Annotated in this window: 47 protein-coding genes (2 of these 47 running past the window's edge); 18 read left to right on the top strand and 29 right to left on the bottom strand. The window is 50.7% G+C overall.

Annotated features, from left to right (window positions below):
• The 5 genes from pdxA to ABEA14_RS07705 form a co-directional block, all read left to right on the top strand.
• On the top strand, nucleotides 1-966 hold the 3' portion of the coding sequence (gene pdxA, locus ABEA14_RS07725) for a 4-hydroxythreonine-4-phosphate dehydrogenase PdxA (protein WP_345339332.1). The gene continues 51 nt to the left of window position 1, outside the view; only the last 966 of its 1,017 coding nucleotides appear in the window; its start codon lies beyond the left edge, outside the window; it ends in the stop codon at nucleotides 964-966.
• The gene (gene rsmA / locus ABEA14_RS07720; RefSeq protein ID WP_345339330.1) at nucleotides 953-1,771 is read left to right on the top strand and encodes a 16S rRNA (adenine(1518)-N(6)/adenine(1519)-N(6))-dimethyltransferase RsmA; all 819 of its coding nucleotides are present in this window, start codon (nucleotides 953-955) and stop codon (nucleotides 1,769-1,771) included. Before pdxA ends, rsmA begins: the two co-directional genes overlap by 14 nt.
• Nucleotides 1,768-2,142 (top strand): Co2+/Mg2+ efflux protein ApaG, encoded by a 375-nt coding sequence (gene apaG, locus ABEA14_RS07715; RefSeq protein ID WP_345339329.1) that lies wholly within the window; start codon nucleotides 1,768-1,770, stop codon nucleotides 2,140-2,142. Before rsmA ends, apaG begins: the two co-directional genes overlap by 4 nt.
• Nucleotide 2,143: 1 nt before the next feature.
• Nucleotides 2,144-2,968 (top strand): symmetrical bis(5'-nucleosyl)-tetraphosphatase, encoded by an 825-nt coding sequence (locus ABEA14_RS07710; protein WP_345339328.1) that lies wholly within the window; start codon nucleotides 2,144-2,146, stop codon nucleotides 2,966-2,968.
• A gap of 121 nt (nucleotides 2,969-3,089) precedes the next feature.
• A complete protein-coding gene (locus ABEA14_RS07705) occupies nucleotides 3,090-5,111 on the top strand; it encodes a methyl-accepting chemotaxis protein (protein ID WP_345339327.1) in 2,022 nt (673 codons plus the stop codon).
• Nucleotides 5,112-5,136: 25 nt separating this feature from the next.
• Here the strand turns inward: ABEA14_RS07705 and folA are convergent, their stop codons facing one another.
• The 6 genes from folA to rplU form a co-directional block, all read right to left on the bottom strand.
• Nucleotides 5,137-5,628 (bottom strand): type 3 dihydrofolate reductase, encoded by a 492-nt coding sequence (folA, locus tag ABEA14_RS07700; protein WP_345339326.1) that lies wholly within the window; start codon nucleotides 5,626-5,628, stop codon nucleotides 5,137-5,139.
• Between the two features lie 26 nt (nucleotides 5,629-5,654).
• Nucleotides 5,655-6,125: a threonine/serine exporter family protein gene (locus ABEA14_RS07695; RefSeq protein WP_345339325.1), complete on the bottom strand. Its 471-nt coding sequence runs from the start codon at nucleotides 6,123-6,125 to the stop codon at nucleotides 5,655-5,657.
• Nucleotides 6,122-6,919: a threonine/serine exporter family protein gene (locus ABEA14_RS07690; RefSeq protein ID WP_345339324.1), complete on the bottom strand. Its 798-nt coding sequence runs from the start codon at nucleotides 6,917-6,919 to the stop codon at nucleotides 6,122-6,124. Before ABEA14_RS07690 ends, ABEA14_RS07695 begins: the two co-directional genes overlap by 4 nt.
• A 28-nt stretch (nucleotides 6,920-6,947) precedes the next feature.
• A complete protein-coding gene (gene cgtA, locus ABEA14_RS07685; protein WP_345339323.1) occupies nucleotides 6,948-8,114 on the bottom strand; it encodes an Obg family GTPase CgtA in 1,167 nt (388 codons plus the stop codon).
• 162 nt (nucleotides 8,115-8,276) lie between these two features.
• Entirely contained in the window at nucleotides 8,277-8,534 is a 258-nt protein-coding gene (gene rpmA / locus ABEA14_RS07680; protein WP_345339322.1) for a 50S ribosomal protein L27, read from the bottom strand.
• 19 nt (nucleotides 8,535-8,553) lie between these two features.
• Nucleotides 8,554-8,865: a 50S ribosomal protein L21 gene (gene rplU, locus ABEA14_RS07675; protein WP_345339321.1), complete on the bottom strand. Its 312-nt coding sequence runs from the start codon at nucleotides 8,863-8,865 to the stop codon at nucleotides 8,554-8,556.
• 264 nt (nucleotides 8,866-9,129) lie between these two features.
• On the opposite strand from rplU, the gene ispB reads away from it, so the two are divergent.
• Entirely contained in the window at nucleotides 9,130-10,101 is a 972-nt protein-coding gene (ispB, locus tag ABEA14_RS07670) for an octaprenyl diphosphate synthase (RefSeq protein WP_345339320.1), read from the top strand.
• A gap of 63 nt (nucleotides 10,102-10,164) precedes the next feature.
• Here ispB and mdh read toward each other — a convergent pair whose 3' ends face one another.
• On the bottom strand, nucleotides 10,165-11,094 hold the full coding sequence (mdh, locus tag ABEA14_RS07665) for a malate dehydrogenase (RefSeq protein ID WP_345339319.1): 930 nt from the start codon (nucleotides 11,092-11,094) through the stop codon (nucleotides 10,165-10,167).
• 266 nt (nucleotides 11,095-11,360) lie between these two features.
• On the opposite strand from mdh, the gene argR reads away from it, so the two are divergent.
• Nucleotides 11,361-11,828, top strand: coding sequence for a transcriptional regulator ArgR (gene argR / locus ABEA14_RS07660; protein ID WP_345339318.1), 468 nt, complete (start codon nucleotides 11,361-11,363; stop codon nucleotides 11,826-11,828).
• A gap of 20 nt (nucleotides 11,829-11,848) precedes the next feature.
• Here the strand turns inward: argR and mnmL are convergent, their stop codons facing one another.
• The 13 genes from mnmL to ABEA14_RS07595 form a co-directional block, all read right to left on the bottom strand.
• Nucleotides 11,849-12,769, bottom strand: a complete 921-nt coding sequence (gene mnmL / locus ABEA14_RS07655) for a tRNA modification radical SAM protein MnmL/YtqA (RefSeq protein WP_345339317.1) — start codon at nucleotides 12,767-12,769, stop codon at nucleotides 11,849-11,851.
• A 93-nt stretch (nucleotides 12,770-12,862) separates the two neighbouring features.
• Nucleotides 12,863-14,554 (bottom strand): gamma-glutamyltransferase, encoded by a 1,692-nt coding sequence (gene ggt, locus ABEA14_RS07650; protein WP_345339315.1) that lies wholly within the window; start codon nucleotides 14,552-14,554, stop codon nucleotides 12,863-12,865.
• A gap of 87 nt (nucleotides 14,555-14,641) precedes the next feature.
• Nucleotides 14,642-16,618 carry a BCCT family transporter gene (locus ABEA14_RS07645; RefSeq protein WP_345339314.1) on the bottom strand — a complete coding sequence of 659 codons (1,977 nt, stop codon included), beginning with the start codon at nucleotides 16,616-16,618 and terminating at the stop codon, nucleotides 14,642-14,644.
• 399 nt (nucleotides 16,619-17,017) lie between these two features.
• Nucleotides 17,018-18,283 (bottom strand): ammonium transporter, encoded by a 1,266-nt coding sequence (locus ABEA14_RS07640; RefSeq protein WP_345339313.1) that lies wholly within the window; start codon nucleotides 18,281-18,283, stop codon nucleotides 17,018-17,020.
• A 42-nt stretch (nucleotides 18,284-18,325) separates the two neighbouring features.
• Nucleotides 18,326-18,664, bottom strand: a complete 339-nt coding sequence (glnK, locus tag ABEA14_RS07635; protein WP_345339312.1) for a P-II family nitrogen regulator — start codon at nucleotides 18,662-18,664, stop codon at nucleotides 18,326-18,328.
• Between the two features lie 239 nt (nucleotides 18,665-18,903).
• On the bottom strand, nucleotides 18,904-19,272 hold the full coding sequence (locus ABEA14_RS07630; RefSeq protein ID WP_345339311.1) for a YacL family protein: 369 nt from the start codon (nucleotides 19,270-19,272) through the stop codon (nucleotides 18,904-18,906).
• Between the two features lie 70 nt (nucleotides 19,273-19,342).
• Entirely contained in the window at nucleotides 19,343-19,981 is a 639-nt protein-coding gene (locus ABEA14_RS07625) for a hypothetical protein (RefSeq protein ID WP_345339310.1), read from the bottom strand.
• A complete protein-coding gene (locus ABEA14_RS07620) occupies nucleotides 19,978-20,454 on the bottom strand; it encodes an RNA polymerase sigma factor (RefSeq protein ID WP_345339309.1) in 477 nt (158 codons plus the stop codon). Before ABEA14_RS07620 ends, ABEA14_RS07625 begins: the two co-directional genes overlap by 4 nt.
• Nucleotides 20,444-21,310 (bottom strand): HvfC/BufC family peptide modification chaperone, encoded by an 867-nt coding sequence (locus ABEA14_RS07615; RefSeq protein WP_345339308.1) that lies wholly within the window; start codon nucleotides 21,308-21,310, stop codon nucleotides 20,444-20,446. The genes ABEA14_RS07620 and ABEA14_RS07615 overlap by 11 nt, the downstream gene beginning before the upstream one ends.
• On the bottom strand, nucleotides 21,310-22,221 hold the full coding sequence (locus ABEA14_RS07610) for an MbnB/TglH/ChrH family RiPP precursor modification enzyme (protein WP_345339307.1): 912 nt from the start codon (nucleotides 22,219-22,221) through the stop codon (nucleotides 21,310-21,312). Before ABEA14_RS07610 ends, ABEA14_RS07615 begins: the two co-directional genes overlap by 1 nt.
• A gap of 6 nt (nucleotides 22,222-22,227) precedes the next feature.
• Entirely contained in the window at nucleotides 22,228-22,518 is a 291-nt protein-coding gene (locus tag ABEA14_RS07605; RefSeq protein WP_345339306.1) for a BufA1 family periplasmic bufferin-type metallophore, read from the bottom strand.
• 140 nt (nucleotides 22,519-22,658) lie between these two features.
• Nucleotides 22,659-23,153 carry a gamma-glutamylcyclotransferase family protein gene (locus ABEA14_RS07600; RefSeq protein WP_345339305.1) on the bottom strand — a complete coding sequence of 165 codons (495 nt, stop codon included), beginning with the start codon at nucleotides 23,151-23,153 and terminating at the stop codon, nucleotides 22,659-22,661.
• Between the two features lie 72 nt (nucleotides 23,154-23,225).
• Complete coding sequence (locus tag ABEA14_RS07595) at nucleotides 23,226-24,227, bottom strand: adenosine deaminase (RefSeq protein ID WP_345339304.1); 1,002 nt, start codon at nucleotides 24,225-24,227, stop codon at nucleotides 23,226-23,228.
• Nucleotides 24,228-24,438: 211 nt separating this feature from the next.
• On the opposite strand from ABEA14_RS07595, the gene msrP reads away from it, so the two are divergent.
• The 5 genes from msrP to ABEA14_RS07570 all read left to right on the top strand — a co-directional run bounded on the left by msrP (nucleotide 24,439) and on the right by ABEA14_RS07570 (nucleotide 29,575).
• A complete protein-coding gene (msrP, locus tag ABEA14_RS07590) occupies nucleotides 24,439-25,443 on the top strand; it encodes a protein-methionine-sulfoxide reductase catalytic subunit MsrP (RefSeq protein WP_345339303.1) in 1,005 nt (334 codons plus the stop codon).
• A complete protein-coding gene (msrQ, locus tag ABEA14_RS07585; RefSeq protein WP_345339302.1) occupies nucleotides 25,443-26,054 on the top strand; it encodes a protein-methionine-sulfoxide reductase heme-binding subunit MsrQ in 612 nt (203 codons plus the stop codon). Before msrP ends, msrQ begins: the two co-directional genes overlap by 1 nt.
• 98 nt (nucleotides 26,055-26,152) lie before the next feature.
• Nucleotides 26,153-26,704 (top strand): peroxiredoxin family protein, encoded by a 552-nt coding sequence (locus ABEA14_RS07580; protein ID WP_345339301.1) that lies wholly within the window; start codon nucleotides 26,153-26,155, stop codon nucleotides 26,702-26,704.
• Nucleotides 26,705-27,066: 362 nt separating this feature from the next.
• The gene (locus tag ABEA14_RS07575) at nucleotides 27,067-29,157 is read left to right on the top strand and encodes a hypothetical protein (RefSeq protein WP_345339299.1); all 2,091 of its coding nucleotides are present in this window, start codon (nucleotides 27,067-27,069) and stop codon (nucleotides 29,155-29,157) included.
• A 118-nt stretch (nucleotides 29,158-29,275) separates the two neighbouring features.
• A complete protein-coding gene (locus tag ABEA14_RS07570; protein ID WP_345339298.1) occupies nucleotides 29,276-29,575 on the top strand; it encodes a hypothetical protein in 300 nt (99 codons plus the stop codon).
• 249 nt (nucleotides 29,576-29,824) lie between these two features.
• On the opposite strand, the gene acnB is transcribed toward ABEA14_RS07570, so the two are convergent.
• A complete protein-coding gene (gene acnB, locus ABEA14_RS07565; protein WP_345339297.1) occupies nucleotides 29,825-32,419 on the bottom strand; it encodes a bifunctional aconitate hydratase 2/2-methylisocitrate dehydratase in 2,595 nt (864 codons plus the stop codon).
• A 476-nt stretch (nucleotides 32,420-32,895) separates the two neighbouring features.
• Entirely contained in the window at nucleotides 32,896-34,743 is a 1,848-nt protein-coding gene (locus ABEA14_RS07560; RefSeq protein WP_345339296.1) for a cyanophycinase, read from the bottom strand.
• A gap of 457 nt (nucleotides 34,744-35,200) precedes the next feature.
• Between ABEA14_RS07560 and ABEA14_RS07555 the strand changes: the two genes are divergently transcribed.
• The 5 genes from ABEA14_RS07555 to glpX all read left to right on the top strand — a co-directional run bounded on the left by ABEA14_RS07555 (nucleotide 35,201) and on the right by glpX (nucleotide 42,353).
• Entirely contained in the window at nucleotides 35,201-37,921 is a 2,721-nt protein-coding gene (locus tag ABEA14_RS07555; protein ID WP_345339295.1) for a TonB-dependent receptor plug domain-containing protein, read from the top strand.
• Between the two features lie 67 nt (nucleotides 37,922-37,988).
• The gene (yfcC, locus tag ABEA14_RS07550; RefSeq protein WP_345339294.1) at nucleotides 37,989-39,482 is read left to right on the top strand and encodes a putative basic amino acid antiporter YfcC; all 1,494 of its coding nucleotides are present in this window, start codon (nucleotides 37,989-37,991) and stop codon (nucleotides 39,480-39,482) included.
• Nucleotides 39,483-40,652 (top strand): beta-aspartyl-peptidase, encoded by a 1,170-nt coding sequence (gene iadA / locus ABEA14_RS07545; protein ID WP_345339293.1) that lies wholly within the window; start codon nucleotides 39,483-39,485, stop codon nucleotides 40,650-40,652.
• A gap of 121 nt (nucleotides 40,653-40,773) precedes the next feature.
• Entirely contained in the window at nucleotides 40,774-41,229 is a 456-nt protein-coding gene (locus ABEA14_RS07540; RefSeq protein ID WP_345339292.1) for a hypothetical protein, read from the top strand.
• A gap of 116 nt (nucleotides 41,230-41,345) precedes the next feature.
• Nucleotides 41,346-42,353, top strand: a complete 1,008-nt coding sequence (gene glpX, locus ABEA14_RS07535; RefSeq protein WP_345339291.1) for a class II fructose-bisphosphatase — start codon at nucleotides 41,346-41,348, stop codon at nucleotides 42,351-42,353.
• A gap of 9 nt (nucleotides 42,354-42,362) precedes the next feature.
• Here glpX and ABEA14_RS07530 read toward each other — a convergent pair whose 3' ends face one another.
• The 3 genes from ABEA14_RS07530 to ABEA14_RS07520 form a co-directional block, all read right to left on the bottom strand.
• Complete coding sequence (locus ABEA14_RS07530; protein ID WP_345339290.1) at nucleotides 42,363-42,764, bottom strand: hypothetical protein; 402 nt, start codon at nucleotides 42,762-42,764, stop codon at nucleotides 42,363-42,365.
• Between the two features lie 173 nt (nucleotides 42,765-42,937).
• Nucleotides 42,938-45,040, bottom strand: a complete 2,103-nt coding sequence (locus tag ABEA14_RS07525; protein ID WP_345339289.1) for a M13 family metallopeptidase — start codon at nucleotides 45,038-45,040, stop codon at nucleotides 42,938-42,940.
• A gap of 174 nt (nucleotides 45,041-45,214) precedes the next feature.
• The gene (locus ABEA14_RS07520) at nucleotides 45,215-46,444 is read right to left on the bottom strand and encodes a DUF945 family protein (RefSeq protein ID WP_345339287.1); all 1,230 of its coding nucleotides are present in this window, start codon (nucleotides 46,442-46,444) and stop codon (nucleotides 45,215-45,217) included.
• Between the two features lie 163 nt (nucleotides 46,445-46,607).
• Here ABEA14_RS07520 and ABEA14_RS07515 point away from each other — a divergent pair, with 163 nt between their 5' ends.
• Entirely contained in the window at nucleotides 46,608-47,546 is a 939-nt protein-coding gene (locus ABEA14_RS07515; protein ID WP_345339286.1) for a hypothetical protein, read from the top strand.
• A gap of 7 nt (nucleotides 47,547-47,553) precedes the next feature.
• Here ABEA14_RS07515 and ABEA14_RS07510 read toward each other — a convergent pair whose 3' ends face one another.
• The 4 genes in view from ABEA14_RS07510 to ABEA14_RS07495 are tightly spaced (at most 11 nt apart) and all read right to left on the bottom strand, a layout consistent with a single transcriptional unit that may run on beyond the window.
• Nucleotides 47,554-48,471: a diguanylate cyclase gene (locus ABEA14_RS07510; RefSeq protein WP_345339285.1), complete on the bottom strand. Its 918-nt coding sequence runs from the start codon at nucleotides 48,469-48,471 to the stop codon at nucleotides 47,554-47,556.
• The gene (locus ABEA14_RS07505) at nucleotides 48,468-52,751 is read right to left on the bottom strand and encodes an ATP-binding protein (protein WP_345339283.1); all 4,284 of its coding nucleotides are present in this window, start codon (nucleotides 52,749-52,751) and stop codon (nucleotides 48,468-48,470) included. Before ABEA14_RS07505 ends, ABEA14_RS07510 begins: the two co-directional genes overlap by 4 nt.
• Nucleotides 52,752-52,756: 5 nt before the next feature.
• Nucleotides 52,757-54,451 carry a putative bifunctional diguanylate cyclase/phosphodiesterase gene (locus ABEA14_RS07500; RefSeq protein ID WP_345339282.1) on the bottom strand — a complete coding sequence of 565 codons (1,695 nt, stop codon included), beginning with the start codon at nucleotides 54,449-54,451 and terminating at the stop codon, nucleotides 52,757-52,759.
• Between the two features lie 11 nt (nucleotides 54,452-54,462).
• A protein-coding gene (locus ABEA14_RS07495; RefSeq protein ID WP_345339281.1) for a response regulator crosses the window boundary here: on the bottom strand, nucleotides 54,463-57,671 show its 3' portion. The gene runs 355 nt beyond the window's last position; 3,209 of the gene's 3,564 nt are visible here — the last part of the coding sequence; its start codon lies off the right edge, out of view; its stop codon occupies nucleotides 54,463-54,465.

Here is a 57,671-nt window from a genome sequence, read left to right as displayed (position 1 = left end):
GGTATAGGTCCCGACCTCGTCATACAAATGGCTCAACAAGAGTGGCCTGTTGAGCTGGTTGTCGTAGCCGACCCTTCACTGTTGACGCAACGCGCACAACAATTGGGTCTGCCTGTTTCGCTACGCGACTACGACCCCAAAGCCGCCCCACAAATACAGGCTAAGGGTACCCTTACCGTACTGCCGGTACCATTAAACCATACGGTTACCCCCGGAAAATTGGACGAACAAAACGGCCAGTACGTTGTTGAAACACTTCGACAAGCCTGCCATGGCAATATGGACAATCAATTTGATGCCATTGTCACTGGTCCGGTCCATAAAGGTGTTATCAATCGCGCAGGAGTACCGTTCAGTGGCCACACCGAGTACTTTGCTCAGGAAGCTGGCGTCAATGACGTCGTAATGATGCTTGCCACCGAGGGATTAAGGGTTGCACTGGTAACCACTCACATTCCCCTCGCTTACGTCTCCAAAGCGATTACTGCTGAGCGCTTGGAAAACATCATCCGAATTCTGCACAAAGATCTGGTCAACAAATTCGCTATCAAAAACCCTTCGATATTCGTTTGTGGCCTGAATCCCCATGCAGGTGAAGATGGTCACCTGGGACGTGAAGAGATAGAAGTTATTGAGCCAGTAATGACAGCGCTAAGAGAGACCGAAGGTTTTGATCTTAGAGGCCCCTACCCGGCAGATACCGTATTTCAAGAGAAATACCTGGATGACGCTGATGTCGTTCTGGCGATGTATCACGATCAAGGGCTTCCGGTACTCAAATACAAAGGTTTTGGTGCGGCCGTGAACATTACACTGGGACTCCCATTTACGCGGACCTCCGTCGATCACGGAACGGCATTAGAACTAGCCGGCAGTGGCAATGCAGATCCAGGCAGTATGTTTGTCGCGATTAACCAGGCGATAGATATGGTGAACAGACAGGCTGAGCGAGATGGCACAGAATAGAAAACATATGGGCCATACGGCCCGGAAGCGTTTTGGTCAGAACTTCCTCAACGACCATCACATTATCGAACAAATTGTCACGGCTATTCACCCTCAGCCAGGAGAGCCTCTGGTTGAAATTGGTCCTGGACTGGGTGCACTAACAGAGCCTGTTGCTGACGAGACAGACCACTTGCATGTTGTTGAGTTGGACAGAGATCTCGCCGAACGCCTGCGCCACCATCCGTTTTTGGCACCCAAGCTCACCATTCATGAGATGGATGCGATGCGGTTTGACTTTGCCGCCCTGGCAAAGGAACTTGGTGGTCCTTTGCGGATTTTTGGCAATCTGCCCTATAACATCTCTACTCCTTTGATGTTCCACCTGTTTGCTCAGTTTCCCCATGTCAAAGACATGCACTTTATGCTGCAAAAAGAGGTTGTTGAACGCATGGCAGCCGGCCCTGGCACCAAACAGTTCGGCCGCCTGACAGTTATGACGCAGTACTACTGTCAGGTTTTGCCTGTGGTTCACGTGCCGCCTGAGTCTTTTCAGCCGCCGCCTAAAGTTGAATCTGCCGTTGTCAGGTTAATACCTCACCAAACTCCACCACATCCAGTAAATTCGGTGAAGACCCTTAACCGAGTCTGTTTAGAAGCATTCAACCAGCGCCGAAAAACAATACGCAACTGCTTTAAAAACTTACTGGAGCCTGACCTGCTTGCTAGCCTCGGAATCAGTGATAAGTTGCGTCCACAGGAGCTGACTGTGGCGCAATTCGTCGCTATCGCCAATGCAGTAGATGAAGCCGAGGCGAACCAATGAGCCAACCCTCCATACGAATAACCATTGAGCCCGAATATATGGAGGAGCACTCAACACCGGAAAATGAGCACTACCTGTTCTCGTACACCATCACCATAGAGAATATGGGTGAAGAAGAGATCCAGTTGCTCGAGCGCCACTGGATTATCACCGATGGCAATGGCGAAGCCAATGAAGTGCATGGCCCCGGAGTGGTAGGAGAACAGCCTTATATCGCACCGGACGATGAGTTTGAGTACACCTCCAGCGCAGCATTTCCTACCCCAATCGGCTTTATGCAGGGGCACTACCTGATGCAAACCGCATCAGGGGCCCGCTTCAAAGCGCCAATTCCTGCTTTCCGACTGGCGATCCCCGGTACAGTGAACTGAGATGGCGACTTATATCGTCGGTGATATTCAGGGCTGTTTCGATGAATTGGACGCCCTGCTTAGACAGGTAGAGTTTGATAGCAAAACAGACCAGCTCTGGCTAACTGGGGACTTGGTTGCGCGCGGCGCAAAATCGCTGGAAACCCTTCGGTTTGTGAAATCACTGGGGGATTCTGCGATAACGGTACTTGGCAACCACGATCTTCACCTGCTCGCCTGCGCCGAGGGTTTTGCCAAAGTTAAAGACAAAGACCAACTCGCCAACCTAATGAATGCTCCCGACAGGGATGAACTGCTGCATTGGTTGAGGCATCAACCCCTTTTTAAGCGCCATCCTGACCACAGGTTTGTCATGACACATGCGGGGATCCCACCGCAGTGGAGTGTGGATAGCGCAGAGAAAGCGGCCAGAAAGGTTGAAAAAAAGCTCCGCGGCAACGAGTACCGAAAACTACTCCGAAACATGTATGGTAACGGTCCTTCTTTGTGGTCTGAAAACCTAAGCAAAGAGGAATCCCTCCGTTTCACAATTAACGCTCTGACTCGCATGCGATTCGTTTACAGGCAAGACCTTAGCCTCGAAATGCAATGCAAAACCGCCCCCGAAAACAATGATAACAGCGAGCTAGTCCCCTGGTTTAACTGCCGCAGCCAACACTCGGATCCTCCGTTAGTGTTTGGACACTGGGCATCTTTGTTAGGGAATACAGGTAACGATACGATCCACGCGTTAGATACTGGATGCGTTTGGGGAAATAACCTGACCGCCCTCTGCTGGGAAACTCAAACCAGACATAGCCTGCCCTGCACTTTGCCTACAAAGTAGACAAACCGCACAGCTTTCCACCCCGCATATTCGTACTATCCTACCTTTTAGGCGTAGTGATAATCACTATTGTTCTATAGACCTAAAATAATAATAAAAAGAATACATTGGGGAAAAAGGTATGAAGTTCACCGTAGCGGTGCGGATCATAGCAGGATTCGCCGTGCTTACCCTGCTTTTACTCGTTGTCGGCATAAGCTCAACAGCGGGCTTGTATAATGTTGGCTCAAGCCAGAGCCAAGTCAGTCAATTAGCACTGCCTAGCTTTAAAGCCAGTAATCAGCTGATTCAGATCCTAGGCGATATAGATAAAACGCAAACCAAAGCGTTGCACCTCAAAGATATTGCCAGCCTGCAATCAACAGCTGAAAACCTGAGCCAGCTACAAACACAGTTCACTGCCAGTTTGCAGGAAAACCAGCCCCTGCTGCAAAGTGACACTGGCTTAGCAGAAGCAACACAGCAGGTATCCAATAGCTTCAACCTCTATCAAGGGATCGCGACAGAGCTTCAGCAACTCCTAAATAGCTCCCTTGAAATCACCATGGCCGAATCACAACAGCTACAGGAACTGGATGATATGTCCGCCGATGCTGGCGGCATGCTATTAGATCTAGCAGACTTTGCAGATCCTAATGATGGAGAACAGGCGTCGGCAGCAGCGGTGGCCATTAAGTTGGAGGGGCAGCTTACTCAATTACTCAAAGTTCTCAGTGCAATCGCTCAAAGCGCAACGGTGGAACAGGTGGACCAGCTATCCGACGAACTCGGATATCTGCTGAGTGACATCAATGTGCAGATGCAATTTATGAACAGCAAAGCCGGTGCCATTGATGATCCGGAACTGGTTTCAGATATTAATACTCAGTTGGAAGCCCTTCAGACAGCCCTCTCTTCAGAAAAAAACTTGGCTTCTGTGCACAGGCAACGCCTTCAATTGGAAGAAAAACTCACCGAGACTAAAACCACTAGTCAGCAGGCCTTAACCGATCTCGAAACCCACCTGGAAGCCCTACTGGCCCATTCCAGCAATATGGTGACAGCCCTAGATAGCGATGTTCAAAGTACCGTCTCAACCAGCACCAGTCTGAATATTGTGGTGATACTGCTCAGTCTCGCTGTAGCATTGGGTATCGCCTATGCCACCATACGCAGTATTCTCAGGCCATTGGCTAAGGTTAATCATATTCTGAAGATCTCGGCGACAGGGGATCTTAGCCGTCAGCTAAATGATAAGGGCGATGATGAGTTTGCGGTTCTGGCAACCAACGTTAACAGCCTGATTGGTAACCTTCGCCAGCTGATTCAGAGTATCCTCAACAGTGCGGAAGAACTAAACCAAGCCTCAGACAAGACCCTGTCAATTACGCAAAAAACAACGGATTCCATACAAGCTCAGAAAGCACAGATAGAGCAAGTGGCAACCGCCACCACAGAGTTAAGCAGTAGCTCTGAACTGGTCGCCAGTACAGCACAGGCCACACAGAATGAGGTCTCTCAAGCTGACGAAGATGTCGCCAACGTCAGCGACTTGTCAGCGCGAACCCAGCAACAGATTCAGCAACTGGCCGAAGAAGTCGACATAGCTGAACAGGTGATCGCAGAGCTAAACCAGGAAAGCGATAAGATTGGCAGCGTTATCGATGTCATTCAGGGCATTGCCGAACAAACCAACCTGCTGGCACTGAATGCTGCTATTGAAGCTGCCCGCGCAGGGGAACAGGGGCGTGGTTTTGCCGTGGTCGCAGATGAGGTCCGAAATTTAGCGAGTCGTACCCAGAGCTCCACTGCTGAAATCCAGCAGATGATCGACCTGTTGCAGCAAAAAGCCGGGGATGCAGTTGGTGCTATGTCGACCAGTGGCAATATCGCCAAACAGTGTGTTGAGCAGACCGAGCAATCCGACCGAGCATTGCAGAATATCGCCGACTCTGTGGGACAGATAAATGACAAGAGCAGTCATATCAGCCAGGCAGCCGATGAGCAGAACCTGGTATCAGCGGAGATCCATGAAAAGCTCATCGCTATGGTCGATTTGTCAGAGGAAACCAGCCAAGGCGCCCAGGCAACATCCGATGCCAGTCAGTCAGTCTCTCAGCTTGCTGAGCAGCTACAACAATCTGTCAGTCGATTTAAGCTGTAACGATTCTGAGATAGAAAAAAAGGGCTTATAAGCCCTTTTTTTCTAATGTCACAAAACGGTAGTTGTATCGATTCTTATCATCCGGCCCATGGCTTTCTGATTCGATCTCATTCCACTTTTCCGCTTGGTAATCTGGGAACCAGGCATCTCCCTCAGCATCGAGTTCAATGAAGGTCAGATAAAGACGATCCGCCTGGGACAAAAACTGCTGGTAGATGTTTCCACCACCAATAATCATCAGTTCCTCAACCGGGCCTGCCGCTATCATCGCCTGCTCTGTACCATGAACGACGGTTACGTCGTCAGCGGTCCACTCAGGATCACGCGTGATCACAATATTCTGGCGACCCGGCAATGGGCGGCCGATAGACTCAAATGTCTTACGCCCCATCACCACGGGCTTGCCCAAAGTGACAGCCTTGAAGTGTTTTAAATCAGCGGGTAGATGCCAAGGCATCTGGTTGTCTTTACCAATAACTCGGTCGTTGGCCATTGCGGCAATAAGCGAGATCTTCATGCTAGGGTCCTTTAACGCCGGTCGTATTAGACGACCGGTTTACTGCGTTCCAAGAAAAGCTGTGGAATGGCTAAGCCTACACTGAGCGCACCGAGAATAAATAGGGTTTTTAATCCATTATCAATCACATCCCCCAACAGCCAGGGTGAGACAGCGCCATCGATATTGAGTTGAACCAAACCAACCATAGTCGCAAATGCGAACTTACCAGGGATCATTGGGATAATCGCGGCCACAGTAAACACCTGCTCGGGTACCAGTTTTTTCTTAGCCCAATGAAACGCCAATACACCGACCAATACCGAGACTAAAAATGAGCCCAGCTCAACTGACATACCAAAACTGATTAACAGGGTGCGTAAACTATGGGCGATGGCTGCGGCAGCGCCGCAATAGGCGAGCGCCTTTTTCGGTACGTTAAACAACATGGCGAAACCAATAGCAGGTATCGCACTGAAGAAGGCGTCATCCAGCAGGGTAATCAGCAGCTCCATCACAGCCACCCCCATACACCCGTTAGATTCATCGCTAATAAGATGCCTAACGCGACACTCAGCACCATCATCGACGCCCAGGTCCAACGAGCAATACCAACATTGACATGGCCTTTGACCATATCAGAGATGGCATTCATCAGGGGGAAGCCGGGCACCAGCAATAACACACTGGCAGCCATTGCAAGTTCGGGCTTATTGCCCAGACTAAAGGCTGGCGCTAGCGCTGCCACAGAGGTTGCGGCAGCAGCGGATAGCACCCAGTTCATCAACAGGTGATAACCACGATGATGCAACTCCTGACGCACAAACATGGCCACCGCTGACGCAACAAACGTCACGCCAAATACGGGCCAGTCCCCCCCCTGCAAACGAGCGAAACAAGCACAGGACAGGCCAACCATCAGGATCATTAACCAGCGGTTGTAGTGAAACTGTTTGTCACTCAACTGACGAAGCTTCTTTCGTACCTCGTTGGCGTCTTTCAGGCCTTTCTCGACCATCACCACCAGGCGGCAGATCTCGCTGACCGTCGTCATGTTGATGCCACGGTCAACGATGCGACGAGTTTTAGTTAAGTATCGTGGGCCGGAGACAGACGTAAGCACGATGGCATTGTGGGAGACAGCCAGGTCCATCCAGTCACAGCCAAGGGCGGTTCCTAACCTATGGGTGAGGGTTTCAACTAACTGGCTTTCGGCGCCGTATTGGAGAAGCAACTGCCCGCCCCATAAAGCGAGTCGAGTTGCTTCTTCATGTTGCTCTAGAGTTAACTGAGCTTTCTGCTGCGATGACATAACTCTGTTCCGTCATGCAAAAAGAGGATTATGGCTTATAGATAATCTCTACATCATGATCGTCGTCGTCATCATCCCAATCATCGTCCCAATCTTCCTCCGCTGCAGCAGCGATTTGAGATTCATGGTAATGGTCCCACTGGAACTCGACCTTGTCGGCTTCTTCGACTTCGGCCAGACGATCACTTGGCAGGGTATCCAGGTATTCCAGGATCTTCCAGCAAAGTGGATCCGTGCCCTCTTTGTTGAACGCAGACATGCGGTAAACGTCGCCTTCCCAACCTAACGCTTCAACGACACGGGCGATGATCTCGTCCGCTTCCTCTTCAAGCACCAGGTCAGTTTTGTTGAATACCAGCCAGCGCGGCTTTTCAGCCAGTTTCGGACTGTACCGTGCTAACTCTTCCAAGATAGTCACGGCACTTTCGGCAGGATCTGAGCCATCGACCGGACAGATATCCACCACATGCAATAAAAGACGGCAACGTTCCAGGTGCTTCAAAAAGCGAATGCCCAGCCCAGCACCTTCTGCGGCACCTTCAATCAGCCCCGGAATATCTGCAATCACAAAGCTGCGATGAGACTCGGGACGAACCACACCAAGGTTTGGTACCAACGTGGTGAAAGGATAGTCGGCAACCTTGGGCTTGGCAGCGGAAACTGAACGGATGAAGGTAGATTTACCCGCATTTGGGAAACCTAACAGACCAACATCAGCCAGTAGCATCAGCTCCATCTTAAGGCTGCGTACTTCACCTGGTGTGCCCATCGTTTTTTGACGCGGCGCGCGGTTGGTACTGCTTTTGAATCGGGCATTACCCAAACCGTGGAAGCCACCTTTCGCCACCATCAGCTTCTGCTCGTGACGAGTTAAGTCACCAATCACTTCACCTGTATCTTGATCGGTGGCGCGGGTTCCTACAGGCACGCGCAGCTCGAGATCACCACCACGCTTACCAGTACAGTTGGCCCCCTGGCCATTGGTACCGCGCTCAGCGCGATGAAAACGTTCAAAGCGATAATCGATCAAGGTATTCAGGTTTTCATCTGCCACCAGATACACGTCGCCGCCATCACCGCCGTCGCCACCATCCGGGCCACCTTTGGGCACATACTTTTCACGGCGGAAACTTACGATGCCGTTACCACCGTCACCCGCTTCAACGCGGATCACTGCTTCATCAACAAACTTCATGGACTGACTCTCGAGGTAACCTGTGTCGAACCGAATGCTCGACCGATATATCTAATACCAACCCGAATAAGAATATGCGGATTGGTATAACCTTAGCACGGCTACAGGCTTCAGAAACAAAAAAGCCCCGCATCACGCGAGGCCTTTTTCAAGCAGCTTAGCTTACTCAGCTACGATGCTTACGTATTTACGGTTCTTAGGACCTTTAACTTCGAACTGAACTTTACCGTTAGCAGTTGCGAACAATGTGTGGTCTTTACCGATACCTACGTTAGTGCCTGCGTGGAACTTAGTACCACGCTGACGAACGATGATGTTGCCAGCCAATACTGACTCGCCACCGAAACGCTTAACGCCAAGACGCTTACTTTCTGAATCGCGTCCGTTTCGGGTACTACCACCTGCCTTTTTATGTGCCATCTGACTCTACTCCTGAAACTTAAGCACTGATGCCAGTGATTTTGACTTCAGTGAACCACTGACGGTGGCCCATCTGCTTACGAGAGTGCTTACGACGACGGAACTTAACGATCTTGATCTTAGCGCCACGACCGTGAGTTACGACTTCAGCAGTAATTTTACTGCCATCAACGTAAGGTGCACCCACCTTGATATCTTCACCGTTGGCAACCATCAACACTTTGTCGAATTCGACAGTAGCGCCGGTCTCTGCGTTCAGCTTTTCTAAGCGAACGGTTTGCCCCTCGGCTACACGGTGTTGCTTACCGCCACTTTGGAAAACCGCGTACATGATTTAACTCCGCTGGTATGCGTGCCTCGACAATCTAATACAGGCCGACAGACACGATTTACTATTCACAATAGGGCGCGCATTCTACTGAAAAGTTTTTAACCGATCAAGGCAAATTTCAGTTTACTGTTGTGTTACTCATGTGTGCCGGAATCGTTATCACATCAGACTGTTTTAGCACATAAATAAAGGCTAGAATCTGCTGCTTTGAAATGGACATTCATGCCCAGCCGCTAAAAATAAACTATTACTCTCAGGAACGAAATGAATCTCGAGCAAATTCGGCAACTTGCCGAAGAAGACATGCAGCAGGTCAACCACGCCATTATGGAGCAATTGGACTCCGATGTTGCCCTGATTAACCAACTCGGCTTCTATATAGTTAACAGCGGCGGTAAGCGACTGCGTCCCCTTCTGACTACATTGGCTGCTCGTGCGCTTGGCTATGAGGGCGAAAAACACCGTGTTTTAGCGGCCATTATCGAGTTTATCCACACTGCGACCTTACTTCATGATGATGTCGTGGATGAATCCACTATGCGTCGCGGCCGCAAAACAGCAAACGCCATGTTTGGTGATCAGGCCAGCGTCTTGGTTGGCGACTTCCTGTATACACGCGCTTTCCAAATGATGGTGACCTTGGATTCGATGCAAGTCATGCACGTATTGGCAGATGCCACCAATGTTATAGCCGAAGGGGAAGTCATGCAGTTAATGAACTGCAACGACCCGGATACAGATGAAGCACGCTACATGGAAGTCATCTACTGTAAGACGGCCAAGCTGTTTGAAGCTGCCACTCACTTAGCAGCAGAACTGGCTGACGAACCAGACACGATAAAAACAGCGATGGCCGATTATGGCCGTTATCTGGGCACGGCATTCCAATTAGTCGATGACTTGCTTGACTACACTGCGGATGCGGATGCACTGGGTAAGAACCTGGGTGACGATTTGGCAGAGGGTAAACCCACCCTCCCCCTTATTAGGGCAATGCAAGTTGGCACAGACGCACAGCGCAAGATAATCCGAGATGCGATTGAGCATGGTGCAGACCCAGCGCAATTGCCGAATATCGTTGCCGCCATTGAATCAACAGATGCGTTTGCCTATACCCGCCTGCGCGCTGATGAAGAAGCCGCAAAAGCGGTCGCTGCACTCGAACACTTGCCTGACAGCGATTACAAAGGTGCGTTGATAGCGCTGGCACGAATAGCGGTACAACGCGACCACTAGTCTTTTGCTGCTCACATAGAAAAGGCGCCGATTGGCGCCTTTTTTTATTGCCTCACAGAATGATTAACCTGCGAATTCAATACCTTTCTGGATATCACCCTGGAGTGTATCCATCATGCCTTCCAGTGCGGTTTGCTCAAATGCACTGACATCACCATATGGCAGTACAGCTTCTACACCTTCTGGACCCAGCTTAACTGGTTGAGCGAAGAACTTGGTGTGCTCACCAGGGCCTTCAACATAGGCGCACTCAACAACGGCTTCGCCTTGCATCGCTTTAACCAGCGACAAACAGAAGCGTGCAGCCGCCTGGCCCATAGAAAGGGTTGCAGAGCCGCCGCCAGCTTTGGCTTCAACTACCTCAGTACCAGCGTTCTGAATACGGTCAGTCAGCGCTGCGATCTCTTCGTCGCTGAAATCCAGACCAAGCTGAGACAGCAATGGCAGAATGGTGACACCACTGTGACCACCGATCACGTTAATATTTACTTCTTCTGGATTCAGGCCCTTGGCTTCAGCAATAAAGGCTTCAGCACGGATCACATCCAGTGTTGTAACACCGAACAGTTTTTTGGGATCGTAAACGCCCGCTTTTTTCAGCACTTCAGCAGCAATTGCTACCGTGGTGTTTACAGGGTTAGTGATGATACCGACGCAGGCTTTAGGGCACTGTTCAGCAATGGCTTCAACCAGGGTCTTAACGATACCCGCGTTAAAGTTAAACAGGTCCGCACGGTCCATGCCCGGTTTACGCGGTACACCTGCTGGGATTAATACAATGTCGGCACCTGTCAGTGCCTGATTCAGACCGTCCTGGCCATAACCTTCAATCGCTACTTGGGTAGGAATATGACTCAGATCCTTTGCCACGCCAGGCGTTACAGGAGCGATGTCATACAGGGCCAGCTCAGAACCAGCTGGAAGTTGTGTTTTCAATAACAAAGAGAGTGCCTGGCCGATACCGCCAGCAGCACCTAATACAGCGACTTTCATTGTGGGTTCCCTTCTTTATGGAGAATCTTAGGAGACTTTAGCTTTTCCGCCCCCATGGGAGCTGAAAAAACGATAAAACAAGGAGGTAGAAAATACAATCAATGTCACACTACCGAGATCACGGATTGAACCCGTAACAAATAGTGCGCAAAGTGCGTAAACCTTGGCTGCCAACGATTATTTTGCAGTCAGCGTTCCGCTCTTGCAGAGAAGTGCAATTTTATGCAGAATGAGTGCATAATTTTTGAATGGTAGTCATTTGAGTAATGAATTACGGTAAACAGGAAGACTTGGTACGCTCGTTCAAGAACCTGTTGAAAGAAGAGTGCTTCGGATCCCAAGGGGAAATTGTCAAAGCGCTGCAGCAGCAGGGCTTCGCCAACATCAACCAATCCAAAGTCTCCCGAATGCTCAGTAAGTTTGGTGCAGTGCGCACACGCAACGCCAAACAAGAGATGGTCTACTGCTTGCCAATCGAGCTCGGTGTTCCCACCACTTCCAGTCAGCTTAAGAACCTAGTTCTCGATATCGACTACAACGAAGTTGCTATTGTTATCCGCACCAGCCCTGGCGCAGCACAGCTAATAGCCCGACTACTCGATTCTTTGGGCAAAGCCGAAGGTATTTTGGGTACAATCGCCGGTGACGACACCATCTTTATCACCCCGACCAGCATTAAAGAGATGGACAAAACTGTGGGTGCAGTGAAGAACCTGTTCGCTTTCTCCAGCTAATCACCAATCAAGTATTTAGGTCAGGCCACAAACCGCTGTTCTGTTAAGCACCCCTGTGGCCCGCTTCGCTTTAATCTCTCTTCTATCAGACGTGGCCCCAACCACTTATCCTGGCACCAATCCGGAGCCAACAGAGTCGGTGGTCTGGCATGGGCCGAGATACGGTGAAACACCACGTTAGCCGGTGTGCGCTGAATCATTTCAGCTGCAATATCTGCGTAACTCTCCTGATCGATGGTCGGCATTCGCCCAGCACGCCAAGCCTTTGCCATCACGCTACCTTCCACAATATGCAGGGGATGTAGCTTTAAGCCATCAACCCCGACATCCAATACCTTGTTCAGCGTGTCCAGCGAATCAAGTTTGGTTTCACCAGGTAGTCCGGCAATCAAGTGAGTACATACTTTCAGGCCGCGCTGTTGGGCCCGCTCGACGGTGTCACAATAGGCAGCAAATTCATGGCCACGGTTAATGCGTTTCAGCGTTTGATCATTCGCCGTCTGCAACCCCAACTCCAACCAGATCTCCTGCCCTTGCGATTGGTAGTCGACAAGCATATCTAACACGCCGTCGGGCACACAATCTGGCCGCGTGCCGACGCACAATCCGACGATATTCTGTGCCGCCAACGCCTCATCATATAGGCGTTGCAATTGCTTCTGCTCACCATAGGTGCTGGTGTACGCCTGAAAGTACGCCAAATATGCATCTGCTTTACGCTTTAACTCGTGCTCCCTTACCACCAACTGCTGTTCAATTGTCTGAATTTTCGCCGACTCATCAACAAAAGACGCCACATTACAGAAGGTACAGCCACCCCGCCCGAGGGTGCCATCACGGTTCGGGCAACTGAAATTACCATGCAAGGACAGCTTTCTGACCTTGTGGCCAAAGCGCTGCTTCAGGTAATGACCAAAGCTGTGAAATAAAGGTGTTTGCATAGCGGCGACATTTTAGTCAGCCAATGAGGAAAAACCCTGCTTGGGATCAAGCAGGGTGATATTCAATAGCCTATCTACAGCAGTCGGTGTGACTTAATAGCCTGCGGCCTGACCATCCTTGCGGGATTCTGACGCACCGTAATACACACCCGACTCGAGATCCCGCATGATCGCCTGATAGCCACCGTACGGTCCCGACGCTTCCTGCAACGTGTGTCCCATCTGAACCAATGCACGTCGGGTATGGGCAGAAAAGCCATTCTCAAGGCTAACGTAACCGCCGTCTGTCATCTGCTCGCCGGTTGGTTGACTGGAGCCGGTATGAAGAATACGTGGTGCATCCCCAGCTTCCTGCAGATTCATACCAAAATCGATCATGTTGATAAGGATTTGAGCATGCATCTGCGGCTGAGTCGCGCCTCCCATCACACCATAACTCATCCATGGCTTACCTTCTTTGGTGACAAAGGCGGGAATAATGGTGTGGAAGGGGCGCTTACCGGGCTCATAGCTATTGAAGTGACCAGGTTCCAGGGTAAACATTTGGCCGCGATCCTGAAGCACAAAGCCCAGCTCCGGAGGTGTCATGCCTGAGCCCATACCACGATAGTTACTCTGGATCAGCGATACCATATTGCCTTCACTGTCAGCTGTCGTCAGATAGATGGTATCGCCGTGATACAGTGCCGGATTACCCGCATCCAGCCGTTTGGCAGCCTTGTTAACATCGATCAGCTTTGCGCGTTCTTTGGCGTACGCCTTAGATATCAACCCTGAGACAGGAAGTTCGTTAAAAGCCGGATCGGCATAGAATTTTGCGCGGTCCTCAAATGCTAATTTTTTCGCTTCAACAAACAGGTGCACATACTCGGGACTATCGAATCCCATTTTGGCAATGTCGTAGGGCTCCAGGATATTCAGGATCTGCAGTGCAGCAATGCCCTGCCCGTTTGGTGGCAATTCCCAAAGATCGTAGCCTCGATAGTTAGTCGACACTGGGGCTACCCAGTCAGAGGTGTGTGTTGCCAGATCTTCATAGCTGAGGAAACCGTCGTTCTGCTTCATATAAGCAGCGATTTTGACTGCGATGTCTCCTTTGTAGAATGCATCACGGCCACCTTTAGCGATCGCTCGATAGGTAGAAGCCAGTGCTGGATTTTTAAAGATCTCACCTTTCTCGGGCATTTTTCCATTAGGCATAAACACCTGAGCGAACCCGGGATACTTTGATAAGCGCGGCCCACTGCGCTGCATGTAATAAGCGATCAGCTCACTGACAGGAAAACCGTTTTCAGCGTACCTGATGGCGGGCGCCAGTAACTTATCCATCGGCAACTTGCCGAACTTGCCATGCAGCTCATACCAGCCATCGACAGTGCCGGGTACTGATACAGGTAATGGACCATATGGCGGTAAGTAGTCTATGCCAAGGGATTGAAGGTGTTCGAGGGTCAAAGATTTAGGCGAGCGACCAGAGGCATTCAAACCATGTAGACGCTGACTTTTTGCATCCCACACAATGGCAAACAGGTCGCCACCAATACCACAACCGGTAGGTTCTACTAATCCCAACAATGCATTCGCAGCAATAGCTGCATCAACTGCACTACCACCTTGCTTGAGCACATCTAACGCGACCTGGGTCGCCAGCGGCTGGCTGGTCGCCGCCATACCGTGTTGAGCAATCACTTCAGAACGACTGGCAAAGTGGGCGCCGGAGATCCTATCGTAGGCAAAGGTGTTGAGTGAGAAAAGACAGCTCAAAGCAAGCAGCCAGATACGCATGGTTATCCCTCTAACGATCTAATTCTAATCGAGTATCTGGCAGCTGTTTATGAGATGCAATAGGCGATGTTCGCAACTGCAACGGACCTAGCGTACCTGATGTAGGAAGTGCATATGCTTCTCATACTGGTCAATCATGTCACTGATTACCTGGTCTTTGCTCCACCCCATGATGTCGTAGTCCTGACCACCTTCCAGCAGAAACACCTCCGCCCTGAAGTACTTGCGCGCTTCCTCATCTTCGTTGTCCATCAGGAAGCTGGGCTGAAGGTAGGATTTGGGCCTCACTCGGTACAAAAAGTCCTGCTCCTCACCATGAAACACTGCCAACTTGGCATCAAACTTATCTTCGACCACTTCAATGCGCGCATCTACACCGTGTTTGTTCAACTCTTCAGAGACAGCATTCATCGCAGGCAAAACCACATCATTGATAAATTGCGCGACATTTTTACGTCGTGGCAGATGGACCAGGTTCTTAAGCCGTCGCTCCCAACCAAGTAGGCTGTTATCAGTGCGTGGTGGATGAATAACCTGTTCCGAACTGAACCGTTTGGTGGCATCAATTCGCAGCGCTTTGAGCAAACCGTATCCGGCGATCATCAGCACAATGCAGAAAGGAAGCGCGCTGGCAATGGTGGCGGTCTGCAGTGCGCCAAGACCCCCAGCCAAGAGTAGAGCAATCGCTACCACCCCTTCCATCGATGCCCAGTAAACGCGCTGCCATACTGGGGTTTTATCAGTACCACCAGACGCCAGCATATCCACCACCATAGAACCGGAGTCAGACGAGGTAACAAAAAATACCACTACCATCACGATGGCAATAACAGACAAAAACGAAGAAAAGGGAAAGGATTCAAGGAACTTAAATAATGCCAAAGACACATCCTGATTAACCACATCTGCCAGGCCATCGGCCGTGCCATGCATAATCATATCGATAGAGGTATTACCAAACACCGTCATCCACAGGAAGGTAAAGCCTGTTGGCACAAACAGCACACCAATTACAAACTCACGGATGGTACGGCCACGGGAGATGCGGGCGATAAACATGCCGACAAAAGGCGACCAGGACAGCCACCAGCCCCAATACAGCAGGGTCCACCCCCCCAGCCAATCAGTCGGCTCATACGCAAACATATTGAAGGTTTTATTGACGATATCGGACAGGTAACCACCCGTATTCTGAATATACATCTGCAGCAACAAAACCGTGGGCCCCAGCAACAACACCATGCCCACCAAGGCCACCGCCAAAGTCAGATTAATCTCAGACAGGCGACGAATACCTTTGTCCAATCCGGTTGCCACAGATATCGCCGCCAACCCCGAGATCACAACAATCAGGATCACCTGCACCGTCTGATTTACCGGAGTATCAAATAGATAGTGCAGGCCAGAGTTAACCTGCAACACGCCATATCCCAGTGAAGTGGCAACGCCAAATACGGTGCCCAGAATGGCAAAAACGTCGACAGCATGGCCGATAGGACCATAGATCCTGTCACCTATCAGCGGATACAGCGCAGAACGCAGTGTTAATGGCAGACCATGGCGGTAACCGAAATAAGCAAGGATCAGTGCTACCAGCGCATAAATACCCCAGGCATGCAGTCCCCAATGAAAGAAGGTCAGCTTCATCGCCTCACGAGCGGCATCAACCGTTCCCGGGTCTCCTACAGGCGGAGAAAGATAATGCATCACCGGTTCGGCCACACCAAAAAACATCAGGCCAATCCCCATGCCGGCGGAAAACAGCATGGCAAACCAGGAGGTATGACTAAACTCTGGTTCGGCGTGATCAGGGCCCAGCTTGATATCTCCCAAACGACTGATGCCCAAATAGGCCACAGTCACCAGGATCACACCAACCGCAGCGACATAGAACCAGCTTGCGTTGGTAACAATGGCGCCCTGCATCTCTGAAATCTTGATATTGGCATGCTCAGGAAACAGCACCGCATATCCAACAATCAGAGCAACCAACAGCGTTGCGGCATAAAAGACAGGAGGATTAATTTTAGTTTGAAGACGAAACCGAGAATCGGATTCAGACATGAAGCCACCAGTTTGTGGGCGAGAAGAGTGCATCAGACTAGATGCGGCGAGTAGAACAAAGTCTAGCAGAGCAGCGGGATACTTAGTTTGTTTAAGAATAAGTTGCGGTTAGAAGGCTAAGTCGCACTTCCTGAACACAGCGTGCACCGCGAAGCGTAGTGGGTATCGCCGCTCCTATACATTGGCATGCCCCACGAAGAGTTTTGGGTACCATGTATTCGGGGTATACGACCGCCAAGGATGGCGGAAATGCCGAAAATGCAAGAGCAATTTTCGGCCGTACTTCCTGAACATCGCCGCTCCTATACATCCATGTATCCGCGGCATACCGTTCGTCCTGAACATAAAAAACCCGGCCATAAGGCCGGGTTAAAAGGGACTAGCTTATTTGAGAAACGCTTACTTCTTGATAGCGCCGAACTCTGGATAGGCTTCCATACCACACTCAGCCATATCAACGCCTTCGAACTCTTCTTCTTCGGTAACACGTACACCGATAACAGCTTTGATGATAGCCCAGACAACCAAGCTACATACGAATACCCAAGTGAAGATAGTCAGGGCACCGATCAGCTGACCAGAGAAGGTTACGTCAGAGTTAGTGATTGGAACGATGATCAGACCGAAGAAACCAACCACACCGTGTACAGAGATAGCACCTACTGGGTCATCAATCTTCAGACGGTCAAGGGTAATGATTGAAGCAACAACAATCAGACCTGCAATCGCACCGAAGATAGACGCTTCCAGCGCGGTCGGAGTTGAAGGTTCAGCAGTAATTGCTACCAGACCAGCCAGGGCACCGTTCAGAGCCATTGTAAGGTCAGCTTTCTTGAACCAGATGCGAGCCAGAACCAGAGCCGCTACCGCACCCGCTGCTGCAGCTGCGTTAGTGTTCAGGAATACCATGGCAACAGAGTGAGCGTTAGCAACATCACCCAGCTTCAGTACAGAACCACCGTTGAAGCCGAACCAACCCATCCACAGGATGAAAGTACCCAGTGTCGCCAGCGGCAGGTTTGCGCCTGGGATAGCGTTTACTTCACCGTTAGGACCGTACTTACCTTTACGAGCACCCAGCAGCAGAACACCAGCCAGAGCTGCGGCAGCACCTGCCATGTGAACGATACCTGAACCTGCGAAGTCAGAGAAACCAAGGTCACCTAGGTTGTACAGGCCGAATACGTCGTCGCCGTTCCAAGTCCAAGCACCTTCCATTGGGTAGATGAAACCAGTCATCACCACACAGAAAGCCAGGAAAGACCACAGCTTCATGCGCTCAGCAACCGCACCAGATACGATAGACATTGCAGTCGCAACGAATACTACCTGGAAGAAGAAGTCAGAAGCACCAGAGTAAACTGAGTCGCCTTCGAAACCTGCTTCCGCAGAGTCTGCCAGCACACCCGCTACATCAACGCTTTCGATGCCTGACAACAGGTAGCCACCACCGTACATGATCTGGTAACCACAGATCAGATACATGATGCATGAGATAGCGAACAGAGCGACGTTTTTAGTCAGAATTTCGGTTGTGTTCTTAGAACGAACCAGGCCAGATTCGAGCATTGCGAAGCCCGCGGCCATCCACATTACCAGGGCACCACATACCAAGAAGTAAAAGGTGTCCATTGCATACTGCAACTGAAAAATTTGGTCTTGCATTGTTTAACTCCCCCGAGTCTTTTAATTCAGTGTCTGCCGGACTTAAAGCGCGTCGCCGTCGGCTTCACCAGTACGGATACGTACCGCGTGTTCAAGCTGATAAACAAAGATTTTGCCGTCACCGATCTTGCCGGTGTAAGCCGCTTTGCTGATCGCTTCAACCAGGCGCTCAACCTGTTCGTCGCTGGTAGCAATCTCGAGTTTTACTTTTGGCAGGAAGTCCACCTGATACTCTGCACCGCGGTACAGTTCGGTGTGACCTTTTTGGCGACCAAAGCCTTTTACTTCAGTCACAGTCAAACCCTCAACGCCGATCTCCGAGATGGCTTCCCGGACATCATCGAGCTTGAAGGGCTTGATGATTGCACTGACTATTTTCATTGCTGCACTCCCTAGGAACGTTAAATATTCGCTGATCTAATATGTGACAGGAGTGTTATCAAAGGCTGTGCCAGTTTTAAAAAAACCTTATTTATCATTGCGATAAATAAATTAAACAACATATACACATGCTGGTTAGCATTGAGAGGTTCAAATTATGTGCAGCTAACTCACCATTTTGGTGCAGAAAGGAGTGCGATCACATTTTGTTCAGAGTGACCGCACTATATTGATGCAGATCAAGAGATAACGTACTCCTGCCAGGCCTTCAGCAGATGAATAAAATCCTCGATACCACAAGCTGTTAGGCTATTCCAATCGGTCACAGACAACTCTGACTCAGACTCGGTCAATGCTATCTCACCATCATGGTTCGGCACCAACTCAACTCCCCCTTCTTGCATAATCAGCGTGCTTTCTGCGCCAATATGCTGCCAATGAACCATCTTATGTTGGCGCACTGATTCCGCATGTCGAAGTAGTTCAACCAATAACACCTGGTCTTCGGCTAGCTCTTCTGTCAGCCATTGGCCCAGAGCTTCCTGCTCCATGGAAAGGCGGGCGATAGGTTGGTGGGTGATAGGATCTCGAACAAACTGGAAGTCCATGGCAGACGATATGTTAGTGGGTCATACGATCCTATTTTAGTCCGTTTAGCCAGTGCTGATAAAGCCGAGATTAAGGCGCTGAAACATTGGCAAATAACACCCCTTTCTCACGCCACATTGCAACACGGTAGCCAGCACTGAACCGTGTGGTAACACCGCCGCCTGCTCCTTCGTCGGAAGCGAATGCCTCCAGCCATCGAGGCGAGTCAGGCACTTGATACTGAGTATGCAGCTGCCCCTGACTGTCGGTATACCTTAATTGCGCAGCATCTATTCCCTGAATGGAGCAGTAACGACCGCCTTCCAACTGCCAACTTCCGAGTAAACGTTGGCTACTAAACGGGTTGAAGCTCAGCTCAGTAAAGTAACGTTTGACCTGGCCCATTTCACTGCTGACCACTTCCAATGGTTTCAACTTGATGTGGTTTGCTACCACTTCGTCCGCGATCTGCTGCGCGAGATCGATTCTGAGAGATTGAGATCCTGGCAACCACCAAGCTAACGCCAATGCGCATATAAAAACACTGGCGGCCCATGCCAGCCAAAGCGGGCGTTGTGCTTTTTGATACAAAGGCTGTTCGCCAGTGACACCTTTTGCCCCCTGGCGTTCAGGCAGGGCCTGCAGCCGATCCAATTCTGCAGGTGACAGCTCAATCTGTTCAAAGTAGGACTGGCAGCCTTGTTTAAAGCTCTGTTTGCTATTTTTCATCGGCTGACTCCATAACTCTCTTCCGGCAAGCGTGATAATTGCTCACGCACCCGCCGCAACCTTGCCAACAAAGTGCCCCGAGGTTCACCCAACTGCTCGGCAATTTCGTCGATAGTCCATCCTTCCACCGCCCACAAATAGATCAATTCCCTTTGCTGTGGCGACAACATGGGCATCAAACGACTCAATTGCTGTTGGTCCACCATCAATTGCTCAATAGAGGCCTCATCATCCACCACCTCTGTTTCAGTAAACAGTTCCAGCGGATACTGTTGTTGCTGACGCCACCCATCCAAATAGAGGCGGCGCACAATCACCTTCAGATAGGCCTCCAGTTTGCGTTTATCATCCGGTGGCTGTTTTAACGCTTTTTCACAGGCTTGCTGCACCAAATCCAGTGCAGCCTCTCGCTGCATAGTAAAGGCGAATCCATAGCGAAATAGGCGATTAAGCAGCGTGGCATCAAATTGCATAGTGCGCTCCTGCAACAGACATTTCTGCACTTAAATCCGCCTGAGGCGCAACCAACCAGCCACTCTCAATCACTTGGGGCAATGGTTGCAACAAACTTGTCAGCGCCGCCTCTGATAGACGACATCCGTTAGATGGGCGTTTCAACCACGCCAATAACTTCAGCTCCGACGTTGTCACCAACCTCTCCTCCACACCTACCTCAGTCGCCCAGACAGCAAGGGTTTGACGCTCACCAACGTCTATATCAAGCTCAACCTGTTTGCCTTGAGACAGCAATGTCAGGCAGTCCACGATCTCTACTAGAGGGTAACGACTGGTCACCAATGACAAAGCCGAATTGACCTGCCAAGGCGGTGGCGGCATCTGCGCCCGTTTTGTTGGCGGGCTCGAAAGCCAGCTTGATAACCATGCCGCCGCACTAGTGGGCTCTATCGGAATCATTCGCCAACAGTGATAAGCACAATGCCTTGCCCATTGCAGCCGGATCAGCGCAGGCAGAAATCGATAGTCAGCAAGCATAGCCCTACCACTGGTTTGGCTTATCAGCCATGGCAGCAGACGAGCCCCCGCATGCTCCAGTAGCACGGGAGCGGGTGTTTGTTCACAGTAATGACCGACCATGGTGTGCCATTGCGCCTCGCCCAATAAAGGTGACATCAAAGGGTAAGCTGCCATCACCGAACGAATGAGTACTCCACGTTCATTCTGTCGATAGACATCAATGGCCGCCTCCGTTCGACAGGTATGAAGACTGTCTCTGCCAGTGGTCTCAGAAAAACCGTCACAACCGTGCGTTGAAAACCAAGTGGCTGGCGCTCTAATCCACTCTTTTTCTCTATCTGGCTCGCTCTGCATCAGGCGACTCCTGCCACAGGTGTCATAAGATGTTGGGCTCGATCGGCGCTGGTCAGCAACTCTACCAACGGGGGTATGTCGTTATCCCATTCAATGATGGTTGGATGACCACCAAAATGCGCGATCGCTTTCAAATATAGCTCCCACACCTCTGCACATACGTGGGAGCCATGGGTATCGACTAACAGTGGTGGCCGGGATTGATGCCCAGCCAAGTGATACTGACATACCGCTTGCCTGGGGTAGCTCAGCAGCAACAATTCAGCATCCAGATTCAGATTATGGGCAGTGACGTATACGTTATTCACGTCTAATAACATGCCAACGCCGGTGGCATCATGCAGACGGTGAAACAGTTCACCCTCTTGAATATTGTCGTCTCGATAAGTGGTATACCGAGAAACGTTTTCTAGTAAAAAAGGCACCTCAAGTTGCGATTGAATTCGCTTGATGTTTGCACAAATACCGCTAATGACTGGCTCCTGATAGCAGATTGGCAGTAGGTCATGTACAACAGCGCCAGGCAGTTGACTCAAGCTCAAATGATCCGACACAGAAATGGCGTTCAGTTCTTTTGCCATCAATGCCACTCGCATCAGATAAGCGGAATTGACCTCTGATCCCACAGACATGCCAACACAGTGCAACGCCACCGGATAACGTTCCGCCACCGCCTGTAACATCTGATAGTGCACACCTCGCATCGCCAAGAAGTTATCCGCCAGGATCTCAACAAACGGTAGGGGATGGTCCGCTGATAACAGCTCAGCCATATGCTGCTCCCGCAGACTGATGGACGCGACGGCGTTATCAGCCAAGCTTTGCAGACGTGGAGGATAGGCACCATCCCTGTTTGTATTAAAGGCGGCCGTTTTCCCATTAAAAACGCCGCCTGACTCAAACCCGCTCATACGCGATTACGCTTTTTTTGCTGGTTTGATTTTGGCAACTTTGCCGCCCAGCTTCTTGCAGGTTCCTTCTGGCACGTAAACCCATTCATTGGGGCTGTTGTCCACTGGCGCTTGTGCAGCACAGGCATGAGAGCCATCCAATGCTCCACAGTCATTCATCCCTTTCTTGGCTACACCGGCACACTTCTCCCAGTTTTCAGGTTGATCAGGTACCGCCAGTGCCTGTCCGGTCGCCAAAGTGAAACTGGCAGCCACAATACCTGCCAGGGCGGTGCTTACCGTTTTTGCTTTGCTCATTGTCTTTCTCCGATAAATGGTTGCGATTGCACTGACAAAGACGAAATAGGATGGGATCTGATTGCGTTTTTACTGATAACTTTTTGCAAAGTCGGCGAGAAAAAAGGAATGAAAGAAAATTCGGGAATGCCGTTCGGGGGTTAATCAAGTTGATAAACCGCGCGTTCGCGGTTAGCTCTGCGCTGATCGATATCTTTGATAAATTCGACCTGTTGCAACCAGCAACGATACACCAACGGCAATTCAGCGGCTTCGGCGCCAAATAGCAGGTGTTCCAGATACCAGTCAAAAGGCAGTAACGAGGGTTCTTTGGGGATCGCTTGGTAGGAGTGGGCTGTCACCCGCTCACCATTGGTGAGCACGTCCAGTTGGATCTCAGCATAACCACGGCCCAGATCCTCTGCCTGATCCAGTAACGCTTTCTGCTTACGATCAAACTGAAATAGCACGCCATGAACAAGGTCGGATTCAATGCCAGTTGGCACCAAATCACATTTGCCTGAACCATCACGGCCAATCTTATGGAAGGCCAGCTGGTGGCCCAACACCATGGCATGGCCTATCGATACTGCAGAGCTAACCCGCGCCTTCAGGCGCGGCAATGACATATTGGAGCCATAAGCAAAATAGAGCATGCGGTGCACCTCCTCTCGCCAGCTCTCGTTTTTAGATACTCGCAGACAACAGCAAAGAACGCTTTAGCAGCGCTAATCTGTCGAAGAAGAAAGAGCCGCCAAATGTCGCTGTTTTTCTGAGTCAGGCAGAAAGCTCGCCTTAATACTGTTAGCCAGCAGTAGTCTGACTTCAGAATCTGATAATCCCTGCGCAGCCGCCGTCTCCAGCACATTCTGATTGAGATAACCACCAAAATAGGCCGGATCATCTGAGTTCAGAGTCACACACAAACCCGCATCCATTAGGGATTTGACATTGCTGCTTTGCAGGTTTTCAAAAACGCATAGCTTAACGTTGGAAAAAGGACATACTGTCAAGGGGATCTGCTCAGCTTTTAGTCGCTCAACCAGCTCGGCGTCTTCCAAACAACGAACACCATGGTCGATACGATCAGCCTTGAGCAGGTCCAATGCTCCCCAGATATAGCTGGCAGGTCCCTCTTCACCCGCATGGGCAACCACTTTTAATCCCGCTTCTCGCACTTTGGCAAACACACGCTCAAATTTCTCTGGCGGATGGCCCAGCTCAGAAGAGTCCAATCCCACCGCAGTAAAATGACTCAGATGCGGTTGTAACTCTTCCCAGGTTTCCAGTGCATCTTCTTCACTCAGGTGTCGCAAAAAGCAGGGGATCAAACATGCAGTCAAACCCCATTCACTGTGGGCCTGAGCCAGGGCTCTGGTAATGCCATCAATCGCTATATCCACACCAATACCACGGCTGGTATGCCCTTGAGGGTCGAAAAAGATCTCGGAATGAACGACGCCCTCTTCACGGCAGCGTTCCAGGTAGGCCCAGGTCAGATCGTAGAAATCCCCAGCGGTTTGCAGGACCGACATCCCCTGGTAGTAGAGATCCAGAAAATCCTGCAGTGAACCAAACTGATAGGCCGCCTTCACCTCATCAATATCGGCATAGGGCAACGCCACCTGGTTTTTTGCTGCCAACTGCAGCATCAGTTCAGGCTCAAGTGTGCCTTCAATATGCAGGTGCAATTCGGCTTTGGGTAACAGCTTTAGGGTGACAGGATCCATACAAAACTCCCGTGGATCAGGAAAAAAGGAATAACAAGAAAAACAGGTGGGCTAGCCTGCCGTAAAGTACCGTATAAGTTGATGATGACGATCACAGATTGTCACTGACCAAGATGAATTAATTTGTCGCCACAAGAAAGATTATGGCACGTAATACGGTCTAAGAAATGAGAACACCAAGCCCATTTTCTGTATCTGACTTGGAGCCAGTATGCTTATTCGCGTTCCCAAACCACACCAGCCAACTGAAGCTGACGTCACTGATGAAAGCCTCTACAGGCAGCGCCGCCAGTTTATCAAATTGATGGCAGGCGCCGGTGCCGCTACGACGTTCTCTCCGGCAGCCAACGCACTCGGATGGTTTGGCGATGACGAGAAAGAGGCCGCAGCTCCCCGTCAGATACTGCAGTTCAAGCCTGAGCCCAGACCAAAGGATTTAGTGTTAACCGCCGAAAAGAAAGTGATTAGCTACAACAACTTCTACGAATTTGGCACAGGCAAGGCCGACCCAGCTAACAACGCTCAACAGTTCCGCACCTCGCCATGGAAAGTGACCATCGACGGCGAAGCTGAAAAAACTGGGACATTCGACTTCGACGAGATAATGAAGTGGATAAATTTGGAGGAGCGGATTTATCGATTGCGCTGCGTCGAAGCCTGGTCGATGGTGATCCCCTGGGTTGGATTTCCACTCGCCGAACTGCTGAAACGCTTTAAGCCAACCTCATCAGCCAGATACGTCGCGTTTGAGACACTTTATGATCCAGACCAGATGCCGGGCCAACGTAATCCGTGGCAGGGTGGCGGCATAAAATACCCCTATGTCGAAGGGCTGCGAATTGACGAAGCGATGCACCCCCTCACGCTGATGGCCGTGGGTGTTTACGGTAAAACACTACCACCACAAAATGGTGCACCGTTGCGCCTGGTAGTACCGTGGAAGTATGGGTTCAAAAGTATTAAGTCGATCGTCAGGATCAGCTTTACCAACCATGAGCCACCCACCACTTGGAATCTGTCTGCGCCTCACGAATATGGCTTTTATGCCAATGTGAACCCTAAAGTGAGCCATCCAAGGTGGAGCCAGGCCAGTGAGCGATTACTTACTTCCGGTGGTCTGTTTGACCAACAGCGAGTACCAACCCAGCTGTTTAATGGCTATGCGGGCGAGGTGGCTGCGCTTTATAACAACATGGATCTGAGCAAGTACTATTGATGCAGTTGCTGAATTCAAAACCTAGACTTTATTTTCTCAAAACCGTTATTCACCTCGCCTGCCTGTTAACGGCAGGCTGGGTGTTTTATCTGGCTGCCACTGACCAGTTTGGCGGCGACCCAGTCAAAGAGCTAATTCACTTCTATGGTATGTCAGCGCTCAATGTGCTGGTTCTTACCTTGTGTGTATCACCGGTCAGCCGATGGCTGAAGGAGCCCATGTGGCTCAGGACCCGCCGTTTGTTGGGCTTGTATGCATTTTTCTTTGCTGCCCTGCACATCCTCAGTTTTCTTTGGTTTGATCTACAGTTGGCCTTCGGCCTCTTTTTATCCGAAGTGGTTAAACGCCCCTACATCACGTTGGGAATGGCTGCATTTCTGTTGTTGGCGGCACTCTCCATCACTTCAACAAAGGCGATGCAACGTCGCATGGGCAGGTCCTGGCAACGTCTGCATAACTGGATTTACCTCGCCCTACCCGTCATCGTTGTTCACTTCTACTGGTCGGTGAAAGCTTACCTGGGTGAACCTCTGATTTACTTTGCCATTACCGCCTTTCTGCTTTGGCTGAGGAAAGAGAAGTTGAAAAGAGGCCTTAAGCGAAAAGCCTAGGGTCTGTTGACCTTTGCTGTTTGTTTTAGATCAGTTGAAAGTTTTCTGCAGACAATCCTGTCCACTTGCATAACTGTACCTCACCGGAGTAACACTTTATGCAAGGCTGGATCATATCCATCTTCTCATTAAAATTTCGCGGCACTCTTGGCAGCATTTATAGCGGCATGATTACCGGCCTTCTGCTGGTGACCTCAATGGCAGCATTTGCAGATCAAGCGGAAAAAACCGCTTTACCAGTCGCACCTGACTGGCAGCTGACCACGCAACAGGGCAAGCCTGTTGCGCTATCTGATTATCGTGGCAAGCCGCTTATTCTGCACTTTTGGGCTACCTGGTGCCCATACTGCAAACGTGTACAGCCCGGTTTAGACGCCCTTTATCAGCAGTATCAGTCACAAGGGTTGCAGGCGGTGGCGATCAGTTTTCGAGAAGATGACGACGCAACACCCGGTGAAGTTCTGGCAAATCGCGGAATTACATTCCCAACTGCAGTTAATGGAGAGCAAGTCGCTGCAAACTATGGTGTCAGAGGTACCCCCACCACCTTTCTTATCGATACAGCGGGTCGGGTGGTTTATGCAACAAACACCTCGGATCCGAACGATGAAGCATTGAGGAATGCTGTTAAAACACTTGTGAACCCATAGTGACATAAACGCTGGCAAAATTTCCGGATTGTGACGGCGGCAATATCCGCCGCCGCACGCCATGCTAATATCGGCGGTAATACCAATCCGAATAAATATATGGTCAACCAGGAAGCCTGGGCAAGTTCAATTCAAGGCGCAGTCATGCAGCAATGGTCGCTCCCTTGTAAATGGCTGTAACGTAGAAGTGGGCTTGCCCAGACTTCCCCGTAGGGCGGGTTTTAAATCTCTTTATGCAGCGTTAGCTGATTTCGGCGTAGCACAAACTATGCCTTCAATCACCTGCCTTGCCTAAAGAGATTTAAACTCCCGCTGGTAGATCAAATTTTTATTCGAATTGGTATAGAACAAACGGAATTGCCATGTCCCTGCTCCGCGGCCTAATCATTCTGGGTATCCTGTTACTTGGCTTTGTCAGCTACCTGCTGTTGGCTCCGACATCACTTCCGCCTCGCCCGTCTATCAACCCCGCACTGTTACCCAATGATTCCACACCGCTTGAAGACGCGGTTCAAAACAGCAGCAACAAACCGTTGGAAACCGTGCTGAAGGCGCAGGCAGAGTGCGAAGCCTCTGAGCTTTCCTTCTATCAGGCATCCGTAGAAGCAGGAGAAACCATCCATAGCCAGTTAACGCTGGCAATTGATGAGGGGCTGAGTGTGGGTGCGTTGCAACTACTTAAGCAAAGTCTTCAACCCCACGAGCTGTGGCAATTCAGTCGCACACCAGAAAGTGCGCTGGAAAATCAGGTCGAACTGCCAGATGTGCAGCAATTAGCCCTGATAGGTCGATTAAAGCAACGCGTTGCGGCACAGGATTGGGAAGGCTTGCTCAGTGATATTGAATCCGGTGATATCGATCTCTCTTACCCGATCAATGAATGGTCGGTATTACCGGGGGTAGAAATTGATCCCCCTGCTTTCAAACTCAATCGCACCTTAGGTGTGATGCTGATGCTGGATCGTGGCAACCGCTTCCCTAACTCCCTGCTTGAGGCGATATCGGAACGATATCAGCCCAGCGAAGATGAATTGATCAGTCTGTTATTAATGGATAGCGGTAATCAGGCCAGTTTGAACAGTTCTCCCTGGCTCGCAAAGTATCGAGAAGGGGTCAGCCAGGGGTTTTATGAACCAGGCGGGCTGCTAAGAGCAGCTGCGCAGCAAGGAGATATGCTGTTACTGCAGCAGGCATTTGACCTCGGGGCCACGGTTGACGCGGGGCCTGATGAAGCCACTGCGTTGGAACATGCATTGGCAGGCTTGGCGCGTTTTGATTCTGCTGATCCAACAATGTTTCAGCAGAGCTATGGTTCTATCATCGAACTATTGATTGACCAAGGGGATAGCGCCTCTGTTCGAAGACCAGATGGCAACTACGACCTTATGCATTTATGGGCCTGGAACCAGGACCTGACGGAAGAAACTGCGGCTCTGTTGGCGGGATTAGAGATCCCCCAACGTAACATCGAATCGGCGCTGAGTGGGGAGCAATTGCAACGGTTACAGCTACTCAGAGAGCAACTCTCGGTAAGCTTTAAATCGTTGGAACAGATAAAAGATGCCGAGCGTATTGAGATCGCCTGCGCGGAAACCCTAGAGCGCTTGTTGGGTCATGATGCAGCGCAATGGCAGGCGTTTGACAGCTTTGACGAACTAAAATCGCTGGACTCCGTTGCCCCCGAAGCCGAGGAGAGGTTACTGGATGACCTGTATGCCAAAGATCCCAGCTTGGTCGATGCCCGGCTGCTGAGCATGACTCCTGAAGAGCCATATCAGGATAGTGAAAGTCGACGCAGCAGTATGGACGAACTGACCAGCCCGGACTTTGTTACCTTACTGCAAGCACTTCAACAATCAGAAACTGATTGGCGCTTACAGCTACGTGACTACCTCACCAATAACAACCTGTCGGAACCTCAGCTGAACGCCCTTTTCAAGATGGCTTATAGTCGGGTAGATGCCAACGGAACCTCTCCAGAACTCAATGTGTTGGTAGGACTGGGCTTCCTACCTCAATATGATGAAGTCGTAGCCATGGTTAGTTTCAATCAGTTCACCACACTCAGAGCGCTGAACAATGCAGGCCTGGACCTGAATAACTACTATGACGCAGCCGGTCGGCCACTCAGTTTTTCTGCCATCCAAAATGGCTATCCGGAACTGTCATTCTGGCTTGTCGAACAAGCAGTGACTGAAACCCTGGAGCCCAGATCCAGCGATCCGCTCGATGCACTTCTGGAACAGTTTGCTGAGGATGGAACCCACCCTCTTTGGCTAGCTCAGATGCCTATGCTGTTGCGCCAGGTGGAAGTCAGGGAAAGCCACCTGAACCGAATGGCTGCACTGAAATTTCTGCGGCCACAGCGGTTCCAACAACTGGTTACCCGCTATCCCAGCCTGACCCCGCTGGCGTCTAACCGACCACTGCGCCTGGACGGTATACGTTGGTAGGGTATTCCCGGCAATGGCTCACAGCTTAGTTGCCAGGCAATTTCATATGATATAATTCATGCCTTTATCTTATTGTTTTTAATGGTTTTTTAACCTTACTTTAACCTTGAGGCAGGCAGTGAAAAAATTATCTTTTACTCTCAGTTACTTAGCCATATTGCTTCTGCCTGGCTACAGTGTTGCGCAGATTTCTGACGAGCGGGTGCTAACCGAAGTCAATATTGACCACCAATGTGAAGCTGCATTAATGGACGCGCAGGATGAGCCACTACATGGCGATCGAAAGCGTAAGTTCTTTTTGGCATTTAACATCTGCCAGCAGGAAAATGTCGATGTGAACCAAGCACTTGGTTCACTAAAAAGAAATACGGATGCGGACCTGGCCGGTGCCAGTGAGAAGTTGAAAACGCTGCATTAGTGGCGACAAAACAACCCCGGTTCTGAACACAGCGTGCCCTTTGGGTATCGTCGCTCCTGCACTTTAGCATGCCCCACGTAGTGTATTGGGTACCCTGTGCCCGCGACATACGACCGCCATGGACGGCAGAAATGCCGAAAATGCAGGAGCAATTTTTGGCCGTTCGTACTGAACACAGCGTGCCCTTTGGGTATAAAAAAACCTCGCCTAAGCGAGGTTTTTTCTTTCATATCAACGATCTGGATAACATTAGATCTCAGCGGTTTGCATGATCACATCGTCAGCTTTCTTGGTGTACTGCTCCATCTGATGGAAGTTGAGGTAACGGTATGTATCCTCAGCAGTCGCATCAATGGACTTGGCATAGCTTGCATATTCTTCGGCGTTAGGGATCTTACCGATAATTGCAGCCACTGCCGCCAACTCCGCAGACGCCAGATACACGTTAGCGCCAGTACCCAAACGGTTAGGGAAGTTACGTGTAGAAGTTGACACAACTGTCGCATTGTCTGCTACACGCGCCTGGTTACCCATACACAGAGAACAACCCGGCGATTCTGTGCGTGCGCCGACTTTACCGTAGATGCTGTAGTAACCTTCTGCGGTCAACTGGCTGGCATCCATCTTAGTCGGTGGTGCAACCCACAAACGCGTAGGCAGTTGCCCCTGGAACTTCTCAAGCAGTTTACCTGCCGCACGGAAGTGACCAATGTTGGTCATACAGCTACCGATAAACACTTCATCGATACCTTCGCCCGCCACTTCAGACAGGGTCTTGGCATCGTCTGGGTCATTCGGGCAGCACAGGATCGGCTCTTTGATCTCGTTAAGATCAATTTCGATCACTGTGGTGTACTCCGCATCAGCGTCTGCTTCCATCAGCTGAGGATCAGCCAACCAAGCTTCCATCGCCTTAATACGACGCTCAATGGTACGACGGTCACCGTAGCCTTCAGAGATCATCCACTTCAACATCACAATGTTAGAGTTGAGGTACTCGATGATCGGCGCTTTATCCAGCCTAATGGTACAACCAGCAGCAGAACGCTCAGCAGAGGCATCAGACAGCTCGAATGCCTGCTCAACGGTCAGCGTTTCCAGGCCTTCAATTTCAAGAATACGGCCAGAGAAGATGTTCTTCTTGCCCGCTTTCTCAACCGTCAGGTGACCTTCTTTAATCGCTTGCAGTGGAATCGCATGTACCAGATCACGCAGGGTCACGCCCGGCTGCATCTCACCTTTGAAACGCACCAGTACAGACTCAGGCATATCCAGAGGCATAACACCTGTCGCCGCAGCGAACGCAACCAGACCAGAGCCAGCTGGGAAGCTGATGCCCAGTGGGAAGCGCGTATGAGAGTCACCACCTGTACCTACGGTATCAGGCAGCAACATACGGTTCAGCCAGCTGTGAATAACACCGTCACCAGGGCGCAGTGCAACGCCGCCACGGTTCATGATGAAGTCAGGCAGGGTGTGGTGAGTCACAACATCAACCGGCTTAGGATAGGCTGAGGTGTGACAGAAAGACTGCATCGTCAGATCGGCAGAGAAACCAAGACATGCCAGGTCTTTCAGTTCATCACGGGTCATAGGACCTGTGGTGTCCTGAGAACCTACTGTGGTCATCTTAGGCTCGCAGTATTGACCCGGACGGATGCCGTCAACGCCACATGCCTTACCCACCATCTTCTGTGCCAGGGTATACCCCTTGCCTGTATCAGCGACAGTTGCAGGACGCTTGAACACGTCGCTTGGCTCAAGACCCAGCGCTTCACGTGCACGGTCAGTCAGACCACGGCCGATGATCAATGGAATACGGCCACCAGCGCGCACTTCATCAAGCAACACGTCGGTTTTCAGCTCGAAGGTTGAGACCACTTCGCCGTTTTTCTCAACTTTACCGGCATGAGGATAGATAACGATCTCATCGCCCATGTTCAGTTCAGAAACGTCCAGCTCGATGGGTAGTGCGCCGGCATCTTCCATGGTGTTGAAGAAGATTGGTGCGATCTTGCCACCCAGACAGAAGCCGCCACCACGCTTGTTAGGCACGTTTGGAATGTCGTCGCCCATCAACCAAAGCACAGAGTTGGTCGCTGATTTACGGCTAGAACCGGTACCAACCACGTCACCCACGTACACCAGTGGGTTGCCCTTGGCTTGTAACGCTTCGATCTGTTTCATTGGACCGATAGTGCCGGCTTCATCTGGCTCAATGCCGTCACGGGCATTTTTCAACATCGCCAATGCGTGCAGTGGGATATCTGGACGGCTCCAGGCATCAGGTGCTGGCGACAGGTCATCAGTGTTGGTCTCGCCAGTCACCTTGAACACAGTCAGTTTGGACTGCTCAGGTACTTCAGGCTTGCTCAGGAACCACTCGGCATTAGCCCAGGATTCCATTACTTGCTTGGCATAGCTGTTTCCTGCTTTTGCCTTCTCTTCAACATCGTAGAAAGCATCAAATACCAGCAGGGTATGGGCCAGCGCTTTGGCAGCCAAAGGCGCCTGCGCTTCAATATCCAGCAAGTCAATCAGTGGCTGAACGTTGTAGCCACCTTGCATGGTGCCCAGCAGCTCAGTTGCCTTGTTTGCATCCACGATGGGAGAGCTGGCTTCGCCTTTGGCGACTGCGGCCAGAAAGCCGGCTTTAACATAAGCCGCTTCATCTACGCCAGGGGGAATTCGGTTTTCAAGCAGGTCGAGAAGCACAGCGTCTTCGCCTGCAGGTGGATTTTTCAGTAATTCAACCAGTTGGGCCGTTTGATCAGCATCCAGTGGTTTGGGAACAACGCCTTGAGCAGCTCGCTCTTCAACGTGTTTACGGTAGGCTTCTAACACGGTGAGTTCCTCTTGTTAGCTTTAAGTGTTGCCTGCTCCAGCAACAATCCCTGATGGTATTGTTATTATGATCCCTTTAGGGCTTGGCTCTAAGGGGTGCGGGCAGTATATAGAGTTTTGCTCACAAGGTGAACTTTCAAACGGTCGTTTGAAAGAAGTTCAGACCCCAAACCACAGGGAGAAATTGTAATCATACCAATCCGCATAAATATATGGTCAACCAGGAAGCCTGGGCAAGTTCAATTCAAGGCGCAGTCATGCCGCAATGGTTGTTCCCTTGCAAATGGCTGCAACGCAGGAGTGTGCTTGCCCAGACTTCCCCTTAGGGCGGGTTTTAAATCACTTTATGCAGCGTTAGCTGACCTCGGCGTAGAACAACTATGCCTTCCATCACCTGCCTTGCCTAAAGTGATTTAAATTCCCGCTGGTAGAGCATATTCTTATTCGGATTGGTATCAGGGCCTGAACGGAAACGGTTAACGGGGTTCGAAGCTCACAACCAGGTTCTGATAGCTACACCAACGGGCTTTTTGGCCATTCACATCAACCTCCGCCACGGAGCTCTTGGTTTGTTTCACTTTCTCCAGTGTCAGCCACCACTCAGGATCCCGTTTGTAGCTGCGACCATTGGCTTTGTTTGAACTGCTGTAACAGAAAGCCTCTGCCAGCTGTTTGTAATGACTTCCCTCCAGTACATCCTCTGAGGTCATTCGCTTACTGATAGCACTCTCTTGGGCAACAGGCTTTTTCCAGGGTGCAAAGGTCACACTCAGGTCGCTTTGCAATGACATAGACGCAAGATCATCCCGTGTCAGGTAGTAACTAATTCCCTGCTTAAGTTTCAGGCCTCGGGGCGTTTCAACACGCTCTGTGGTCGCAGTATCGATCCAGTACACCCCCCCCTGGCCAATCACACGAAAATCTGCGCCAGTTTTGGTCGGCGCCACCAGCAGCGCGGTTGCTTCATCTACCCCCACCCCCCAACGAGATTGCGTATCACTGGCCAGGCGCATTAAACGCCCCTGCCGTCCTCGTTCGGAAAAGTGGGTATCCATCACGCCCCAAGGGAAAAATTTAAGGCCACCACCCGGTTGATACGTCAACGCATCGGGCGCTGTCGTGGCCTCGTTGCAGGACTGCTCTGCACACCTCGCCGAAGGAGGCGCCACACCAATGGCCCCATGGGTTAATCCTGCATAACTACGACCATTGGATATCATCACCGGGCTTGTTTGCCCCTCAGCGCCGCTCATGACCGCGGTGCCTGCACTGGTGCCGCCCAGCGCAAGTTCGCCCGCTTCATATCGCTTACGTATCAATGCCAACCATTCGCTATCACTGCCATCGGGTTTGACAAATGCAGCCCGGGTCAGACTTTGATCACCACCATTAAAGAACAAGCCATCGAGCTGTGAGAGCTGAAACAGTATACGTTCAGGCTTTTCACACAGCTGTTTTTGTCGCGTTACCAGTGAAGGGTATATCGCTGCACGATTAAAGCTTTTAAGAATGTTTTCTCGATTTTTAGCCAGCTTTTCGCATCTATCCGGCGCCATATCAGAAAGTGTCGCGAGTAACGCTGCATCGATAGGGATCCAAATCGCCTCAGCCCCGGCGGCAGCAAATACGCCGGTATAAAAATCTACCGCTTCGAATGGATCTCGACTGGAAGCGGTGACAACCCCGACTCTGGGGGCGGTTTCCTGCCCCTCAACACCCAGCCGTTTGGCCCGCACCTGCTCGGCCATCTGGATAAACTGCTGGTAGATCTCCACTGAAAACGGATTTTTGTTGTATTGCAGTGCCACCACTTCCTGACTTCGTTGACCATCGCGAAATTGGGGTACCTCAAGCGTGTCGAGAGTCGCAAACCATTCCGCATCTGTCAGTTGATTAATCAAATCGCGGCCCTTTACCGTTTTACCGCTGAGGGTCACCTCTGAAGCCTTAATGTGATCGATAAAACCACGCTTTGGCAATTGATTGGTTTTGGCCTCCACCGCCATCTTTCTCAACAAGGCCAGCCACTTCCGTTTTATCTCCTCCCTTTCAGGAAGCCACCAACGCCCAACCTCTAAACTATCAATCGACTTAGATGAGATAGAAATCACCATGGTGGTTTTTGCCGCCACTGCTGACAGCGCTTCTTCACCCTGTTTTGTGCAATTTTTCAAAGCTATAGAGCTGCAGGTGGCCAGGCCGCCACCGGCAAGCAACAAACGATACTCAGACTCCTCGGCATTCACAGACGTTGCCGACAATGTCAATGAAATAAAACTGAAAATCAGAGCATTTAACCCCATTTTCGACGCAATTGGTCGCATAACTTAATCCATTACAGGTAACTTTAGAACGCGTTAATTCAGCATTAACATCTTCTTGACATACGTGCAACAACGCTGCTATTGGTAATAATTAGACGGACCAATCAGGTTTGTCAGCCCTTGATGGAGATATCAGCCGATGCTGAAAAAAGCGATATCACTGTCAAACTACCATTACCAGAGTTTCTATCTCAGCGAGTGGTTTGACGAATAGACAGCACACGATTTCCTGACTGCGATCCCCTCGTAGCCTCAGGCGTGTCTGGATAACGCGGCGTCTCCTTATCCAACCCAATTTGATTTTTTACGCAACCGATCCGTCGGCCCTTTGGCGCATGCTGCTTTCAGGATGGCTCTGTCTTGAAACTGGTAAATAACACCGCGCCTTGGATCAACACGGCAAAAGACTGTGCGGGCAGGCGGGAGTACAAAAGTATTGGATTCCAGGGGTTTCACCATGAAAAAACGACTACTCTCAGCCAGCGCAGGTTTACTGCTTTCACCCATCGCCCTTGCCGTTGAGCAAGCGGTGGAAGACCCAAATGCCGAAGTTGAACGCATCCAGGTGACAGGCAGTCACCTCAAAGGTGTCGACATGGAAGGCGCATTACCGGTGATCACCATCTCCGAGGAAGATATCCGAACCTCGGGTGCAAACACTGTGATCGAATTGATTAACCAACTACCCCAGTTTGGTGGTGGTGCGGGTACCTTCTCGACCGCTCTATCAGGCGCGAAACAGGGCGATGCTCCCGCTGGCGCCGCCGGTATTTCACTGCGCGGTCTGGGTACTTCATCAACACTGACCCTGCTTAACGGTCGCCGTATGTCCGTCAGCTCCTTCGCCAATGGCAATGAGTCGTTTGTTGACGTTAACGCCATTCCACTGGCGGCGATTGAACGGGTTGAAATTCTCACCTCCGGCGCCTCAGCTATTTATGGTGCCGACGCCGTTGCCGGTGTAGTGAACTTCATCCTGCGCAAAGACTTCGAAGGTTTTGAAATCAGCGCAAGCTACGGCGATTCGGATGCCAGCAGCGACGACACCAAGAAAAACCTCAATCTGGCATTTGGTCATGTTGAAGATAACTGGCAGATGATGGCGACGTTCGATTACTTCGATCGTAATGCGTTGTACGACAGAGATCGCAGTGCCACAGCGGTAGAGCCTCGCCCAAGCCAGCAAGGTATCTTCCCCAGCTTTAACGATCTTTGGGCCATGGACACGCCTGAAATAGGTGATTTCGTCGAAGCTGCCTGTCCTGAAGATCAGTTTGGCGTAGGAGGGTTTGGTGAGTACTGCGAACTAAACCGCAACGCTTACACAGCAACCCTGCCGGAGATGGAGTCTTACAGCTCACTAATTACGCTGGATTACACCTTTGATAATGGCATGGTCTGGTTTAACGAATTTGTTTACAGCAACAAAGAGAGTAGCTCCAACAGTGAGCCCGCACCTTTCTCCGGTGACGATGCGCCAATTAGCTACGATCACCCGAATATGCCACAGGAGCTGCGCGATCGCTTTGATGAAGCAGGTGTTGATCCAGCCTATCCGATTTTTGCCTGGGGTCGCTTCCCCGATGCAAGAACTGTCGAGGTTGAATCCGATAACTACCGTGTGGCTACGGGCCTACGCGGCGAACTGATGGACTGGGAGTGGCAAACTTCTTTCCTCTGGGGCAAAAACGAAAATACTCAAAAAGCCACCGCGGGTATTTATCATGTAGAGAAGTTCAAAGCCGCTGTCGGAGGAGAGCTTTGTGCCGATGGCTCTATCGGCTGTGATCCTGATGTTGATGGCCTCTGGTACAACGTCTTCGGCGGTCAGACTGATAACGACCCTATGGTCGTTGATTTACTGCGCGAAGAAGTACCACGCGATGGTGAATCTGAGCTGATGGTGCTGGACTTCCAAGCCAGCGGCGAGATCTATGAGTTACCTGCAGGATCAGTAGTTATGGCCTTTGGTGCGGAATATCGTACCGAAGAAGTGGAGGACAACCCCTCTCCTCTTGCTACTGCAATCGCTGGTGACGTACCGGTGTTTGGTTTTGGTTCTACTGAAGCTGAAGCTGACCGATGGGCCTATGCAGTGTTTACCGAATTTGCAGTGCCTGTGACAGAAACCCTTGATCTGCAGTTGGCGGCAAGATTTGACGAATACGAGTCGTTTGGTAGCGATGTTAGCCCCAAAGTCGGCTTCCGCTACCAGCCGACCGATAGCCTGGTACTCCGCGGCGCCTGGGCACAAAGCTTCCGAGCACCGTCGCTGGCACAAGTAGGTGCTGGAATTACTCTGAGTTCTGGTGCTCTGCCCTGTTCCGGTGAGTTTCAGGATAATTTCTGTGGTGGCTTTGATGAAGACGATGGCTACCTCAGCGAGATCTATGGCAACGATGATCTTGAAGCCGAAACTGCGGATAGCTATGACCTAGGTGTTATCTGGAGTCCTACCCAGGAGCTGACCTTTAAAGTTGACTATTGGAAGTACAAACATGAAGACCTGGTGGGCACCGATGATGAAGATCTGTTCCGCCAAGCGCTTCGTGGTGAAGTCCGAGTAGTCTCGGAATTCCCGGATGACCCAGAGGACCCCGATCAAGTACTTGCAGATGGAGAAGTCGGAATTATCACACGCGATGGTACTATCGGCTCACCTATTGAAGAGATACGGCTGGAACTGGTTAACTTTGGTTTTCAGGAAACTGACGGTTTCGATATCAGTGCCGAGTATGACCTGAATACCAGCGAGTGGGGTGACTTTGGTTTCTATCTGGATGCCACTTATCTGAATAGTTTTGAGCAGAAGCTCTCCAGCGGCAGTGACACCGAAGAGTTGGCCGGCGGCTGGCGTTATCCTCGCTGGCTGGCAAACGCGACCATGCGCTGGCGCTTCAATGACTTCCTTGGTTCACTCCGTGCGGAATACACCCACAGCTACGATGATGACCATGATAAATCAGCCGTGCCTGAAGGGCGTCAGGTGCCTTCCTGGACCACATTCGATCTATATCTGAGTTATGACATCACCGGCAATAGCTACGTCAGCTTCAATGTCGATAACCTGTTTGATCGTGAGCCGCCTGTTGCTTATGGCTCCGGTGCCAACGTTGATCTGGTTAACCATGACTCCATGGGACGCTACTATACCCTTGGCTACACACTAAAATTCTAACGACAGTGGTTTAGTCGTTATCCAAAGGCGCTCCTGATGTCAGGAGCGTCTTGTACCCGAGGTTTCCATGTCAGATCCAAATGTCTCCGTCGCCACGGAGAAAACCACACGAATGCCCGATGCATTTGTGATCCTGTTTTTTGTGGCTGTTTTAGCGCTACTGCTCAACTACCTGTTGCCAGCGGGCAAGTTTGAAACTCAGACCCAATTGGTAAATGGCAGCGAACGCACCATGATCGTACCCGGCAGCTACTCCGAAGCGGGCGAAGATATCGCTGCGGCGCCAGTGTTTGACAGCCATGGTGAGATAGGCCTGCTGAATGTGCCATTTGAAGGTCTGGTGGCCGGTAGTAAGTGGGGCAGCGCCATAGGCGTCATCGCTTTTATTCTGGTAATTGGTGGCGCCTTTGGCATGATCATGCGCACCGGTGCCATCCATCGAGGCATTTTACGGTTAATAGCCATCGGCGGGCACTTTGAAAAAGCACTGCTCCCTCTGCTTTTTCTTCTGTTTTCTTTGGGTGGCGCCATCTTTGGCATGGGTGAAGAGGCGATCGCATTTTGCATCGTCCTGTTGCCACTGCTGATCCGGCTGGGTTACGACAGCATTACCACCGTGTTGGTGACCTATGTCGCCACCCAAATTGGTTTTGCCACCAGTTGGATGAACCCCTTCAGTGTCTCTATCGCGCAAGGTATCGCAGGGTTACCGGTAATGTCTGGTGCACCATTTAGAATGGCGCTTTGGGCCGTTTTTACGCTGTTCGGCTTGTTCTACACGCTCAAATACGCCAACCATATCAAAGCCGATCCAACGCGCTCGGCCAGTTATCAGAGCGATCGCCAGTTTGTTGACCAACAGCAGGACTCGCTGAATGATGAGTTCAACCTGACGGATAAACTTATCCTGCAGGTGTTAGGCGGCGGTATCGTCTGGGTCATTTGGGGCGTTATCTGGCACCAATACTATATTCCCCAAATCGCCAGTCAGTTCTTTGCCATCGGTTTGCTCGCCGCTCTTATTGCGGTCTTCTCCCGGGGCAATAGCATTACCGCCAATGATGCTTCCGATGGGTTTAAACAAGGCGCAGCCGAGTTGCTACCTGCCGCCTTAGTGGTCGCCATAGCAAAAGGTGTGGTGCTATTGCTGGGTGGAGACAACCCGACCGAGCCCTCCATTCTTAACTCCCTGCTGTTTTATGCGGCATCAGGTATTGAGGGGGTCTCAGAAAGTGTGGCTGCGACGCTGATGTTGGCACTGCAGTCGATATTCAACTTCTTTGTTGCATCAGGTTCAGGCCAGGCCGCTTTGACTATGCCTTTGATGGCACCGCTCTCGGATCTGGTTGGGGTGAGTAGACAGACTGCCGTGTTGGCCTTCCAATTGGGTGATGGCCTGACCAATATCATTATTCCCACTTCTGCTTCTCTCGTTGGCTGCCTGGGCGTCGCCCGCCTTGATTGGAGTGTGTGGTTCAAGTTCATCTGGCGGCTGCAGGTGTGGCTGTTTTTGCTGGCATCACTGGCGATGGTGAGTGCCGTTATTCTGGATTATCAATAAATGCTGACACTGATTAAAAACGCCGAGCTTTACGCACCTGAACCACAGGGAAAACAAGATATCCTACTGGCGGGGAACAAAGTCGTTGCGTTAGAAAAAGAGATTAAACTGAGCAGCACACTGCCTGTACATGTGGTTGATGCTGAAGGCATGATCGCTGCTCCTGGTTTAATTGATTCCCTGGTGCATATCACTGGCGGTGGTGGCGAAGGCGGTTTTGCTACCCGGACGCCTGAGATGCAGCTGACAGATGCTACGTTAGGCGGTGTAACCACGCTGGTGGGCTGTCTTGGAACAGACGCAACGACGCGTGCCCTGCCCAATCTGTTGGCAAAAGTAAATGAACTCAACCACCTTGGCCTGAGCGTGTACTGCTACACGGGTTCATATCAGTTCCCGGCCAAAACACTGCTCGACAATGTACAGGATGATATCCTGCTGCTGGACCGAGTCATTGGCGTCGGCGAAGTGGCTATTGCCGATCATCGCGCATCTCATATGAGCGTCGAGGAGATGATCCGACTGGCATCAGAAGCACGTGTTGGTGGCATGCTGGCAGGCAAAGCCGGTATTGTCAGCGTACACTTGGGCGACTCGCCCGAAGGTCTGTCACTGCTGAATCAGGCGGTATCAGAATCGAGCATTCCTGCCAGCCAGTTCTACCCCACCCATATCAATCGCAATCAAAACCTGCTTGATCAGGGCGTTGCATGGGCCAAGCGTGGCGGCTATATCGATTTCACCACCAGCACCACGGAGCAAATTCTGGCTTCAGGGGAGCGTTCTGCCGCCGATGCGTTGGCATATTGTCTGGCCTTGAATGTCCCTGTATCTCAAATCACCTTGAGTTCCGATGGTAATGCCAGCCTGCCACTGTTTGATGAAAATGGTGTTTTGATAGATCTTCAGGTGGCTCAAGTTGGTAGCCTGCTGCAAAGCATTCGCGATGCGGTTAATGACAAGCAAGTTCCCTTGGAAGTTGCCTTGGCGTGCGCCACACGCAATCCAGCCAATATTCTGCACTTGGAAGGCAAGGGCGAAATCGCACTGGAAAATGATGCCGACCTGATGCTGCTGGATGCGGAAACGCTGGCGTTAGAGCACTTGTGGTCACAGGGCAAACATATGGTGGAGCAGGGCGAAGCCATTGTTTGTGGGAATTTCGAGTAGGCTAATCTCAATACAGTGTTGTGCATTAAGGTGGGCATGCTTAAATTAAAGCATGCCCATTAAAAACAAACAGATACTTTCTTCCCCCCGGTCCAAGGCACTGCTAGTCGGTGCCTTGCTTATGCTGGCTGTGCCCACAGTTGTTGGTCAGTCCAAATCACTTTATCAGTGCAAAGACGGCAGTTTCAGTGATACCCCCTGTCCGGGTGGCAAAATCATTGAAGTGCCACCCACCAACACAGCCAAATCAGAGCAACCTCGCGAACCCTTGATGGAAGAGAAGCAGGCAAAGCCTGAACCAAAACCAACGCCAAGCGGGCCCCCCATTCCAATTAAGTGTCGCGATTTGACCCTGGCACAAAAGAGCGAGATCAAAACCCAGCTCAGGTTTCAAAACATCGTCCCCTGCATGACAGAGCAGCAAGCAAAGTCGATTATTCGCAACAAACAACATAGCGAATACATCTACCCGGCAGGCGGCAATAATGTGTTCAAAGAGTGGATTTTTACACCACCCACACCACGTTTTCCCCACCGCATCTATATCGAAAATGGATACGTGGTGGAAACTAAATAAGCCACGGTCGTTGCTGTCAAAAGATCGCAAGGATACAGATAATTGACTAGGATCCTTGGTGTTCCCGCGAAGCCCGTGTACCCTTCGCGCGCCATTCCAATAAGTGTGAGCCTGATATGAAACGTGAACTAGCGATTGAGTTTTCCCGCGTCACCGAAGCTGCAGCATTAGCTGGCTACAAGTGGTTAGGTCGTGGCGACAAAAATGCCGCCGACGGCGCAGCCGTTGAAGTGATGCGCGCCATGCTGAACAAGATTGAGATATCGGGCGAAATCGTTATCGGTGAAGGGGAGATCGATGAAGCCCCTATGTTGTACATCGGTGAAAAAGTTGGCGTGGGTGGCGATGAAGTAGATATTGCCGTCGATCCCATTGAAGGCACTCGCATGACCGCCATGGGTCAATCAAATGCCATCGCTGTTCTGGCTGTGGGTGATAAAGATACTTTTCTGAAAGCACCCGACATGTATATGGAAAAGCTGGTCGTCGGCCCAGCTGCCAAGGGGCAAATCGACTTAAATAAATCGCTGTCAGAAAACATTAAGTCGGTAGCCAAAGCGGTAGGGAAAGCCGTGACTGACCTGACCGTCATTACTCTGGCCAAGCCCAGACACGACGCTGTCATCGAAGAGATGCAGGAGATGGGCGTGCGTGTATTCGCGATTCCCGATGGCGACGTCGCCATGTCGATTCTGACCTGCATGCCAAGCAGTGACGTCGACATGATGTACTGTATTGGTGGAGCGCCTGAAGGGGTCATTTCAGCAGCGGTAATTCGTGCTCTGGATGGTGACATGCAGGGCCGCTTGCTACCGCGCTACAAAGTTAAAGGCGATAGTTTTGACAATCGTCGTCTGAGTGAGTTGGAAGTAAAGCGCTGTGAAGAGATGGGCATCGAGATTAACGAAGTGCTGCAGCTGGACCAGTTGGCGCACAACGACAATGTGATCTTCTCTGCCACAGGCGTTACCAAGGGTGACCTTCTGGAAGGGGTTTCGCGTCAGGGCAATATTGCACAAACCGAAACCTTGGTGATCCGTGGTAAATCACGCACGGTTCGCCGTATTCAATCGACACATTACCTGGACCGCAAAGATCCAGAGATAAAGGAAGTGATCCTGTAACGGATCAACTCAGGCTGGTTGGGGAGCCATATCACTGGTGACGCTCTCCAACCATGCTTCCGCTTCTTGGTAGCGAGTGAAATAGCGTGTTTCGACCGGGTGCTGCTCGGAACGTGTTTTCGACGCAATAGACTTCAACAGGCTGTTAGTTACTACCACCGCTTCATGGGTTAGCCCATTCTCTGCACACCAGGCATTTAGGTTACTTGCCTCTTCAGTACATTCAGGGGGAAATAACTCCCACTCACGCAGGTCATTCAGGCACACCCAACCCTCACCATCCAGCTCACCGACTGCATCTTTAAATGCGTCGAAGCTTTGTCTGACTGTAATCAGGTTAACAGAGCCTATGACGCGGAAAACCAAACAACGGTCTTTGCGTTCCAGCTTGAAGTCACCATGAGATCGCATTGGGGTTAGATCCTTCCGTTACTACATGAGCCAAGTTATTGGCCTGAAAGCGCTCACCTTTCACCTGCTAAAAACCACACAAAAAGAAAGGCCGCTATCGAATAAACGATAGCGGCCAGACCAGTTTTTCGTCAATTAGAATTGGTGCTTTCTAACTGAAAAACAACAGGTTATTACCAAATTTTCACACGGTTTTCAGGTGCTATATACATCTTGTCATCAGCACTAACATCAAACGCTGTGTAGAACTCCGGCATATTTGAAACAATACCGATGACTCGGTAGTGGCTTGGTGAATGTGGATCTGACTTCAGGCGGCTGAGCAGTTCCTCTTCGCGATACTTGCGACGCCAGATCTGAGACCAACCCATAAAGAAACGTTGATCTGCGGTCAGCTCATCAACCACTGGCCCAACTTCACCATTCAAAGACATCCGGTAAGCTTTGTAGGCTACCTGCAATCCACTCAAGTCACCGATGTTCTCACCCAGTGTCAATTCACCGTTGACGAAGTGACCCGGTAAAGCTTCGTATTGGTTGTACTGCTCGACCAGCTGCTTACCCAATTTATCGAACGCTGCACGATCCGCATCCGTCCACCAATTAGACAGGTTGCCGTCACCATCGTACTTGCTGCCTTGATCATCAAAGCCATGGCTGATTTCGTGGCCAATCACGGCGCCAATAGCGGCATAGTTCACCGCATCATCCGCTTCCATGTTGAAGAATGGGGGCTGCAGAATGGCTGCAGGGAAAACGATCTCATTCATCACGGGGTTGTAGTAGGCATTAACCGTTTGCGGTGTCATATGCCATTCAGTGGTATCGATCGGCTGACCCAGTTTATTCAGCATACGCTGGTATTCCCAGTTCGCCGCACGACGGTAGTTACCCAGCAGATCTCCGGCCTTAATATCCAGTGCAGAGTAATCTTTCCACTTCTCTGGATAACCGATCTTAGGTGTGAACTTAGAGAGCTTATCCAATGCTTTAAGCTTGGTTTCCTCGGTCATCCACGGCAGATCCTTAATCGACATTTCGAAGGATCTCAGCAGGTTTTCGATCAATTGTTCCATGCGCGCTTTTGCTTCTGGCTTAAACGCCTCAGCAACGTAAGCTTTACCCAGCAGGTCACCTACTTGGGAATCAGCAGCAATCACCGCTTTCTTCCAACGAGGCTTCTGTTCAGTCACCCCTCTGAGCTCTGTTCCGTAGAAAGCAAAGGCACGATCAGACACAGACTTAGGCAAATAATCTGCATAAGCGCTGATCAGTTGATGACGGAGATAAGCCTTCCAACTATCGACTGGCGTTTTGGCAAACAGCTCTGCGAACCCAGTGAAATAACTAGGCTGACGAACAATAACGGCATCCACATCGATGCCCGCCGCTTTAGCGTAAGCAGGCCAATCGAAGCCCGGCATTAAAGCAGCCAGTTCAGCCAGGTTCATCTTGTTGTAAGTCTTATTTGCGTCACGGCTCTCAACACGTGTCCACTGCGCGTTTGCAATGCCTGTTTCAATGGCCATGACCGCATCAGCGGCTATCTCTGGTTGTGCGTTACCCGCCTGAGATTGAAGGTCAGAAATCAGCGAGCGCAAGCTTTCGCGAAGCGCGACGAATTTCTCATCCTGATTCAAATAGTAATCGCGGTCAGGCATAGATAGGCCTGCCTGATAGAGGTATACCGCGTATTCGTCTGACTTTTTAGCATCGTTGTTGACATAGAAACCAAATGGACCTGACACACCATCGACAAGCAACTGTCCCATAACGGCAGCCACTTGATCGTGGGTTTTAGCGTTCTCAATGGCATCAAACTGTGCCTGAAGTGGTGCCATGCCCAGGTTTTCAACCGTTGTTTCATCCATGTAGGCGGCCCAGAAGTCACCCAGTTTCTGAGTATCAGAGCCGGCGGTAGCCTGCTGCTTTGCGGCATCTTCCATGATTGACTTCAGCAGGGTCTCACTCTTTTCAAACAACTCGGTAAAAGAGCCATAGTTAGAGCGATCTGCAGGGATCTCTGTACGAGCAAGCCAACTACCATTCACAGAGAGGAAGAAATCTTCCTGGTGGGTGACATGGGGATCAAAATTCTCTTTGGCAATGCCCGAAGTCAGTACTTTTGGTGCTTCAGCAGCAGGTGCAGGCGTTGCTTCCGGAGCCGCTTCAGTGGCTACTGGCGCTTTAGCGGTTTCATCCTTGGGTGCATCCTGGCAGCCGGTCAATCCAAGACCCAATGCCACAGCTAACGCAGTGGTCGTCAGACGGTTCATTATTCAATCCTCTGGAGATATGGCGCGTTGTCGCGCTCTGTTATGAAATAGTTAACGGCATGGATAGTAACCAGAGAGCTAGCTTACTGCCAGCGCCCCTGGTCATATTTTCGTCACATGAAAAGAGTGGTTACAAATTAAAACAAGCAGCGACTTCATAGAGTAGCTTTAAACTCACATTGGCAGGGGTTGGCCATTCAGCGTCAACTGGCCTTCTGTTACCGACAAGTCAGCACGATACTGTTCCGAGTTTTCATCAAACGTCAGATAGCCTACAGCTACCATCTGATTGACCTGCTCGATTGGCATCGGAAGCATCTGAACCAGTCGATAATCAACCGCCAGGTTCGCCTTACCATTAACCTTGGCGAGCAGGCTCTGTACCTGAGCCAGTTCATTTAGATCATTCCTTGCCAGGCTAAACTGCAGCTCGCCGGATGCGTTCGCGTCCTGCAGATTAAGTTTTAATTCAGGTACATCAACAGCCATACCATTTTGCAACATCGCCAGTAACTGAGCTTCGACTTCGGATTCAGTCGCTTGCTCATCTTGCGCTAATGTCTGTAGCGCGAGCCAACTCGTTTTATCGATGCCTGAGATATTGAGTTTCATCAAGCTCTGGGCTGAATGGTATTGGGCCGCCCCCAACTGTGTCGTGATTGACTCCCACCCCAGAGATATCCCGTGGGAAAGGTTCGAGCCATTTTCTGTCATTACATTACTGACTTTGAAGTCTCTCAGTGAAAACTGATTATTGCTATCCGATGAATCGAGACCACCAATCGACCACTCACTATCACCAACATAGAGTTCTGGCGCGATCGCTCTCAATTCAGCCGCTATACGCAACCCCTGCAGCTTCATTTCACCCAACATGCCATTGGCCGCAAAACCATCCCAGTTAAAATTCAGGTCGAATGCTTCAAGGTTGCCAGCCACAGTTCCCAGCGCTGGCTGCACTTGAACAAGCCCCGCGACACCATCTTCAACCAACCAGCTATCCATAGTGAACTCACCATGAAAGTTGCCCATCACATCCATGTGGCTCAGCAGCTGCATCGGCATCACTGGGGATTCGAACTGCTCGGCCCAAATGCTGGGCACGGCTAGCTGACTCAGAATACGTATTTGATGGGGGAAGTAACTTGCCTGGTTGATTAGGACAAAAGTGACAGGGCTATCCTGATCGGCATCCAAGGTTATGCGGTAAGTCAGCTTGCTTGAAAACAGGCCGTACTCTCGTTCGGTTAAAGCGACCTCAACGTGTTCCTGTATCGCCAGTCTATCGACTTGCCACTGCTGCTGATTAAGATAAAACTGACCATGAATAAAGGTTGCGCCCAACGCCAACAACAGCGCGGAAACAGATAAGATAGTCAGGCTGACCAAAACCTTTTTCAACATGTCGACTCCAACAGCATTCCGTAGCTTTAAAACCTGATCACCCTATGCATTCTGCCTTGTCATGACAAGCAGATTGCTGGCGCTTTGCGACCTATGCAGGGATTTGGCTTAAGAAATTGATCGACTTGCCGATGAAGGGATTAGCGACGACAATCTTTTTATTATGCGACTCATAGTCTTAACTATCATTGGCCTCATCAGTTGGTCCGGCTTAGCTCAGCAGCTGGATGCAAGCCAAACTCGCACTGACAATGAGCTGAAGCTGAACTTCAGCTGGCTGGATCGTAATCAGAAAAAACAAAACTTGGGCTTTGGCATTCCTCTCGATGCCTTAAAACAGCAGCAACAAAAGTCGAAAGCATATCGCCCTCAAATTGCTGATCGCCACGCATACATTTCCCTGCAGAAAAAAGCAGCCACTTACGACCACAAACAGGTTCAAATCAAGATATCCCAGCAGCCCAATGCCCTGACTTGGCAGGTGAAGTCCAAAGACAGTGACTTTGAGGCAAAAGTAAGAGGCGCACTGCACCAAGCCGCTCAGGAAGCACGGCAGGCATACTACCAGCGAAATAACTATCGTCTTTACGAAAGCCCGTGGGGCGAGACAGGGGTGATTCCGGATCACCTTCACTATATGAAAGTCTCTGTTCCAGCGATGAAGCCGCTGGCCAAATTGATTGTCGAGCGCTTCCCTAATGCCCCCGCCCGACAGGTCGCTGATTACCTGTTACCTTTCATCCAATCGATTCCCTATGTCACTCAGGACTCCAGGATCACATCGGCAAACCTCAGCTACCTCCCGCCCCTCAGGGTACTCGAGGAGAATCGCGGCGACTGTGACAGTAAGGCGGTGTTGTTGGCAGCGATTATGAAGGCAGTTTATCCACAACTGAGTATGGCGATGATCTACATGCCTAACCATGCCATGCTGGGCCTAAGAATGCCTTATCTGGAAACCGACCTTAAAGTGCAGGATCAGGGCATCAATTACATAGTGGCGGAAGTGGCTGGGCCTGCGCAAATCCGCCTGGCATCAGCAGGAGAAAGCAGCCGTAATGCCATTCTAAATGGTAACTACAGCGTGCTTCCGATGCCTTGAAGTCAAATTAGAGGTGGGTAGAAAACACCCTGTTTCGGCCAGCTTGTTTTGCTTTGTATAACGCTTCGTCAGCCGCCTGTAATAACTGCTCAGGCGTTCTCTCCATCGAAGGAATAGTGCCAGCCACACCAATACTGAGAGTCACGACGTCAGCCACTTCTGAATAAGCATGTGGGACACCCATACTTTCGACAGCAGCACGCATCTTTTCCGCCAAAGAAACGGCCGCCTCTTCGGTCGCTTCAGGAACAATCGCGACAAACTCTTCACCACCGTATCGAGCGACAAAGTCAGCAGGTCGACGCAGTGTGTTCGCCAGCGCCGCAGCGGTAGCACGCAAGCAGTCGTCACCTTCTGTGTGGCCGTAATTGTCGTTAAACAGTTTAAAACAGTCGATGTCCATAATCAGAATGGCCATTGGCGTACTGTTTCTGCGGGCTCTCAACCACTCTGATTCCAGCAATTCATCAAAACGACGGCGATTGGGTATCTCAGTCAGGCCATCAATAAACACTAACTGTTCCAGTAAGTCATTTTTCTTCTTTAGCGCTACGTGATTTTTTACACGCGCAAGCACAATCGGCAAGCTGAAAGGTTTAGTGATGTAATCAACAGCTCCCAGCTCCAAACCATGGGCTTCATCTTCGCTGCTGTTTTTGCCGGTAATAAACACCACAGGGGTATTTTTCGAACGAGCATCCTGCTTCAACAATCGACAAACTTCGTAGCCATCCAGATCGGGCATCTGTACATCCAGAAGAATGAGATCCGGTGGATCGTCAGAAATCGCTATTTGCAGTGCTTTCTCGCCGTTAGTTGCAGTTTTCACTCTGTGCTTAGGTGATAACGCCTGAGCCAATAACTTGATATTAATCGGTTCATCATCAACAACGAGTACTGTGGTCTTACTGATTAAACTGCTCACCGTACAGGCCCTTCTTTTTCATTGAGCATTTCCACATGCGCTTTTAAAAACTGCGCTTGTTCCAATGCCTTTTCAGAATCAAATTCGCTCAACGCTCGAACTAACCCTTTCAGCATTAGTTGGCCTTTTTCTTCCACCAGAAGTGGGCGAATATCATCTACAGTTGCTTCATCAACGTAATCACTCGCACTTAAGGCGGTGATCATCTCATCCAGCTTTGCTATCACTAACTCAGGTGTCAGGACCGATTCATATTCCGATTGAACAGGGGCTCTGTCGATACTTCGTTGCTCAGTGAGTAACGTACTTACCTGCAACAATGCCTGTTTTAAGGCTTGCTCGACCTTGACCAGGCTATTGCTATCTTCAGGATGCTGTTCCCATTCTACACAGGCCTGCGACAGAGCATGCGCCCCTAGGTTACCGGCCACCCCTTTGAGGGTATGAATCTCGTTCTTCAGCTGCTCGCCCTTCCCTCCAACAAGCATCTCATTTAACGCCTGACTCTGATTAGTGTAGCGTGATTCAAACTGTGCCAAGGCGCTATGATAACCTGATCGCCTGCCACTGAACTGCCGTAAACCGAAGCTGTGATCCAGCACAAGATTGCTGTCTACATCTGATCGGTTTGTTTCGTTTTCTGAGGTTCGCTCAACAGAGGGCGAGGCCTCAATATGCTCATCCTTTGCCAACCACCTCTTTAGTACTTGTTCGATGGATTCAGGCGTGATCGGTTTGGTGATATGGTCATTCATGCCGGCATGAATACTGCGCTCACGATCTCCAGCCATAGCATGTGCGGTCATCGCAATAACTGGCAATTCAGCCATACCCGGCAGGGTGCGTATCGTTTCGGTCGCGGTAAGTCCATCCATGACCGGCATCTGAATATCCATCAATACCAAGTCAAAACTCTTCTGCTGCACCATAGTCACCGCTTTAGCGCCATTATCGACCACTTCAATTTCAACCGGATATTCGCCCAGCAGGCTAAGTGCCACCTCTTGGTTCAGTTGGTTGTCTTCGACCAGAAGAACTCGTTTGTCCTTCATCGATGAAAGCTGCTCTGTGAGCGGTTGCTCACTGGCAGAGTCTCGATGCAGGCGCATGAGTGTTCGTCTTAGCCTGCCAGGAAGTATGGGCCTGAGTAACCAGTCTGCCTGGCCTTTAAGCGCATCCGGCAAATGGTGTTGGGCCACGCCACCAACCACCATCAACCGCCAATGAGATTCTTTGCTTAATATCTTGGTCAACACAGGGTCGCCCAGGCGGGCCTCATCAACAAACAGCAATGCGCTGTCGTCGCTTTCTCGTAACCCGTCGATCAAACTCTGCTTGCCCATCACAGTCTGAGTCGACATGCCTATACGTTTCAAAGCTTCTGCCAACTCTTTTTGCTCATCTCTCTTTTCCAACCACAACAAGGCTTTTTTGTAAGGTAGAGGCTGTTGCGGTTGAAGAGCGCTATCGGGCTGTTTGGCGATAAGATCGAACATAAATCTGCTGCCTTCACCAGGCTCACTCTCAACCTGGATACTTCCTCCCATCAGTTCTACCAACTGGCGACAGATGGAGAGTCCAAGCCCAGTGCCACCAAAGCGACGAGTCATAGAGCCATCAGCCTGCTGAAATGCCTCAAACAGATGTTTTTGTGCGCCGCTGTCGATACCCATTCCGGTGTCACTGACAACAACATGCAATCGAATCTGATCGGTCCCCTCAGTTTCATAGCTCAGTGCAATTCTGATCTCGCCTTCATCGGTGAATTTCACGGCATTGCTGAGCAGGTTATTCATGACTTGGCCCAGTCGCAGGGGGTCCCCTACCAGTATGGTCGGCAACTCGTCCGCCATTTCAACAACCAGGCTTATCTGTTTCTGTTCAGCACGGATAGCGATATGGCTGATGGCAAGCTCAACCACCTCTTCGAGATCAAATTGGATCTGCTCAAGATCCATTCTGCCCGCTTCAATTTTTGAGAAATCGAGAATGTCATTGATGATGCCCAACAGACCATCGGCCGCGCCACGTGCTTTTTCCAGATACGTGACGAGGGGAGCTTCGGGCCGCGTCTTCAACCCCAATCGCAACATGCCAAGGATCGCATTCATCGGCGTGCGGATCTCATGGCTCATATTGGCAAGAAATTCACTCTTGTAGCGGCTGGCCAACTCTGCTTCCTGCTTCGCTTTGAGGAGCACCTGCTCAAACTGTTTGCGCTGTGAAATATCACTGTGAGTCCCCATCATACGCAGGGGTTTACCACGCTCGTCCCACTCAACCACGCTACCGCGAATTCGAACCCAAAGACGTTTGCCGCTTTTGCAGTTCAGCTCATACTCCATATCAAAACCCCTAGGTTCTGATACAGAGACTTTGTTGAGATACGCGTTCAGCTCTGATTCAAATTTTTCTCGATGAGATTCTGCAACCAGGGAATGCCAGGCATCTCGCGTAAATGACAGTTCGCCAGGCTCATAGCCCAGCATGGTCCAGAATCGATCGCTTGCAAACAGTGCGGGCTGATCTGGCCTGAAATCCCACAAACCATCAGCCACCGCTTCCAGTGCGGTTCTGAATCGACGCTCACTTTGATGCAGCTTCTGCTCCGCTTGATATTGAGATGTTGCGTCTCGTCCAATACAGATCAGTCCCAAAAAATCGCCATTGCGATCAAAAAATGGGGTGCGCAACGTATCGAGTAGAGCTTCAGTACCATCAGCCAGTCGATACCAATCACGTTTCGAAACCTGTTCTCGGCGGCGATATACCCGCGCATCTTCTTTAGTGTCGTCACCCGACACAGGTTCCAACTGCGGTCCAAGCTCACCAATCAGCTCATTGCCCTCCATTCCGAGCGCCCGCTCATAGGCTTTATTAGACCCAAGATAACGCCCCTGCTCATCTTTGAAATAGATGAGATCGGGAATAGAGTCGAGCAATGACCGCAGCAGACTGAACTCTTTTTCCCGCTGTTCACTGCGCTCTCTCAACTCTCTGGTGCGTTCAGCAACCTGATTGTCCAAGTGCAGATTCTGCTCCTCCAGCGCCCGCAATAACGCGCGTTTTTGGGAGAAAGTTTCGCTGACCAGCTCATACCAGGCATTCCACCCCTTTGGGGATGGGTAATCTTTACGAATGTTGCCTTCAGAGCAGGCTTCAATGTGATAAAGCAATTCGGTCGCAGGCTGAACGAAGGTCAGTTTTGAAAGATGATTGGTAATCGATACCAGCACCGAAAGACCTGCAAACAGCAGGAAAAGATTGAGTGCAAACTCGATTCTAAGCGGCCCCAGTAGTTGTTCTTCTGGTGTCACATAAACCAGCAACCAGGGAGCATTGGGTAACAGCGAAGTTTTTACATGATAACCACGAATCACACTGCCGCTACGGAGCTCTTTTAGCTGTTCAAGCGAGAAGTCGCGCAGCGCTTCCGGCAGGCCGATCTGCCAGTCATAAATGGTAAGCTCGTTCTGCTTTACCAGCTTTTCATGGGCCAGAACTTTACCATCAGGGTCCACCAACATCGCACTGCCTGGTAGTGCCTTTTGTTCATTGAGATACTCGGTTAACAAGGCTAAAGGCAGCTCCATAACTACCCGGCCCTGGCGCTCTTCACCAACCGAAACCGACTCAGACAGAGTGACCACTAATTGCTGCAACACCTTGGACACCATGGGCGATGACCATTGTGAGGGCTCGGTAGCGCAGGCCTCGACATTGGCCAGTAACTCCTTAGCTACCGGCGCATACTCTGCGGTCCAGGGAAACATATTGACGAAGCCGCTTTGCGAGCAGTAGTACATGGCGCCGACTTGAGGCACAGACATCTCAAGCATCAGCAAACCTGTATCCAAGTCTGCCACCATCATCAACTCACGAAAGAACCACTCTCCACGGTCGTAGAGAGTGCCTCGACCAATGATTCGACCAAAGTGGACACCGGATACGCGGCGATAATTGGAATCGGTAATCTCTTCGTAGTACTGCTCTAGGGAATTGGATTCAAAATGACTGAGCAGATAGGGCTGGTTTATCCGAAGCGGCTGACTCAAATGGTCGGTAGCAAACTGATTCAGGCCGCCCATTGCACGAGCACTGCTGCCGAGTAGTTTATCTACGTACTCAGCGTAATCATCGATGCCTTGGTTGTGTCTTTGCAGGGCCTCATCACTGTGCAGTTGATAAAGCACAAGGGAAGCGCAGAGGGCCACAAGCAATACGCCGACATAGGCCAGCCTAATTGCTCTCGAATATCGCTTGAGGATCCCCTGCTTCAACGCGATTAGTTCTCCTCAAACTCTGGAGGTGCCTGCTGTGCAGGTTGTGTGGCGATGGCAAGCTCGCTATCCTGGTGGAACCAATCTATAAATAGTTCTCCCGGCATCGGATGGGCAAACTGGAACCCCTGTCCCTGCTCACACCCCATGGACAACAGTAGATCCCGCTGTGCCATCGTTTCAACCCCTTCTGCCACGACGCGCTTTTGCAGTGAATGAGCCAAGGATATCAAACTGCGGATCAAGGTCTGAGTTGACTGGTCCTCTGTTGCAGCAGCAACAAAGCGCCGATCGATCTTGATCGCTGACAACGGTGATTTAACCAAGTTGCTGAAGTTAGAAAGCCCATAACCAAAATCATCGAGAATGATCTCTGCACCGGCTCTAGCCAGCGATGACAGCTGCTCCAGCTTTCTAACCGTGCCGGTAAACAGCATCGATTCAGTGATCTCAAACTGCAACTGATGGAAATCAACACCATGTGATTCAACCACCGCATGAATACGGTTGAGGAAATCTGCGGCATCTAATTGGAAGGTGGATAGGTTTACCGCGATCGACAGCTGGATACCTGCGTCCTGCCATTGTTTCAACGTCTGACAGACCTGAGCCAGGATGTATTCGCCGAGAGCTTCACTGACCCCTGCGGATTCAACCACAGACAAAAAGTCACCTGGTGGAATCAACCCAAACTCGGGCTCCTCCCAGCGAAGCAGTGCCTCGGCACTGACAACCCGAGTGCCGAGGAGATCAAATACTGGCTGGTAATACATGACCAGCTCCTGACGCTCCAAAGCCCCAGGTAGGCGACGCTCCAAGGTTTCACGATAACTGGCACCTTCGGCCATAAAACTTGCGTAGAGCATGACATCACCGACACCACGGCTCTTGGCTTCAAACATGGCGACATCTGCACAATCCAACAACGAGGAAGCACACTCACCATGCTCTGGATAGAGGCTGATACCTACACTGGCACCTAACGAAATACGCCGCCCTTCTATTTCAAAAGGCTGCTCTAGCAAGCTGATTAAACGAATCGCCAACTGGCGTGCCTGGAGTTCTGAGCTATCACCCGGCGCAAGCACAACGGCAAACTCATCACCACCGTAGCGACAAAGCAGATTGGGTGACTCGACTTCATGTTTCATCTGTTCAGTCACCTGCCGAAGCAGTTGATCACCAAATTGGTGGCCGTGTAGATCATTAACCTCTTTAAAATGCTCCAAATCGACAAACATCACAGCGAAACTTTGCTTCGCACCACTGGCAGAGGCTATCTGCTGCTCCAGGTGTTTACTCAGTTGATGACGGTTCGGCAGTTTAGTCAGGGGGTCGATACCCGCTGACGTGGCATCCAAATTGGCAGCCAGCTGCGAGATCCGCTCTTTGATTAGGGCTGCAGACAAGGGCAATACCAGAATATCTTTCACCCCTTCCGCCAGCCACTGAGTCTGTTGAGCGGGTTCAACAACCTCTGTGATGACCACGACTTGATGGCCAGCATTTTGACAAGACTGGAGCAAGGTGGCTGAAAGCAAGCTTTGATCAACCAGCACCAAATGGGTGGCTGAAGGTAATTTGTCCAACTGCTCTTCACTGGTTAAACGCGTGAGCGCGTAATCAGTGCTGTTTAGCAGCAGATCCCATCCCTGCGTGGTGGCAGGAGCAACAGTGACTACATTCAGTTGCGTACGCATGTTGACCTTCATTATCTATAGCGGGCGCGCAACAGTTCTAACAGCTGTTCTAGATAACCCAGTGCGGCTTCCTGATCCAGCGAAAACAGGCTTCTACTCAAGCGCTCGAACAATGCACTATCTTCCCCAGCTCGGAAGCTGGCCTTTAATCTGGCGATCTCCTGATCATCAATATACTCGCCTTGCTGGATCCGCGTTCTGAGTCCTTCAAGGCGATCAAGCAGGGTATCTCTTGGCACTGGCACAACACGAATAGAGGAATCCTGATGTTGCTCCAAGTACTTTTTAACTGATTGGATAGTCTGTTGAAACAGTAAACGGAAGTCGGTGACCCAGCCCTCATATTCATGACTTGGCTTACCTTCGCTACACAGACTCTCGCCAAGTCGAGTGCCTTCAACCAGCTTCACCATTCCCAGGTTGGATGCACTACCACGGAGTTTGTGCAGTGTCTGAGCGAGCAGTTCCAGCTCCTTCGCCTTGTGGAACCCTGCAATCGCTTCCATCGATTTTGCCGCTTCACCAACAAAGCTACGCAACGCATTACCCAGAAGAGTTTCATTACCTGAACACTGCCCCAACGCAAATGTACTGTCGAACAGGCTTTCCTGTTCGCCTGAAGGCTGCCGCTGCTCTGGTAACCAGCGTTTGATCACACTGAACATCAACTCTGGATCAATTGGTTTATTGATATGATCATTCATCCCTGCCGCAAGACTCTTTTCCTTATCCTCGTTCATGGCATGGGCTGTCATCGCAATGATAGGCAGTTCACTGCCCAGCTCACGTAGATTCTGAGTTGCTTCAAGACCATCCATCTCTGGCATCTGAATATCCATCAGAATCAACTCATAATCACCGTTTTGGGTCATCGCAATCGCTTGACGACCATTACTGGCGACATCAACATCCGCGCCACGACTGGCCAACAGTTCTGAAGCTACTTGCTGATTAATCGGGTTATCCTCAACCAGCAATATCCGACGTTGGGTAAGATCTATCATCTGCATCGACTTGCCAGCATCTTGAACCGGTTTTAAGTCGAACATGTCACATAGCTGATCGAACAGCGCTGAGGGAGTAAAGGGTTTGTACAGCGTTTTACTGGAGAGCGGGTGCACCTGACGGGCGAATTCGTCTTCGTAACCAAACGCGGTCATCATCAGCACCTGCGGCATGGCAAACACTGGATTGTCTTTCTGCATGGCTAGCAGTTGGTCAAGCAACTGAAGCCCATCCATACGCGGCATTTTCCAGTCCACCAACAATAGCTGATAAGGCGTCCCCGACTGCGCCCTTCGGACAACCTCGGTCAGCGCAGCTTCACCGTCTCTGGCTTCAAATACCTCCATACCAAAACTCTGCAGCATATTGGCATAGATGCCCCGGGCTCCGGCGCTATCGTCGACAACAAGAGCCAGCTTGCCCTTCAAGGCACTAGACGCTTTAGTGACACTGCTCTGCTCTGCGGTTGGCATAGACAGAGTAAAGCGAAAACAGGTGCCCTCACCCACTTCACTGGTCACGGTGATCTGTCCGCCCATCAGCTCAACCAGCCGCTTGCAAATAGATAGGCCAAGTCCGGTGCCACCGAATTCCCGCGTAGTTGAACCATCCGCCTGCTCGAACGGCGAGAACAAGGTTTCAAGACGCTCTGATTCTATTCCTATACCCGTATCGTGAACCTCAAACACCAGATTGGCGTTGTGTTTTCCAACCTGTACGCCTCTTACGCGAAGTGTAATTTCCCCTTGGGTGGTAAACTTGGTCGCATTGCTCAGCAGATTGGTAAGAACCTGGGTTAAACGCAGAGGATCGCCCAGCAGGTATTTGGGCACCACTTCGTCCACATCCAGCATCAACTCAACCTCTTTCCCTACTAGTCTATGGGCGGTTAAGCTGATTGCCTGATCCAGAATTTTGTCCAGTTGAAACTCGATCTTCTCCAGAGCCAATTTGCCCGCTTCAATCTTCGAGAAGTCGAGAATATCGTTGATGATTTGCAACAACGCCTTAGCACTGAGCTGAGCTTTGTCGACATAATCTTTCTGTTGCGATGTCAGCGGTGTGTTGTAAAGCAATTGAACCATGCCGAGAACAGCATTCATTGGCGTCCTGATTTCATGGCTCATATTAGCGACAAATTCACTCTTCGCCTGATTAGCCTGGATCGCCTCAAGCGAACGTTCTGCCACGCGCCGCTCTAACTCTTCATTCAGTTGATGTAACTCCTCCCGCAGCATCACTTGCTCGGTGACATCAACGGCAACGGCGCACAGGGCTTCAACCTTTCCATCGAGGTCAAACAGTGGGAAACGCACGGTACGCAGAACTTCCCTCTGCCCCCCCATATCAAACGTCTCTTCAAACAGTTTTACTTCGGCAGTTTCAAGTACCTCGGTATCGTGCATTCTGATACTGCGAGCTTCGGGGTGAGGCATGTAGTCTTCAACTTTGGCACCGACCAGGGACTTCTTGTCCACCGCAAAACGACTTGCCAGCGCATCGTTCACCATCAAATAACGACCGTCCAGATCCTTTATCGACAACTGAACTGGGGCGCGATTAATTAACTCGGTTAGCAGGTGGTCCTGCTTCTGCATCCGCCTGCGAAAACGCACCATAACAATGGCAAAGGTTAGGGTGCCAATGGCAAGTAGAACGGTCCAACCTATCGAAGAGATAACCCCTTGGCGTGATTGTGCATAAGCTTCATTCACATCCATCTCTACTGCGATACCAAAACCTAACTCGTCATCCCATAGCCAGGCACCAGTCACCAACTCACCGCGATAGTCACGATAACCATCAACATCAAAACCACTGCCATACTTCACCGCTTGTTTAACCATAGAGGTAAGGGGCTGCGAGGCGTTGTTCCTTGCTTTTTGCTGTGGTGTTAATCGATAGCCGGGATCGGTCAACATCAGGTTGAGATTGGCACGTTGGTCCGCTTCCAATAATCCCAAACTACGCAATTGCGGTTCAAAGCGACTGCTGGTCAGCATTAACCCCTCTCGGGTAAACGCATAAGCTTCGCCAGATTCGCCCTGTCGACCACGCTTGAGGATCTTGCCAAGACTGATCTCAGCATCCTGCTCAATCAATAATGCAGCAATCACATTGTCTGCGTTATCAAACAGCGGTGCGGCAACGATAATATTGGTGTGTGATGGCCTGTTTGGTGCAGGTAAAGGCTCACTGATAACCGTATTTCCCT

It is taken from the genome of Corallincola platygyrae (genome assembly GCF_039544265.1).
GTDB lineage: Bacteria > Pseudomonadota > Gammaproteobacteria > Enterobacterales > Neiellaceae > Corallincola > Corallincola platygyrae.
This window is presented reverse-complemented; position numbering and strand designations above follow the sequence as displayed.

Excerpts from the sequence above, each read along its gene's own strand:
- rsmA (WP_345339330.1), top strand. The coding sequence starts at position 953 with ATGGCACAGAATAGAAAACATATGGGCCATACGGCCCGGAAGCGTTTT.
- apaG (WP_345339329.1), top strand. The coding sequence starts at position 1,768 with ATGAGCCAACCCTCCATACGAATAACCATTGAGCCCGAATATATGGAG.
- ABEA14_RS07710 (WP_345339328.1), top strand. The coding sequence starts at position 2,144 with ATGGCGACTTATATCGTCGGTGATATTCAGGGCTGTTTCGATGAATTG.
- ABEA14_RS07705 (WP_345339327.1), top strand. The coding sequence starts at position 3,090 with ATGAAGTTCACCGTAGCGGTGCGGATCATAGCAGGATTCGCCGTGCTT.
- folA (WP_345339326.1), bottom strand. The coding sequence starts at position 5,628 with ATGAAGATCTCGCTTATTGCCGCAATGGCCAACGACCGAGTTATTGGT.
- ABEA14_RS07690 (WP_345339324.1), bottom strand. The coding sequence starts at position 6,919 with ATGTCATCGCAGCAGAAAGCTCAGTTAACTCTAGAGCAACATGAAGAA.
- cgtA (WP_345339323.1), bottom strand. The coding sequence starts at position 8,114 with ATGAAGTTTGTTGATGAAGCAGTGATCCGCGTTGAAGCGGGTGACGGT.
- rpmA (WP_345339322.1), bottom strand. The coding sequence starts at position 8,534 with ATGGCACATAAAAAGGCAGGTGGTAGTACCCGAAACGGACGCGATTCA.
- rplU (WP_345339321.1), bottom strand. The coding sequence starts at position 8,865 with ATGTACGCGGTTTTCCAAAGTGGCGGTAAGCAACACCGTGTAGCCGAG.
- ispB (WP_345339320.1), top strand. The coding sequence starts at position 9,130 with ATGAATCTCGAGCAAATTCGGCAACTTGCCGAAGAAGACATGCAGCAG.
- mdh (WP_345339319.1), bottom strand. The coding sequence starts at position 11,094 with ATGAAAGTCGCTGTATTAGGTGCTGCTGGCGGTATCGGCCAGGCACTC.
- argR (WP_345339318.1), top strand. The coding sequence starts at position 11,361 with ATGAATTACGGTAAACAGGAAGACTTGGTACGCTCGTTCAAGAACCTG.
- mnmL (WP_345339317.1), bottom strand. The coding sequence starts at position 12,769 with ATGCAAACACCTTTATTTCACAGCTTTGGTCATTACCTGAAGCAGCGC.
- ggt (WP_345339315.1), bottom strand. The coding sequence starts at position 14,554 with ATGCGTATCTGGCTGCTTGCTTTGAGCTGTCTTTTCTCACTCAACACC.
- ABEA14_RS07645 (WP_345339314.1), bottom strand. The coding sequence starts at position 16,618 with ATGTCTGAATCCGATTCTCGGTTTCGTCTTCAAACTAAAATTAATCCT.
- ABEA14_RS07640 (WP_345339313.1), bottom strand. The coding sequence starts at position 18,283 with ATGCAAGACCAAATTTTTCAGTTGCAGTATGCAATGGACACCTTTTAC.
- glnK (WP_345339312.1), bottom strand. The coding sequence starts at position 18,664 with ATGAAAATAGTCAGTGCAATCATCAAGCCCTTCAAGCTCGATGATGTC.
- ABEA14_RS07630 (WP_345339311.1), bottom strand. The coding sequence starts at position 19,272 with ATGGACTTCCAGTTTGTTCGAGATCCTATCACCCACCAACCTATCGCC.
- ABEA14_RS07625 (WP_345339310.1), bottom strand. The coding sequence starts at position 19,981 with ATGAAAAATAGCAAACAGAGCTTTAAACAAGGCTGCCAGTCCTACTTT.
- ABEA14_RS07620 (WP_345339309.1), bottom strand. The coding sequence starts at position 20,454 with ATGCAATTTGATGCCACGCTGCTTAATCGCCTATTTCGCTATGGATTC.
- ABEA14_RS07615 (WP_345339308.1), bottom strand. The coding sequence starts at position 21,310 with ATGCAGAGCGAGCCAGATAGAGAAAAAGAGTGGATTAGAGCGCCAGCC.
- ABEA14_RS07610 (WP_345339307.1), bottom strand. The coding sequence starts at position 22,221 with ATGAGCGGGTTTGAGTCAGGCGGCGTTTTTAATGGGAAAACGGCCGCC.
- ABEA14_RS07605 (WP_345339306.1), bottom strand. The coding sequence starts at position 22,518 with ATGAGCAAAGCAAAAACGGTAAGCACCGCCCTGGCAGGTATTGTGGCT.
- ABEA14_RS07600 (WP_345339305.1), bottom strand. The coding sequence starts at position 23,153 with ATGCTCTATTTTGCTTATGGCTCCAATATGTCATTGCCGCGCCTGAAG.
- ABEA14_RS07595 (WP_345339304.1), bottom strand. The coding sequence starts at position 24,227 with ATGGATCCTGTCACCCTAAAGCTGTTACCCAAAGCCGAATTGCACCTG.
- msrP (WP_345339303.1), top strand. The coding sequence starts at position 24,439 with ATGCTTATTCGCGTTCCCAAACCACACCAGCCAACTGAAGCTGACGTC.
- msrQ (WP_345339302.1), top strand. The coding sequence starts at position 25,443 with ATGCAGTTGCTGAATTCAAAACCTAGACTTTATTTTCTCAAAACCGTT.
- ABEA14_RS07580 (WP_345339301.1), top strand. The coding sequence starts at position 26,153 with ATGCAAGGCTGGATCATATCCATCTTCTCATTAAAATTTCGCGGCACT.
- ABEA14_RS07575 (WP_345339299.1), top strand. The coding sequence starts at position 27,067 with ATGTCCCTGCTCCGCGGCCTAATCATTCTGGGTATCCTGTTACTTGGC.
- ABEA14_RS07560 (WP_345339296.1), bottom strand. The coding sequence starts at position 34,743 with ATGCGACCAATTGCGTCGAAAATGGGGTTAAATGCTCTGATTTTCAGT.
- ABEA14_RS07555 (WP_345339295.1), top strand. The coding sequence starts at position 35,201 with ATGAAAAAACGACTACTCTCAGCCAGCGCAGGTTTACTGCTTTCACCC.
- yfcC (WP_345339294.1), top strand. The coding sequence starts at position 37,989 with ATGTCAGATCCAAATGTCTCCGTCGCCACGGAGAAAACCACACGAATG.
- iadA (WP_345339293.1), top strand. The coding sequence starts at position 39,483 with ATGCTGACACTGATTAAAAACGCCGAGCTTTACGCACCTGAACCACAG.
- ABEA14_RS07540 (WP_345339292.1), top strand. The coding sequence starts at position 40,774 with ATGCTGGCTGTGCCCACAGTTGTTGGTCAGTCCAAATCACTTTATCAG.
- glpX (WP_345339291.1), top strand. The coding sequence starts at position 41,346 with ATGAAACGTGAACTAGCGATTGAGTTTTCCCGCGTCACCGAAGCTGCA.
- ABEA14_RS07530 (WP_345339290.1), bottom strand. The coding sequence starts at position 42,764 with ATGCGATCTCATGGTGACTTCAAGCTGGAACGCAAAGACCGTTGTTTG.
- ABEA14_RS07525 (WP_345339289.1), bottom strand. The coding sequence starts at position 45,040 with ATGAACCGTCTGACGACCACTGCGTTAGCTGTGGCATTGGGTCTTGGA.
- ABEA14_RS07520 (WP_345339287.1), bottom strand. The coding sequence starts at position 46,444 with ATGTTGAAAAAGGTTTTGGTCAGCCTGACTATCTTATCTGTTTCCGCG.
- ABEA14_RS07515 (WP_345339286.1), top strand. The coding sequence starts at position 46,608 with ATGCGACTCATAGTCTTAACTATCATTGGCCTCATCAGTTGGTCCGGC.
- ABEA14_RS07500 (WP_345339282.1), bottom strand. The coding sequence starts at position 54,451 with ATGCGTACGCAACTGAATGTAGTCACTGTTGCTCCTGCCACCACGCAG.